This is a genomic window from Curtobacterium sp. LFS084, from assembly GCF_047977705.1.
Taxonomy (GTDB): domain Bacteria; phylum Actinomycetota; class Actinomycetes; order Actinomycetales; family Microbacteriaceae; genus Curtobacterium.
The window spans coordinates 1-55,933 of the sequence record NZ_JBFPFM010000001.1 but is presented as its reverse complement, the minus strand read 5'-3'; the positions used below and the strand labels follow the sequence as shown (position 1 = coordinate 55,933).

The following is a 55,933-nucleotide window of genomic DNA, read 5'->3' as shown; positions in this document are numbered from 1 at the left end:
CACCTCGAACACGTCGCTGCTCGCGGTCGGGGACGACGGTGCGATCCGGATCGACACGTCGACGGCGCAGTCGCGGGTGATCCTGGACGTCACGGGCTACTACACGTCCACGGCGAACGGGGTCGGTGCCGGCGGGTTCGTTCCGCTGTCGGGGACCCGGATCGCGAACACCGCGGACGGCACGAACGTCCGGCAGGGGGCGCTGTCGGGTGGGGACAGCATCACGTTCCAGGTCACCGGGAAGGGTGGTGTGCCGACGAACGCGGCCGCGGTCGCGGTCAGTGTCGTGGTGCAGAACACCGGTGGCGGCGCGGGGTGGGTGCGCCCATCGCCGTCGGACGGTCCGAAGAGCACGGGGTCGTTGAACTACCCGTCGACGAAGCTGACCACCGCGATGAGTGCGCAGGTCGCCGTCGGTTCCGACGGCAAGATCACGATCGACAACGCCCCCGACGGTGGGACCGTGCAGATCCAGGTCGACGTGCAGGGGTACTTCGTCCCCAGCAACCCGGGTGGCGGGTTCACGCCCGGTACGGGCCGCATCGTCGACACGCGCACGTCGTCGAGCGTCGGCGCGAACGCTTCGGTCGCGGTGCAGGTCGCGGGTGTTGCTGGCATCGGGACGATCGAGGGTGGCTTGTCTGCGGTGGCGGTGACCGTCACGGCGATCCACTCAGGCACGACCGGTGGGTACGCGAAGGCGTGGGCGGACGGTTCGTCGGAGCCGACGGGCGCGGTCATCGGGTACGCGCCGACGTCATCGATCCGGACCACGACGGCGATCCTGCCTGTGGGATCGAACGGGAAGGTGCGGATCCAGAACAACTCCTCCGGGACCACCGACTTCGTCCTCGACCTGCAGGGCACCTACAACTGGCTGCCGGGCGGGCCGGTGTCGACGAACGTGACCGGGCAGCGGACGTCGGCGACGACGTTGCCGTTCCCGATCTCGGACCAGACCAACGCCAGCGTCGACGTCGGCTCGGGCAACCTGCTCGTCACGACCAGCGCGTTGACGCTGCCGGGCGTGACGCAGAGCACGACGATCGGTGCCGCGTACAACTCGCGGTCGACGACGACCGCGAACAGCAACACTCCGGAAGCGAACCGGTGGCAGTACGCCCTCGCCGGTGCGGGAGACCTGTCGGCGAACGCTGCGGGTGTGGTCTACACGGACGCGGTCGGGACGGCGTGGCAGTTCAAGCCCACCGGTACGGCTGGTGCGTTCACGTCCCCGCCCGGCCTGCAGATGACGTTGGCGCGGGTCGCGAACGCGACGACGCGGGAGTAAACGCTGACGTCGTGGACGACGAACCAGGTCATCCACTTCACCCTCGGCGGCCAGCCGAAGAGTGTCAACGACCGCAACGGCAACCAGGTCAGCTTCAACATCGGCGCTGACGGGTACACCCTCAGCACCCTCGTCTCAACCGCGGGCACGGATGGTGCGAAGACGGCGAAGATGACCTACGCGAACGGGACGGCGACGTTGACGCAGACCTCCGGCTCGAGCTCGCGGCGTGTGTCGTGGGTGAAGAACGCCGCGGGCGACATCACGACGTACACGGACGCGACCGGCGCGAAGACGACGTTCGGGTACACCAGCGGCGACCTCACCTCGATCACCGCGCCCACCGGCGGGGTGACCTCGTTCACGTACGACTCCACCAAGCGGGTCACGAAGGTCTCGCAGGCCAACACCACAGCCGGGTCCCCGGGGACCGCGGTGACCCGGTTCGCGTACACGGACGGTGACACCACGCAGGTCGCCGACCCTCGCTCGAACCAGAGCCAGCCCGTCGCGACGACGGACCACACCACGTACACGCTCAACGCAGGGGACCTCGTCACGAAGGCGATCGACGCGGCTGGTCGTGAGCGGTCGAAGACCTACAACTCGGCGAACAACGGCACGGCCACATCGACCGTCGGGAAGGCTGACGGGTCGGGTGAGCTGCCGGCATCGACATCGTCGAACGAGTACGGCAAGAACCAGAGCCAGTCGCTCACACAGAGCTCGAGCAGCTCCGGTTCGAAGTCGAACGCCGCGTACGACGCTTCCGGTTCGTCGGCGAAGTACCTGCCGTCCTCCACCACGGACTCCTCCAGCAACACCACCTCGTTCACCTACGACGGTCCTGGCAACCAGACTTCGACCGGCACCGGTTCCGGTCCGGAGGCTGCGACCGCGAAGCTCGAGTACAACAAGAAGGACGTCGACCCGTATGCGTGGGGTGCAGTGAAGTCCGCCACGGCTCCGGGGAACATCGTCAAGACGACGTACAACTACGACAAGAACAACCAGCTGCTGACCATCGACGCGCCGGCGAACACGGTCGGGCAGCAGAAGTACGCCTACGACGCGTTCGGCCGCGTCTCCTTCCACACGGACGGTGGCGGCGGCGTCACCTCGTACACGTACGACAACGACGACCGGCTCCTCACGACCACGTTCGCCGACAGTGCGCTGACGGTGACGAACACGTACGACGGCAACGGCAACCAGCTCACTCAGCAGTCCGCGACCGGGACGATCACGAACACGTTCGACCAGCGCAACCGGCTCGTCTCCACGGTCAACACCGCCGGCGGCGGAACCGTGTCGTACGGGTACGACCTTGCCGGGAACACGGTCCGCGTCACCGACCAGCACGGGGACGTCACGCACAACTACGACCCGTCGAACGTGCTCACCGCGACCACGTACCCGACCGATGCCGGGACGGCGAAGCAGATCTACCTCACCGATGACCACGGCCGCCGCACCGACACCTGGCTCGGCGCCTCCAGCACCGCAACTCCGGGCGTCAAGCCGGCGTCGTGGCAGGGACACCAGCACATCGACTACGACTCCTCCGGCAAGGTCACCCGCGTCCGTGCCTGGGCCGGCGACAACGACGCCACCGCAGTCGTGAACACCCTGTACTGCTACATCGCCGGTGCCGCGACCAGCGGCGACTGCGCTGCGGACAAGGCCAACGACCGCGACAAGCTGCAGTGGTCCCGCAACGACCTCCCCGGCAGCGGTCAGAAGACGACGTCGTACACGTACGATTCCAACAGCCGCCTCACGAAGGCCGCGCAGGCTGGTGGTGCGACGAACACGACGTGGTCGTACACGTACGATGCTGCGGGGAACCGGCTCACGGCGAAGCAGACCGGTGACAGCACGAGTTCGCAGACGTTGACGTACAACGCGGTCGGGCGGATCACCTCGGCCGGGTACGTGTACGACGGGGTCGGGAACCTGACGGCAGCACCGGGTGAGACGTTCACGTACAACGACGCGCAGCAGCTGACGGCGTCGACGAAGAACGGTGTCACTACCCGGTACGAGTACGCCGGCGCTGACATGAACAAGCTCCTCAAGCAGTCCACGGACGGGGGAGCGGAGTACGACTACACGTATGGCACTGCTGACCAGCACGGCGTCCCCGTGGTCACCAGCCGCACCGTCGCTGGCACGGGCACGGCGTCGGTGATCAGCGATCCGACGACGGGTCAGCCGATGGATCTGCAGACCACCGACGGCGTGACGAGCATGTGGGTCATCGACGGGATCGGCAACCCTGCCGCAGCGATCGCTGACACCGGGAACACCGCGTACACCGTTTCCTACGACCCCTACGGCGCCGAAACGATTCAGGGCGGCTCGAGCGCGCAGTGGCTGCAGAACCCGTTCGGGTTCAAGGCTGGCCTCCGCTCGTCCAGCACCGACAACGGGCTCACGAAGTTCGGGTATCGCTGGCAGACCAGTGCGACGGGCGGGTGGATCGAACGCGACTCCCTTGACGCACCCCTCGACCCACAGAACGCGAACCGCTACGCGTTCGCCGGCGGTGATCCTGTCAACAACTCCGATCCCACGGGTCGCACGAGTCGTGCGGGCAAGACCGCGAACGCGTACCTTGGCTATGCGATTGGGGCTGTAGTGGGCGGAGCCATCGGCGGTACTTGTGTCGCTGCCGTGGTCGGTTTGACGGCCGGTATCGGCACCCTCGGCGCGGCTCTCTGCGGTTTCGCTGGAGCGGCTGCAGCGACCTATCTCACGCAGGACTTCGAAGGGCCGTTCAATTGAACCGGGTGTGGTCTGTCCTCTTCATCCTGGCTGGGCTGGTGCTGGTTATCGTCGGCCTCGTCGTTGGAGCGTCCAGCGGATTCACACCACCGGGTGCCGCCTGTGCAATCTTCGGATTCGTGTTCCTCGTGTTAGGAGTGTCAACCGCACTCCGCAGCCGCGGAGGAGGAGCACCCCCAGCCTGACCAAGCGGAGCGCTTTCCGTCAGCCCGCGCGACGAGAGACGTGGAGAGAGCTACTCGACGGTGCCCAGGAGGTCCAGCTCGTCAAGGCGCACTCAAGCGCGGTCTGACAACTGAGGCTGTCTCCACAGTGGTTGGTTTTGCGACATCTGCCACCTGCGAGGGAATCGTCGGTACCACGGCAACCCCCGTCGGGGCAGCGCTGGCGGCAGGCGTATGTGCCGGTATCGGCGAAGTCGTTTCGACGGCAGTGACGGGAGGATCCTCGTGATCATAAAGGAAGGTAAGGAAAAGCGTGGTGCTGTCATTGCTACCCTTTTCATGGTGATTGGGCTGGTTCTGCTGTTGACCCCGATCCGGGATTCCACAACACGTCATGGTATTCCGGTCTGGATTATTGGAACTATTGCAGTCGTTACCGGCTTGGTATTTCTGGGTGGGGTGTTCCAGAACCTGCTGCGGCGTAGGCGGAGATGATGCCTGCGGCTCAATGTGGACTGGTGTGTAGTTCGGTCGGCGAAGCGGGCCAGTGATCCGACCAGTCCGGACGGGGCGGAGTACGACAGCACGTATGGGGGCCGCCGATCAGCACGGCGTCCCTATCCCGGCGTCGTGCCCGTCCCGCTACCGATCCCGGCCGGATTGGTCGGGCCTCCCGGGACAGCGTGCTCCTCCCGGACCCGAAGGTCGAGGCGGTCGCCCCCGTGTTCCGCGAGTGGCCAACCGACACACCCGAGCCGCCCCGAGCCTCCTGGCCTCCAGCTGCTTGCTCGTACGCGTCGGGATCCCGCTCCGCCTGCCACAATCGCTCCTGAGCCAGCTGACGATCGGAGGTGCCATGAACGGCAGGCGAGACGAGTCGACGCATCGGGAGCTCGAGGTCGACGGCGAGACGTTCACGTTGACGGTGCGCGGTACCGAGTACCAGTTCACCTGGCTGACCGGGCCGAACCCCGGCTACGGCTTCGGCGGAACCCTGGCCGGGACCGGAACGGCAGAGGAGCGCTCGGCGAAACTCGCCGAGTTCATGACGGACGAGGTAGCGACGGCCGACATCCGCAGCTTCCTCGCCGAGATCGACCCGGCCACCGGGTACCTGCGGGACTAGCGGACATCCTCGCGTGTGCTGGTCCGCCCGCGAACGGCTCGCGAGCGTCGGGCGCCACGGCGGTTCAGCCGACGGTGTTCGCTAGAGCTGGTGCTATCAGCTCGGATCGCATCTCCGACACCGTCGCCTGCCAGAGCGCTGCGCCGACCGTGACCACCGCCAAGACATCGTCGACCATCCCGGTGCGGATTCGCGTGCCCCGTGACCGTGCGACAGCTCGGACGGCGGCACGGAGTTCGCCGATAGGCGTCGACGCGTCGGTGCGCAGAACGCCCTGCCCGCGCTCGTCCGCACGGTCGACGAGTTCCGCGGCCACGCGTTCGACGTCCATGCCGACATGATGCTCCTGCCGGGTGTGTGCGATCCACGGCCGGGCGGACCGTGCGTACCGGAGCCGAGCCGCGCCTCCTAACCCGTCGAACGCAAGACGGCCGGCCCCTGTCGGAGCCGGCCGTCTGCAGAGCGGGAACCTACGCGGTGAGCACCGCAGCCGACGGATCGAAGTCCTCCGGCAGCGGGGGAACACGGTCCACCGTCGACGTGATGTCGACCGCGGAACCCGACTCGGCCGCGTCGCGGATGCCGAGCAGCACGTCGAGGACGTGCAGCGCGACCGCACCCGAGGCGCGCTCGGGCCGGTCCTCGGCGATGGCGCGGGCGAGTTCGACGACGCCGGTGCCCCGACCCCAGGTGGAACCGACGGCCTCGAGGGTCTCGGGCTCCTCCTGGCCGTAGCGCCAGAGCTGCGAAGCACCCTCGAACGTGTTCGGGTCCGGCAGCGAGATCGTGCCGAGCGTGCCGTTGATCTCGACGAAGCCCATGCGCGGCAGCGCGTGCTGGAACGAGAACGTCGACTGGGCGGACTGCCCGCCGGCGAACTCGATGAGCGCGGCGTGGTGCGTGGGGACCTCGACCGGGAACGTCTCGCCGGCGCGGGGACCGGACGCGATCGTGCGACGCTCGAGCGACTTCGAGGACACGGCCTGCACGCGGCTTGCGGTGCCGAACGCGTGCACGAGGGTCGTCACGTAGTACGGGCCCATGTCGAACAGGGGCCCGGCACCCTTCGCGAAGAGGAAGTCCGGGTTCGGGTGCCACGCCTCGGGACCGGGGACGTGGAACAGCGTCGTCGCGGAGAGCGGCTCGCCGATGTCACCGCGGGCGATGGCACGCAGCGCCGTCTGGATGCCGGCACCGAGCACGGTGTCCGGCGCGGTCGCGACGCGCAGCCCCTTGGCCTTCGCGGACGCGAGGACCGCGGCGGCCGACTCATGGTCGGTCGCGATCGGCTTCTCGCTCCACACGTGCTTGCCGGCGTCGATGATCTGCTGGTCGACCTCGGCGTGGGCCGCCGGGATCGTCAGGTTGATCACGATGCTGATGTCGTCGCGGGCGAGGAGCTCCTCGACCGAACCGGACGCGGCGACGCCGTACTCCGCCGCCTGGGCCGCAGCACGGTCGAGCAGCACGTCGGCGACGAACCGGACCTCGACGTCCGCGAACTTGGTCAGGTTCTCCAGGTACTGCGAGGAGATGTTGCCGGCACCGATGATGCCGATCCCGACACGGGTCACTTGTCGTTGTCCTTCAGCCATGCGAGGGACTCGGTGATGCCCTCGAAGACGTCGCCCGAGTACGCGTCGAACTCGACCACGCGGATGGCCTGCGGCGCGGCGGCGAGGATGCCCGCCACGTCGACGTCGCCCTGACCGGCGGGGGTCTGGTTCTCGAAGGCACGCTGCAGTGCCTCGGGGACCACGAGTGCGCTCTCGGACGAGGGCAGCGCGGTGAGGATGTCACCGTCGACCTTGCCGTCCTTGACGTGGATCGCGACGACGCGGTCGCCGAGCGACTTGAGGACGGCGGGGGCGTCGGCGCCACCGACGGTCGCCCAGAACGTGTCGACCTCGAGCACCGTCTCCGGGCTGATCTGGGACACGAACAGGTCGTAGACCGTGCGACCGTCGACCTTGTTCGTGAACTCCCACTGGTGGTTGTGGTAGCCGAACTGCAGGCCACGGGTGGCGGCCTCGGCGGTGAGGACGTTGACGCGCTCGGCGATCTTCGCGACGTCGTCGGCGGTCTGCCAGCGGTCGGTCGGGATGAACGGGTCGATGACGGTCTGGATGCCGAGGCGCTCGGCGGCGTCCCAGATCGGCGTCGTGTCGTCGGCGTCGATCACGGCGACGTGACCGGACGGGGCCTTGAGGCCGGTGGCGGCGAAGGCCCGCTCGAGGTCGGCGGCACGCTCGACGAACGCGTAGGGCTCGACGTTCTCGTACCCGATCTCGGCGACACGGGCGATCGCCTTGTCGAGGTCTTCCGCGATGGCGTCGCGCAGCGAGTACAGCTGCACAGAGGTGGTGGGCATTGCGTGAGGCTCCTTCGGTCCTGACTGGGTGTCGCGACGTCCAGGTGTCGCAGCACCGGGGGTCGCAGTCCGTCGAGGAGCGATGCTCCACGGCGAGATCGAGGACGACGCTACCCCAAAAACCACCCGGTGTGTAGTTTTGCCACGCTCCGTGGCGTGCGTCTTGCCATGAACGACACCTGTCGATGTATGCTCAGCCAGTCAAAACCGTGCGAAAGATGGTTTTGACGGCACAGCATCGACTCAAGGAGGCGTCATGAGCACACCCGAACCCGGCAGCCCGGCACTGCTGCACCCCGAAGAGGGCATCACGCAGCCGGTCAGCACGATGCGGGTGGGCATCGGCTACCAGATCGCGCTGTTCCTCGGACAGTTCGGCCTCTTCGTCGCGCTCATGGCGCCGGTCTACGTCAGCATGCAGCTCAAGGCGCAGGCCCTGGTCGGGGACGACGCCGCGAACGTGATCGGGTCCGTCCTGCCGATCGGCGCGTTCGGCGCGCTCATCATGAACCCCCTCGCGGGCGCGCTCTCGGACCGCACCCGCACCCGCTGGGGTCGTCGTCGTCCGTGGCTCATGAGCGGGGTCGTGGTCTTCGCGATCGCCCTGACCTGGATCGCCTACGCACCCGACGTCCTCAACCTGACGCTCGCGTGGCTGCTCGCCCAGCTCGCCGCCAACGCGACCCTCGCCACCCTGCTGGCGAGCTTCGCCGACAACGTCCCGCAGCTCCAGCGCGGCCGGTCGTCGAGCATCATCGCGCTCGCGCAGAACCTCGCCGTCCTCGCCGGCACCTACCTGTCGGTGTTCTTCGTCGCGAACCTGCCCGTGCTGTTCATCGCGCCCGGCATCCTCGCGATCAGCCTCGTCGCCGTCTACGCGGTCGTCGCGCGGGACGAGCTGCCGACGTACACGCTGAAGAAGTTCACCTTCCTCAACCTCATCTCGTCGTTCTGGACGAACCCGATCAAGAACCCGGACTTCGCGTTCGCGTGGTGGTCGCGCTTCCTGATCATCCTCGCCACGTTCATGTTCACGACGTACCGACTGCTCTACATGCAGGAGCACATCGGCATCGAGCAGGCCAAGGACGCCACCGAGGCCGTCGCGTTCGGCGTGCTGCTCTACACGATCGCGCTCCTGGTCAGCGCGGCGCTCTCGGGGTGGGCGTCCGACAAGCTGGGTCGCCGCAAGGTGTTCGTCGGCGGCTCGACGGCGCTCTTCGCGGTTGGCCTCGTCGTCCTCGCGCACGCCGAGACCGTGAACGGCTTCTACGTCGCCGAGGTGATCATGGGCTTCGCCTACGGCATCTACTCGGCGATCGACACCGCGCTCGTCGTCGACGTGCTCCCGAACGCGGACCGTCCCGGCAAGGACCTCGGCGTCATCAACATCGCGAACGCCCTGCCCCAGTCGCTCGCGCCGGCGATCTCGCTCTTCTTCCTGTCGATCGGCAGCTCGCACGCCGACAACTACGTCCTGATGTGCTGGGCCGCGGGTGTCGTCGCACTCCTCGGTGCCCTTGTGGTGATCCCCATCAAGCGGGTTCGATAGCCGGCCTGGAGGCGCGGTTCGGGCCCGCCCCGCGCCTCCAGTCCGTCCACTGGTCGCGCTGGGTAGCGTGGACGGATGCTCGACGCCGACTCGCTGACCTGGGACCCGCCGGCCGGACGCATCACCGGCGTGGCGGACGGGAGCGTCGTCCGGGCGCTCGGCATCCCCTACGCGCACGCCGAGCGCTTCGCGCTGCCCGAGCCCGTCGCGGTGTTCGACGAGCCGTTCCGGGCGACCACCCCGTCGCCGGTGGCACCGCAGCCGCAGGCCACCTTCGTCGACCAGCTGCTCCACCCGGTCGAGGGCCTCGTCGCCGACGAGCACTGCCAACGGCTGTCGATCACGGTGCCGGCCGACGTCCGGCCGGGCGAGCGGCTGCCCGTCATCGTCTGGATCCACGGCGGCTCGTACGTCATCGGCGGCGGTGACCTGCCGATCTACGACGCGCGCGACCTCGTCACCGAGCAGCGCGTCGTGTTCGTCTCGGTGACGTTCCGGCTCGGCGTGCTCGGGTTCCTCGGCGACGGGGTGAGCGTGCCGGCGAACCTCGGGCTCCTCGACATCATCGAGGCACTGCGGTGGGTGCAGCGGAACATCGCGGCGTTCGGCGGCGATCCCGACCTCGTCACGGTCGCGGGCCAGTCCGCCGGGGGCGACGCCGCGGCCCACCTCGTGATCAGCGACGGCGCAGCCGGGCTGTTCCGCCGGGTCATCGTCCAGAGCGCGCCGCTCGGGCTGTCGCGGGGTCGGGCGCGCATGAACCGCGCGATGACCAGGGCCGTCGGCGCCGTGCACCCGGACACCCCGCTCGACGAGGTGCTCGACCGGCAGGCGCTCGGCACCCGCGCCGCCGCGCCGTTCGGGCTGCCCGGTGGCATGCCCTTCGGCACGCAGTACGGGTTCGCGCCGCTCCCCGCCGAGCGGGACACCGGACGCGCCTGGAGCGAGGCGGCGCCGTCGGTCGACGTCCTGATCGGTTCGGGAGCGGACGAGACGGCGATGTACGTGCCGCTCGTCCCCGGGCTGCGGTCGCTCGCCCGGGTGCGCGCCGTGCGGCCGCTGCTGCGCTGGCTGCTCGTGCGCCCGCTGTCCGAGGTCATCTACGGGCGGGACGTCCGTCGGTTCGCCGCACGGCACCGTGCGGCCGGTGGTCGGGTGACCTCGTACCGGCTGCACCGCGGCGTCACCGTGCAGCCGACCGGGGCCGTGCACATGAGCGACCTGCCGCTGCTGCTCGGCGGCCGCGAGGCCTGGGCCGGGTCGCGGTTCGTGCCGGAGCGGGACTGGCCCGAGGTCGAGCGGCGCGGGCGGGCCTTCCGTGCGATCTGGGCCGAGTTCGCGCGCACCGGCCGGGTGTCCGCGGCAGACGACGAGACCTTGACGTTCGACCGGGGCTGACCCGCGCCGGGGCCTGGCCGCCGTGGTGTGGCCGTCCGGTGCAGCCGGGCGTCCGGCGCCACCCCTGAACTGGCGGCTCGCGGGGCGACGACGCGCCCCGGAGAATCGACGGCATGCCCGAGTCCGACGCCGACCTGCGCGCCCGCATCGTCACGGGCGCGATCGCGGCCTACCGCGACGCGGACTTCCACGCCGTCGGACCCGCCGAGGTCGCCGCGCGCGCCGAGGTCCCGGAGGCCGAGGTCCGACGCGTCTACCCGCTGTGGGAGCTCCTCGTCGTGGCGGTCATGGACCGGTGGAACAACGGCAGCCGCCGTGCGCTCTGGGTCGTGGCCGAGCGGTCCGGTGCGGTCGCGTACCTCCGCGCGCGACTCGAGGTCGGACGGGACGACCCCGCGCTCGTCCGGCTCCGGACCGCGCTGCTGAGCGCTGCCTCGAGCCCCGACCACCCCGCCGCCGGATGGTTCCGGGGCCAGTACACGCGCTCGTTCGAGGACGTCACCCTCGCCCTCGCGCGGGACGTCGTCGCCGGACGGGAGCCGCGCGGCACCTCGCCCCGGCACGCCGCGGAGCAGCTCGTCGCCCTCTACGAGGGACTGCAGCTGCAGTCGCTCCTGCGGGACGACGTCGACCCGCTCGGCGGTTTCGACCGTGCGGTCGCTCGGATGCGGGTCGGCTGGGCAGCTGCCACCGCGAGCGTCTGAGCGGTCGCGCCGACCGGGTGCGGTGCCGGACCGGTCCGCCGGGCGCGGCGCGGCTCGGCACCACCGACGCGCGCACCTGGCATGGTCGGCTGATGGAGTACACGGACTACGACACACGGCTCGCCGCCTACGGCGTGGTCACCGACGGTGACCGGGTGCTCCTCGCGAAGCTGCGGATCCCCGAGGCGGGCACGTGGACCCTGCCGGGTGGCGGTGTCGAGTTCGACGAGAGCGTCGAGCAGGCCGTCGTGCGGGAGATCCGCGAGGAGACCGGCTACGAGGCGGCCGTCGGCGAACTCCTCGGGGTGCGCCACCACGTCGTCCCCGCCGAGCGCCGCATCCACGCGAACGGCCGGGCGATGAAGGCCGTGCAGGTCGTGTTCCGCGCGTCGATCACCGGCGGGACGCTCCGTTCCGAGCAGGACGGCTCGACCGACGAGGCCGCCTGGATCCCGATCGCGGACCTGCCGCACCGACGACACGGACTCGTCGTGCCGATCGCCCTGGGCTGGGCCGGCCTCCTGCACCGCTGATCCCCACCGAAGGGGCGGAGCGCTACTGCTCGAGGACGCTCAACACGTTGCCCGAGGGGTCGGTGAACCACGCGATGAGCGGACCGCCCTTCCGGTTCACGCCCTTCTCGTCCGTCGTGCCCTCGTACTGCAGGAACGTCACCCCCTTCGCCCGGAGGTCGTCCACGGCGTCGTCGACCGACGGCACCGGGAAGTTCAGCACCGTGAACGACGCCGGCTCGTGCGCAGGCCCCTTGGGGTAGACGAGCACACCGTGACCGTCGCCGAGCTGCAGGAAGAGCATGCCGTGGTCCTCGGTGACCTCGACCCCCAGGACGTCCTCGTAGAACGCCTTCGCCTCCGGCACGTCTCGCACCGAGAACCCGCTGAACGCCTTCGTCGCATCGACCATGCGGCAAGTGAACCACCGGGGGCCGGTGTCGGCCCGTTCTGCCAGGATGAAGCCGTGCTCCCACCCGAGATGTCCGTCGACGACGCGGTCGCCCGCGCGGTCCGGCTCGCCGCGGACGGGCAGCGCACCGTGCTGGGCATCGCCGGAGCGCCCGGCGCCGGCAAGTCGACGCTCGCGCGCCGGGTCGTCGCCGGCGTGGACGCGGCTCTCGGTGTCGGCACCGCGGTCCAGGTCCCGATGGACGGGTTCCACCTGGCGAACGCGGCACTGGACGCCCTCGGCCGCCACGACCGCAAGGGGGCGATCGACACCTTCGACGGTGACGGCTACGTCGCGCTCGTCCGCCGGCTCAGCAGCAACCGCGACGCCGTCGTGTGGGCGCCCGACTTCGACCGCCGGGTGGACGAGCCCGTCGCGGGCAGCATCGCCGTCCCGCAACGGACCCGGCTCGTGGTGTCCGAGGGCAACTACCTGCTCGACGACACCGGCCCGTGGGCGGCGCTCGCCGAGCTCTTCACCGAGACCTGGTTCTGCAGCGTCGACGACCAGGTCCGCGTCGACCGTCTGGTCGGCCGCCACATGCGGCACGGCCGCGACCACGAGGCGGCCCGCACCTGGGCGGTCGAGGTCGACGGCGTGAACGCGGCGAGGGTCGCACCCACGGCGACCCGCGCCTCCAGGATCGTCCGGACCTGACCACCAGACCACGGCGACGACCACGACAGGAGCGACCATGACCATCGCACTCACCGGCGCGACCGGCAAGATCGGCGGCGCCGTGGCGCGCGCCCTCGCCCACGACGGGGCGCCCTTCCGGATGATCGTGCGGGACGCGTCCCGCGCGCCCGACCTGCCCGGGACGGACGTCGCGGTCGCGTCCTACGGAGACGCCGACGCCGGTCGCGCGGCGCTCGAGGGTGTCGACCTGCTCCTCATGGTCTCCGGCGCCGAGGCGGTGGACCGGCTCGCCCAGCACCGCTCGTTCGTGGCGGCGGCGGCGACGGCCGGCGTCCAGCACGTGGTCTACACGTCCTTCTCGGGTGCCGCCGCGGACGCGACCTTCACCCTCGGCCGCGACCACTGGGCGACCGAGGAGGCCATCCGTGCGACCTCGATGGCGCACACGTTCCTGCGGGACTCGTTCTACCTGGACTTCGTCGAGGACCTGATCGGCGAGGACGGCGTGATCCGGGGGCCGGCGGGCGACGGGGCCATGGCAGCCGTCGCACGAGCCGACGTCGCCCGGGTCGCGACCGAGGTCCTGCGGAACCCCGCGGCGCACCTCGACCGGACGTACGAGCTGACGGGGCCCGCGGCGATCACCCTGCACGAGGCGGCCGCCACCGTGTCCGAGGTCCGTGGGCGCGAGGTCACGTACCACCCGGAGACCCTCGACGAGGCGTACGCGTCTCGCGCGAAGTGGGACCCCGAGCCGTGGCAGGCGGACGCGTGGGTGAGCACCTACACGGCGATCGCCGAGGGGGCGCTCGCACGGGTGTCCGGCGACGTCGAGCGGGTCACGGGGCGCCGGCCGATGTCGTTGCGCGAGGTGCTGCTCGCCGGCTGACGGCCCAGGCCGTCGCGCCGCGCGGGTCGCCCGCGTCGCGGCAGCGCCGGCCCGTTCAGCCGGTCCACCGACCGGCCCGGCAGGCCACACCGCCACACCGTCCACCCGACACCCGTCACCGCCCACGGGTGTGCCGGGACCCGGGCGCCCGGGTCGACGTCGGTGACCGCACGGCACCCGCCCGCCCAGGCCGCCCGCAGCACCGGGTCGGTCGCGGGCGCGCCGGCCTGCACCACCAGCACGCGCAGGCCGTCGGCGATCCGTCGGCGGACCTGCTGCGACGTGAAGACCGGCACCGATCCCGAGAACCCGCCGTCGGTCAGCACCGGCAACCCCGTCGCGTCGATCACGGGCGACGAGATGCGCCACGTGTCCGTCAGGAAGAGCGGCCCCGACCCGCGGTACCCGTCGAGCCGCCGTGCGGTCCCCACGAGGTGCCGGAACACCGCCGGGTACGGGGTCGCCGAGCCGCCCCACCAGTCCGGACGCGACACCCGGTAGGTCTCGGCACGACCCCCGGGAGCCTGCCAGCGCGCGACCCACGAGCCGACCGAGGCGTCGCTGCCGCTCCCGTCGCGTGCAGCGTCGAGCGCCTGCAGCGAGAACGCCGCGGGACCGGCGAGGAGCGCGAGTCCGGCGACCACGGCGACGGCGGTCCGGGAGGCGCGGTGCAGCCCCGGCCCGCGGCTCCCCTCCCAGCGCGGTCGCCACAGGAACGCGGCCACCGCCGCGAGCAGGGCCGCCGCCCCGACGACGAGCGCCGGTGTGGCGAGGACCGGGGGCATCGACGCACCGCGGGCCAGGAACACCCACCACCCGAGCTGCGCGGCGGCCAGCAGCACGGGCACCGCACGGAACCACGGCGACTGCGCCCGGAGCAGGCCGACCGCCCCGCGCCACCCGAGCGCCGCGAGGACGGCGAGCTGGACCCCCACCGCCGCGACGTACGCGGTGTGCGGCACCTTCGCCACCGAGAGCACGACGGCCGCGGTCGCGAGCCAGACGCCGAGCACGAGGAGCGTTGCCGAACCGGCGCGGGTGTCGAACGCCGGCCCGAAGGCGCTGCCGGACCGGACGGGTGCCGTGGTCCCGGTACGGGCGTCCGCACGCGGGTCGGACGCCGAGCGCCGTCGCGCGACGAGCACCACGGTCGCGACGACCAGCGCGAACACGGCCGCGGGGAGGAGCCACGCGACCTGTGACGCCAGGTGCGGCTCGATGAGCTTCGTCACGCCGCCGGGCCCACCCAGGCGTGTCGGCCGTCCGGCGGGACCCTCGGTCGTGCTGACGGAGCCCGGCACCGCTCCCGGCAGGAACCGGTCGATGCCGTTGTAGCCGAACACCATCGCGAACGGGCTGTCGTCGGTCGAGCCGTCGATCCACGGCCGGGCGCCGGCCGGTGTCAGGGCCAGTCCGACGACCCAGGCGAGCGACGCCACGACCGACACCCCGCCGACGACCACCGCGCGACCCGTCCGGGCGCCGATGCCGAGACGGGTGCCGTCGCGCCCGGCCGTGGCGACGAGCGTCCCGAGGACCAGTGCGGGCAGCACGAACCACGACTGCAGCATCTTCGCCTGGAACCCGACGCCGACCGCGAGCCCGGCGGCGACGAGCGGCCACCACCGGCCCGTGATCGCTGCGCGTTGCCAGCAGAGCAGGGCGACCGCCAGGGCCGCCGTCACCATGCCGTCCTCCATCGGGTGGGCGAACATCGAGACGAAGATCGGCGTCGTCGCGGCGGCACCCGCGGCGACGAGCCCCGTCCCGACCCCGGCCCACCGGAGTCCGACGAGTGAGCAGGCCCAGAGCGTGACGAGGCCCTCGACGACCTGGGGGAGCGCGAGTGCCGCGGTGGAGTCGCCGAACAGCCGGATGCTGAGTGCCTGGGGGACCGCGAACCCGCTGAGCTTGTCGAGGGTCACCGTCGCCGACGGGTCGAACGCACCCGAGAAGAGCGCCGGCCACGACTCGGACATCGACCGGGCGGACGCCTCGTAGAACCCGGAGTCACCGCCGCGCGCGAGGTTCCAGCCGAGCAGCACGGTCATGCCCAGAGCGATCAGGAGCAGCGTGCCGCGCGCCGCGAACGCCTGGTCCCGCCATCGGGCGGGTCGTCGAGTGTCCACACTGCAGGACCCTGGCCGCACCGGATGACGGTGGCCCGGGACCGCGCCGCCAGCTCACCCCGAAGCCGTGCGCCGCGCTGAGACGACGTGCGGGTGCGACACGTCGTCACCAGCGGATCCGCGGTCGAGCCGGAACGCGATCTCAGGACCGGCGGTGTCAGGCGACGCGGCGGGCCGCGATCGTCCCGACGACCCCGAGCGTCAGCACCGCGACGAGCACCACGAGCAACGGTGCCGTCCAGTCGCCGGTGACCCCGTGCAGCGACCCCGCGACGAGCGGCCCGGCGGAGCCCAGCAGGTACCCGCCGCCCTGCACGAACGCCGACATCCGACGGGCGTCGGCGTCGCTCGACACGATCCGGACGATCACGATGAAGATCACGGTGATGCCACCGCCCTGCGCCGCGCCGCCGAGCACGGACCAGAGCAACCAGAGCTGCGGGGCGAACAGCAGCCCGAGGGGCATCGCGAGCCAAAGGAACGCGACGAGGGCGATGATCGCGCGCGGACGCCACCGCGACGCGAGCACGGGGACACCGAGCGCCCCGACGACCGCGAGGATCTGGAACACCGACGAGCTCGCGCCCGAGGACGCCTTCGAGAAGCCGATCTCGTCGTGCAGCAGGGTCGGGATCCACGCCGTGAGCGCGTAGTACGAGAACGCCTGGCCGCCGAACGCCAGCGTCAGACCCCAGGTGATGAGCCGACGAGCCGGGCGGACCGGCGCGGACCCTGCACCGCGGTCGACCGTCCGGATCGCCCCCGTGCCGAGCACCTGGTCGATCGGCCCGGTCTCGACGACGGGCTCGGTCGCGGCCGGACGGCGCCACGCGGCCCGCGCCCCGACCGCGTACGTCCAGGCCAGCCCGGCGATCACGGCGAACACGGCCCAGACCGCGATCGCGACCGGCCAGCCCCACGCCGCGGCGATCGGCGCGGTGCCGAGCGAGGTGATCATCGACCCGACGTTGAGCGCGGACGTGTAGACCCCGGTGACCAGGCCCACCCGCTCGGGCGAGGTGTCCCGCCGGATGACGACGGGGATCACCACGTTCCCGATCGTGATGCCGATGCCGATCACGGCGGTCCCGACGAGCAGGGCCGCAGCCGAGGGCAGCGACCGCACGACGGTGCCGGCCAGGACGATGACGAGCGAGAGCGACACCGCCCGCTCGGGGTCTGCCTTGGCGATCACCCAGCTGGCGAACGGCGTCGCGAGGGCGAAGCAGAGCACCGGGATCGTCGTCAGCAGACCGGCGACCGTCGCGGTCAGGCCGAGGTCCGCCCGCACGTCACCGATGACCGGCGCCGTCGCGACGATCGGCCCGCGGAAGTTCAGCGCGATGAGGACGATGGCGGCCGGCAGCAGCCAGGCGGCACCGCGCAGTCCCGCTCCGGCCCGGCCGCCCGCCCCGGTCGTCACGGGGACGGCAGCAGGATCGGGAGCAGGTCGAGCGGCGTCGCGGCCTGCGCGATGGTGCCCTCGGCCTCGGCGGGGGAGCCGTAGCCCCACGCGGCGAAGATCGTCGGGACACCGTGCGCGGCCGCTCCCTCGACGTCGTGCCGGCGGTCCCCGATCAGCACCGGGCGGCTCGTGTCGAAGCCGCGGGCGTCGAGGCGGCGCAGTGCCTCCTCGACGACGTCGGCCTTCGAGGAGCGCACCTCGTCGTCGCTCGCGCCCGTGATGATGTCGATGTCGCCGGTCAGGCCGTAGTGCTCGAGGATGTACGTCGCCGGCGTCTCGGGCTTGCTCGTCGCCGTGGAGATCGGCAGCCCGGCGGCGTGCAGGGTGCCGAGGACGACGTCGATCCCGGGGAACATCGCGGAGTCGAGTGCGCCGTGCGAGAGGTAGTGCTCGCGGTACACGGCGAGCGTGTGCTCGGCCTGCTCGGCGTCCATCCCCATCGCGTCGCGGAAGGTGTCGAGGATCGGCGGACCGACGAACGACATGAGCGTCGCGTGGTCCGGCACGGGGACGCCCACGGTGCGGAACGTGTGCGTCATGCTCTCGAGGATGCCCGGCGCGGAGTCGCTGATGGTGCCGTCGAGGTCGAAGAGGATTGCGGAGAACGGGCGCGTCATGTCCGTTCCACCCTAGTCGGCGCGGTCGAGCGGACGTCGGCGCAGTGGGGCGGTGGTGGCGCGGCGGTGGCGCCGTGGTGGGGCGGTCAGTCCCGGCGCTCGACCGCGCGGCGTCATCACGGCGGCGGCGAGCGCGTACCCCGTTCGTGGGCTGTCGGTCCACGCTTTGGGGGACTGGAATGGTCTGTACAGTCCACCCCGCGGACTGCACCCGAAGGAGCCGCATGACCGTCGCGCTCGCCCGCCTGCGCAGAACGGCACCCGAACCCGTCCTGGCACGCCCAGCGCCGCCGTCCCGACTGTCGCCCGGCGCCGCGCGCTGGCTGCTGCGTGCGGCCCTGGCGCTCCCGTACGTCGTGCTCGCGGTGATCGCCGTGCGGGTCCCGACCACGACGCTGCTCGGCCTGACGGGCAACGAGGCGACGTTGGACCGCGCAAGAGCTGCGGTGGACGGCGGCGTCGTCCAGGCGATCGGACAGCTGTACCCGCTGGTCTCCGGTGTGCTGCTGCGCTTCATGCCGTTCGGGGTCGACGGCGCGGCGGTCGTCGGGGGCGTCGTCGCCGGCATGCTCCTGCAGTTCCTCGCGCAGGAGATGCGGCAGCGCGGACTGCCGATGCGGCACGTCGTCGCGTTCACCATCGCCCTCGGCGCGAACCCGCTCTACGCGTTCGTCGCGCTGAACGACCTGCAGGCGTTCCTCGGCATCGCACTCTTCGCCCTCGCTGTCGTCCGGATGGTGCGGTTCTTCGCCTGGGGTGACACCCAGGCGGGCTTCCGGGCCGGCCTCGCCCTGATGCTGTGCACGCTCGTGGACCCGATGGGGTTCGTCTACGTCGTCATCGCGGCGCTCGCCGCACCGCTGCTCGACCTGGCGCGCCAGGGCCAGCGGGGGATCCGCCGTGCGAACGTCATGGTGGTCGTGTTCCCGAGCATCGCCGTCGCGCTCTCGATGGGATTCCTCGACCTCGTCGTGCTCCACGATCCGTTCGCGGCGCTCAGGGGGGCCATCAGCATCACCGGGGAGCGACTCACCGGGCTGCAGCACCTGTTCGCCACCGCCGACGGCGTGCTGCTGATCGCCATGCTCGTGGCCGGTGCGGCGCTGGCGCTGCTGGCCGGCCGCCCGGGCGCGATCGTCCTGGTCGTGGCGCTCTTCGCCGGCGTCATCGGCGAGTACGCGATCGGACTCGTCCCCGTCGCCAGTGCGGGCAACGTGTTCGTCACGACCCTCAGCGTCGCCATCGCCATCCTCCCGCGGGTCGAGGGCCGGCTGGCCAGCTGGCTGGTCCTCGTCCTCGCGATCCTGCAGGTCCCCCTCGCGTGGGTCGCCGCCTCCCAGCGCGAGGTCGTCGTGGTCTGGATGCAGGCGCTCGTGCAGGCGGTCCACGGATGACCGCCGTCGATCCGAAGCCAGACTCCGGCACCCAGGTACCGCGACCGGACCTCGCGCTCCCGGCGGGTGCCGCGGTCCGTGAGCAGGGTCGGCACCGCGGTGCGCCGACCGACTGGCGTCCGCCGCACCGGTGCTCGGTCCAGCGGCACGTCGACGAGGGCTGGGTCGCGTCCGCCCGCATCCGGGAGGGTGTGCTCGTCCTGACGAGCGGCAGGTCCGACCCGGACGTCCTCCGGACCGCGCTGACCGAGGAGTTCGGCGAGCCCGTCGTGCTCCGGACCGCGTCGGAGTCCGACGTCCGGCAGCGCATCGCCTACGAACTCGAGGAGGAGGTGGCGGACCTCGCAGCCCACGGCCTCGCCCGGACGAACCCGGCGCTGTCCGCCCGCACCGTCTTGTCCCGCGGCCAGCGGATCGGCGGCGCGATCGCCGTGCTCGCGCTCGCGACATGCCTGGTCCTCGCGCCGGGGACGACCGCCGCGATCGTGACCGCGGTGCTCTCGCTGGGGTTCCTCGCCGGCATCGTCTTCAAGTTCTGGGTGTCGATGGTCGGTGCACGGTTCGACCTGGTCGAGCAGGTGTCCGTGCAGGACGTGGCCGCGCTCGACGACGCTGCCCTGCCGACCTACACGGTGCTCGTGCCGGTGTTCCACGAGGCGAACATCGTCGCCGACCTCGTCCGCAACCTCGAGGTGCTCGACTGGCCGAAGGACCGGCTCGAGGTCCTCGTGCTCGTCGAGGCCGAGGACCACGAGACACGGCAGGCGGTCCTCGACGCCGCACCGCCCGACTGGATGCGCATCGTCATCGTCCCGCCGGGCTCGCCGCAGACGAAGCCCCGCGCCTGCAACGTGGGCCTGTCGATCGCGCAGGGCGAGTACGTCGTCATCTACGACGCCGAGGACCGCCCCGACCCCGACCAGCTCAAGAAGGTGTTCCTGACCTTCGACCGCGCCGGCGACGACACCGTGTGCGTCCAGGCCGCACTGAGCTACTTCAACGCGGACGAGAACGCCCTCACCCGCATGTTCACGCTCGAGTACTCGTACTGGTTCGACTACATGCTCGCCGGTCTCGACGCCCGGAGCCTGCCGATCCCGCTCGGCGGCACGTCGAACCACTTCCGCACCGACCTGCTGCGCGAACTCGGCGGCTGGGACCCGTACAACGTCACCGAGGACGCGGACCTCGGCATCCGCGCCTCAGCGGTGGGGTACCGCGTGTCCGTGGTGAACTCCACGACGATGGAGGAGGCGAACACCTCGATCCCGAACTTCGTCCGACAGCGCTCCCGCTGGATCAAGGGCTACATGCAGACCGCGCTCGTGCACGCCCGCAGGCCCCGGGCGCTCGTCCGCGAGATCGGGCTGCGCCGCGCCGCCGCGTTCGCACTCCTCATCGCCGGGACGCCGCTGACGTTCCTCGGCATGCTGCCCGGGATCGTCGTCACCGTCGCCACGCTCGTGCTCCCCACGTCGTGGACGGCGCCGATCTTCCCGACGCCGGTGCTCTGGCTGTGCGTGCTCGACTTCCTCCTCGGCAACGCGACGATGATCTACCTCACGATGATGGGGCCGTACAAGCGGGCCCGGTTCGACCTGATGGGCTGGGCGCTGCTCAACCCGCTCTACTGGGTCCTGCACTCCGTCGCCGCGTACAAGGGCCTCTGGCAGCTCATCACCCGTCCGCACTACTGGGAGAAGACCGAGCACGGGCTGACCAAGACGGCGCACTGAACCGTCACGGTCGACGAGACGCGCGCGTCCCGACGTCGACATCCCCTAGAACAGGCGGGTGTGCCCGCCCTCGATGCCGCGCATCGCGTCGTAGTCGAGCACGAGGACGCGGATCCCGCGGTCCTCGGCGAGGGTGCGCGCCTGCGGTGCCACCGTCTGTGCCGCCAGCACGCCCTGCACCGGCCGCAGGTGCGGGTCGCGGTTCATCAGCTCGAGGTACCGGGTGAGCTGCTCGACCGCGTCGATGTTGGCGTTGCGTTTCATCTCGACCGCGACGCTCGCCCCGGCCTCGTCCCGCGCGAGGATGTCGACCGGACCGATCGCGGTCATGTACTCGCGGCGCACCAGGGTGTGGCCGTCGCCGAGGAGCTCGATCTGCTCGGCCAGGAGCTGCTGCAGGTGCGCCTCGACGCCGTCCTTCACGAGGCCCGGGTCGACGCCGAGGTCGTGGGACTCGTCGGCGACGACCTCGTACAGGCTGACGATGAGCTTGTCCTGCGTCTTCTTCTGCGTGACCGTCCACACCTGCGTGATGCCGGCGCTCGCCTGCTCGTCGTCCGGCTCGGTGATCTCGATCGAGCACGGCGGGCTCATCCAGTTGAGCGGCTTGTAGCTGCCGCCGTCGGAGTGCACGAGCAGGGAGCCGTCCGCCTTCAGCATCAGGAGACGGGTCGCGAGCGGCAGGTGGGCGGAGAGCCGGCCCGCGTAGTCGACGGAGCAGCGGGCGATGACGAGACGCACCCGGGAAGCCTAACCGGCGTCGCGACCGCCCGTGGCGCCGTCGGCGCTCCTGGCCGCGTCGGCGCGCTGAGCCTGGAGGCGCGGCTCGGCCCCGCCGTCCCCGTCACCACCGCCACGCGTCGGCCGGGCGGCGGCGCCGCGCTCGCGGGCGGCCCCCGACGCGAGTCCCGCCGCGATGATGAACACGAAGACCACCAGGAGCGCACCGAGCAGCCCGACGTGCTCGCCGAGGAACCCGATGAGCGGCGGTCCCGCGAGGAAGGCCACGTAGCCGATCGTCGCCACGGCGCTGACGCGGGCGGCGGCGGTCCGGGGGTCGTCGGCCGCGGCCGACATGCCCATCGGGAAGCCGAGGCTCGCGCCGAGGCCCCAGAGCACGACGCCGACGATCGCGAGCGGGACGCTCTGGACGAAGATGAGCATGCCGAGGCCGACGACCGCGACGGCAGCGCTGATCCGGAGGACCGGCACCCGCCCGAACCGGTCGATGAGCGGGCTGCCGGCCACCCGCCCGACCGTCATCGCGGCGAGGAAGACCGTCAGGACGGCGGCGCCCGCGGCGTTGTCCAGTCCGTGCCCGTCGATCATGGCCAGCGGCAGCCAGTCGTTCGCCGAGCCCTCGGCCAGCGCCATCCCGAGCACGATCACGCCGATGAGCAGGGTCGACGGCTGGGTCCAGACCTGCCAGCGGCTCACCGGGGTCGGCACCGGGCTGGTGTCGGTGGCCACGTGCTCCTCGAACCGGTGCTCGTCCTGGAACCGCGTCACCGCGACGAGCATCGCGGCGCTCGTCACGACGACGAGGACGGTGAAGTGCCACGCGACGGGGACGTCGAGCGCCTCGGCGAGGGCTCCGAGGCCCGCACCGGCGAGCGTGCCGAGACTGAACGCGGCGTGGAACAGCGGCATGATCGTGCGGCCGCCGGCTTTCTCCGCCGCGGCGCCGGAGACGTTCATCGACACGTCGCACAGGCCGTTGCCGAACCCGAAGGCGATGAGGGCGATCCAGATCGCGGCGAAGCCCCACCCGAGGGAGACCGCGATCCCGGCGAACACCATGCCGGCGGTCAGGCAGACGGCGGCGACCTGCACGCCCCGGCGGGCACCGAGCTTCGCCACGATGTGCCCGGCGAAGGTCAGGCCGCCGATCGAGCCGACGGCCATGCCGAGCACGAGCAGCCCCATCTCGAACGTGCTGGCCCCGAGGGAGTCGCGGACGCTCGGGATCCGGCCGAGCCAGGTCGCGATGTCGAGCCCGGACAGGGTGAACACGACGAACACCGCGGTGATCCAGGCCCGTGTGGTGGGTGTGGTGCGGGCGGACGTCGTCGTCATGGTGGTCCCATCGTGCTTCGCTGCTGTGCGGTCGTGCGTGTCGCGGCTCGGCGTCGTGCGTGTCGCGGCTCGGTCGAATCGATTCGACCGCTCGTTCCGGCTACGCTAACGGGCGATGGACGAACCGGCAACAGGACCCGGCGCGTCGCGGACCGAGCACCTCCGCGAGGACGCCGCCGATGCTCCGCGCGCCGTGACGGACCCGGCCCGCGTCCGGCCGCGCCGTCCCACCCTCACCGAGGTGGCCCGCGTGGCCGGGGTGGCGCCGTCGACGGCGTCGCTCGCGTTCAGCGGCAGCGGTCCGGTCTCCGAGGACGCCAAGGCCCGCGTGCTCGCCGCCGCGGCGGAGCTCGGCTACGGCGGACCCGACCCCCGTGCACGTTCCCTGCGCCGTGGCCGGTCCGGTGTCATCGGCGTCGTCATGGACGAACGACTGAGCGACGCCTTCCGAGACCCGGTGAACGTCCTGACGCTCGACGGCATCGCCGAGGTGGCCGGGGCGGCGGGCGCCTCGCTCCTGCTCGTGCGGAGCCCGCTCGACGACGAACAGGGTGCCGTCCCGCTCGTCGACGCCCCGATGGACGCCGTCGTCCTCGTCGGCTGCAACGTCCGGATCGACCCCGCGGTCGCGGTGCTCCGGCGTCGGCAGATCCCCGTGGTCGCGATCGAGGCCGACGACATCGAGGGTGCGGTGCCGATCCAGCTCGACAACCGCGAGGCCTCGCGTCGCGCCGCTGCGTTCCTGCGTGACCTCGGGCACGAGGCCGTCACGATCGTGTCGCTGCCCCTCGACGGTGCGCACCGCCGCGGCCCGATCGACGCCGAGCGCGAGGCCGCAGGGATCGCCTTCACCTCGCTCGAACGCCTGCGCGGCGTCCGCGGGGTCTACCCGGACGCCGTCGCGATCGAGGCCGCCGGCAGCTCGGTGGAAGAGGGGCGGATCGCCGGCACCGCGCTCTTCGCCCCGGACGGACCCCGGCCCACCGCGGTCGTCGCGCAGAGCGACGTCCTGGCGGTCGGCGTGATCTCGGCCGCCCTGGACGCCGGCCTCCGCGTCCCCGAGGACGTCAGCGTCGTCGGCTTCGACGGCATCACCGTGGACGACAGCCTGTTCCACCGCACGCGCATCCGGCAGCTCACCACGCTCGTGCAGCCCTTCGTGCAGAAGGGCCAGGCGGCCGCCCGGGCCGCACTGGCCATGCTCGAGGGGGCGGAGCCGCAGCCCGCGGCCTTCCGCTCGGAACTCCGGATCGGGGACACGACGGCCACGCCGCGGGCGTAGGGGTCCGGCGGTCGACTGGGGACGGCATCGGAGGGGCTCAGGCTGCAGCTCGCTCCTGCGGACCCGGTCGACCGCTCCGCCCTGGCGGAGCGCAGGGCCACGGACGTCCCTGCGCTCCGACGAACGGGGTCAGCCGGCCCGGACGATCTGCACCGGGGTGTAGCCGCTCTGGGTGCCGAGTGCCTGCGTCAGGACGAGCTGGTTCGCGCCGACCTTCAGGTCGCGGGTGAGCTGCATCCGGAAGTCCCACTCCTCGTCCGCGACGGCCGCGCCGTAGACGTTGCCGAGCGAGTCGCGGAGCTCCAGTCGTGCGCCGGGCGTCGCCACGCCGTCGACGGTCGGGCGAGCGCCCGTGACGCTCTTCGTCAGCAGGTTGGCCCAGCCGAGCGAGGCCGCGGTGGAGACCGTGGCGGTCCGGACGGCCCCGGTCGACGCCGGCGCGAGGGTGAGCACGTAGGGCGAGGTGACCTTCCCTGCCGGCGTCACGGCGAGGAGCTCCATGTGGTTCACCCCGGTCGTCAGGGTGCCGTGCAGGTTGAGCTGCCAGTACCCGCCCGACTGGACCACCCCGGTGCCCATCAGCTCGTTGCCGCGCACGAGTGCGATCTGGGTCGCCCCGGAAGCCTTCCCGGAGACGAGGGGGCGGTTCGTGTGGACTGTCGAGCCGGACGCCAGTGCCGGGCTGACCGAGGCCGCTCCGACGGACACCACCGTGGACTGCGTGGTCGGGGTGTCGTGTCCGACGTCGGCGGTCGACTGCGCGAGCGGGGCCAGCAGCGCGGCGGTGGCGGCGACGATGGGGAGGATGAGGGGCATTGTTGTTCCTGCCGTCAGGGAGATGAACCAACATGATGTCACATGTGAAATGTGACGTGTTTTTTCGCCTCGGTGGCGTCAGACGCCGGACGCATCGGCCCTGATCGCCTCAGCGCTCCCATTCCGGTTCCCTGCGCACCGCGTTCTCCGGCGGCTGCATGGCGGCCTCGGATGGCTGCGGTGGCGCGGACGACCTATGCTGCCGTGGAGATGGACGAGGAGACGGGTGCGGCCGCCGCCGGTGCGGCGTCGCGGCGGGAGGCCATCGGCGACGATCTCGACGAGGCGACCTCGTTCTACGAGCGGCTGCACAACGCGCGCCGGGTGGCGCTCACCCCGGCAGGCGACTCGTTCTCCTACCGGGTGCGCAGCGTCGGGGACGCCGCCATGACGCTGCGGAGCTCGACCCTGTCCGCGAACCGCTGGGGACGCATCGAACCCGAGGGGCACTACCTCCTCACCTGGGCGCAGCACGGCACCGCGGTGATCGACGCCGGGACCGACCAGGAGCAGGTCCTCCGTCCGGGGACCGCGGTGATGTACCCCACCGGACGGGCGTTCACGCTCGACGCTCCCGCGGGTGCCGTGCTGCACGCGGTCGACTTCGCCGCCGACTTCCTCGAGGGCCTCGACGCCGCACGACGGAGTGAGGAGCCGCGACGCCTGGAGTTCCTCCGACGCCCCGAACCGGTCGCCCTCGCCACCCTCCAACGGCGACTCGCCGTCGCAGCACCGGAGCTGCTGCGACCCGACACCGACCCGGTCCGCCGGGCCCTGCTCACCGAATCACTCGGCAACCTCCTGCTGGACACCTTCGTGGAGCCGGTCGGCGACCTCGTCCGGCAGTACCCGGGGGCCGTCGGCCGTGCCCTGCAGTTCATCGTCGACCGGGCCGCCGACCCGGTCACCACCGCGGACATCGCCGCTGCAGCCGGTCTGAGCGCACGCGGGCTGCAGCAGGCGTTCGTGCGGGCCGACCTCCCGACCCCCATGGTCGCCCTGCGGCAGGAACGCCTCCGCCACGTCAGGGAGGCGCTGCAGCACGCGGAACCGGGGACGGCCACGGTCGCGACGATCGCCACCGCGTGGAGCTTCGGGCACCTCGGTCGGTTCTCGGGGTACTACGAACGCGAGTTCGGCGAGCTCCCGAGCGCGACCCTCCGAGATCGACCCTGAGCCGCGACGAGCGCCCGCGACGACGGGCGACCGCGGCGACGGGGGACCGCGGCGACGAGCGACCGCGGCGACGAGCGCCAGCGGCTCACCCGCGCCGGAGGCCGAGGCCGACCACCGCGACGAGGTTCACCACGCTCCCCACGAGGAACCCGGTGGTCCCACCAGCCACGCCCGTGACGGGCCCGAGCACCGCCATGAGCACCGCCCCGACGACGAACCCGGCGACCGACGCCGAGGCGACCTGCCTGGACCGGCCCGCAGCGAGGAGCAACGCCGCCGGGACGAGCCCGACGGTGAACACCCAGACGCCGACCATCAGGTACCGGAGGTCCGCCACGGCGGCGGCACCCTCGGCCGGGTAGACGATCGGCAGGAACCACCCGGCCAGCGCCGCCACGAGCCCGAAGACGACCGCGGTGCCGGCGGCGAACCCGACCACGAGCAGTGCCGCTCCGCGCGACCGGAGCGACCCGTGGGCACTCCGGTGCGCGAACGCCGGCACGAGGACCTGCCCGAGCGCCTGCCCGAGCATCGAGGCGGGCGTCGCCAGGGTGAACGCGGCCGCGTAGACCCCGGCGTCACGCGCCGACGACGTCACCTGCGCCGAGATCATCGTGAGCTGGAGCAACCCGTTCGAGGTCACGACGGCGAGCACGTTCCAGGCCGCGAAGCCGAGGACCCCGGCGGTTGGCTCCTGCTGCCCCGTCCGGCCGTTGCCCCGCGGCCAGCACGCAATCGCGAACACCGTGTACCCGATCGCGAGTGGCAGCAGCACGAACGGTTCGAGCCGGGCGACGCATGCGAGCACGAGCAACCCGAGCGCGAGGACGCTCGTCACGGAGTCCCAGAGCGCGACCCGCCCAGCCCGGCCGTACCCGAGCTGGGCGCCGCGGGCGTAGCAGTACAGGCCGTAGCCGACGACGACCGCGACCCCGCCGAGCACCGTGCCGGGACCGTTGCCCCATGCAAGCGCGATCGGCACGGTGGCCACGGCGAGGACGACGGTGGAGACGAGCATCGATCGGCCGAGCAGCCGGTTCACCGCGGCGTCCGAGCGCCGTCCGCGCAGGGCGATCGCGAGGGCCCGCGACGCGGTGTTGCCGGCGGCGTTCGGCCAGAGCAGGGCGACGAACACCGACAGCGACAGGAGTGCGGTCGTCTGTCCGAGGGTCTCGGTGCCGAACACCCGACCGACGACCACGGTCACGACGAGCTTCGCCACGCCCTGCACGCCGATGCCCACGGTGGCGAGCACCGCGGACGACGCGACGGACGAGGCCGCGGCCGGAGCGGCAGCCGGACGCACGCTCACCGTGCCATCGCCTGGTCGATCCAGCCCCGGCGGTGCGCCCGCAGCCCGAGCGTCACCGCCCGGACGCCGATGTACCCGAGCGCGAACGCCGCCCACAGGCCGCCGAGCGTCGCGCCCGCCCACCAGAGCAGCGGCAGGTACACGACGAGGTTCACACCCCCGGCGATCGCCAGGTACCGCGCGTCCCCGGCACCGATGAGCACCCCGTCGAGCACGAACACGTACCCCGCGACCGGCATCCCGACGGCGACGAGGACCAGCACGAGCGGCAGCGCGTCCCGGACGGCGGCCGCGTCGGAGAACACGGGACCGAGCACCCCGCTCACGGCGGCGGTCAGCACGCCGAGGAGTACCCCGCCCAGGATCCCGAGCAGCACGAGGCGTCGGGTGACGAGTCGGACGCGTGCGGGGTCGCGCGCGCCGAGGCCGTGCCCCACGAGTGCCTGCCCGGCGATCGCGAGGGCGTCGAGCGCGAACGCCAGGGTCGAGAACACCGTCAGGCCGACCTGGGTCGTCGCGAGGCCGGTCGTCCCGAGGCCGGCGGCGGTGGCGACGGTCGCGAGCATCGCCACGCGCAGCGACGCGGTCCGCAGGAACAGCCAGGCGCCGGACCGCAGCGCGCGGGCGACCCCCGAGGCGCCGGGACGCAGCGGTGCCCCCGAGGACCGGGCCGCACGGACGGCGATGCGGACGTACACGATCGCCATCGCCCACTGCACGATGACGGTGCCGGCGGCCGACCCCTCGACGCCCCAGCCCGCGCCGTAGATGAGCACGGCGTTCAGCAGCCCGTTCGCCACGAAGCCGACGGTCGCGACGACGAGCGGGGTCCTGGTGTCCTGCAGGCCGCGCAGCAGGCCGGTCGACGCGGTCACGACGAGGATGCCGGGCAGGCCGATGAGCGACACCGTCAGGTAGGCGGTCGCCGCCGCCGCGACCTCGGGCGCCGCACCGAACAGCGACACGAGCGGACCGGCCAGCGGCCAGCCGACGAGCGCCAGCACCACCCCCAGGCCGAGCGCGAGCCACATCCCGTCGATGCCCGCGTGCACGGCGCCGCGCCGGTCACCGCCGCCGAGCGCCCGCGCGACCGCCGGGGTGGTCGAGTAGGCCAGGAACACGAGCAGTCCCGTCACGGTCTGCAGCACGGCACCCGCGAGCCCGACGGCCGCCAGCGCCGTCGCGCCGAGGTGCCCGACGAGGGCGGTGTCGGTGAGCAGGAAGAGCGGCTCGACGACGAGCGCACCGAGGGCGGGCACCGCCAACCGCACGATGTCGCGGTCGACCGCGCGTCGTTCGGTGGGCGCGGGTGGCGTCGGTCGGTGCACCGACCCATTGTGGCGGCGATGCGGGCCCGCCGCGGCGCGCGGTGGACTCGGCCACCCGCACGAGGCGGGCCGCGGGACGTGCCGACCCGCGCCTCACGGCCGGACTACGCTCCGATCGTGGACATCGCCGCACTGGTGCCGGCAGCGATCGGCATCGCGCTCAGCCCCCTGCCGATCGCCTCGGTCGTGTTCCTGCTCGGGCACCGACGCGGCTACGGATCGGCGCTCGCGTGCGCGCTGGGGTGGATGGCCGCCGTGGCCGTCGCCCTCGTCGTGGCGGTGGCCGTCGGCGAGCAGCTCCCGACCGGTACGGGCGAAGGGCCGCCGGTGCAGGCGCTGGTCGCGCTCGCCGCTGCGGTGGTGCTGTTCGTGATCGCGGCGTGGCAGTGGGCGCGTCGCCGCCTGCCGGACGGATCGCCGGCGAGCACGCGCTGGGCGGACGCCATGGAGGCACTCGGTCCCGGCCGGGCCTTCGGGCTCGGCGCACTCCTGTTCCTCAGCCCGAAGTCGGTCGTCCTGGCGCTGGCAGCGGGCCTGACGTTCGGCGACGGGGACCCGCGGGCGGTCGAGACGTTCGTCGTCGGCGCGCTGTTCGTGCTCGCCTCGGGCGCCGTCGTGCTGCTGCCGATCGTCCTGGCCGTGGCTCTCGGGCGGCGTGCCGAGCGCCCGCTCGAGGCGATGCGCTCGTGGATCGCGGAGTGGGGTGCGCGGTCCCTCGTCGTCGTGCTGGTCGTCCTCGGGGTGGTCCAGCTCGTCATCGGACTGACCGGCCTGCGCTGAGCGCGGTCCGGGAGGCGCGGCTCGCCCCGTCCCGTCGGCAGACGGGTCGAGACGGTCAGGTCAGTCGCCGCGCGGCTCGGCGGGGACGCCGCCGGTCGCCGCGTGCGCTTCGTCCGACGCCGCCGGCGTCGCCTCGTCGGTCCCGCGGGCACGGCCCACCAGGTCCATCACGTGGTAGACGACGATCGCCGCGACGGTGCCGAGGATGATGCCGCCGAAGCTCGCCTGGCCGAACGCGAACGTGAAGTCCGCGATCCCGATGATGAGGGCGATGCCCGCGGTCAGCTGGTTCTTCGGCTTCGCGAAGTCGACGCGGTTCTCGACCCAGATGCGGATGCCGATGACGCCGATCAGGCCGTACAGCGCGGTGGTCGCGCCGCCGAGCACCCCCGGCGGGACCGACGAGATGACCGCACCGATCTTGGGGGAGAGGCCGAGCAGGACCGCGACGATCGCCGCGACCCAGTACGCCGCGGTCGAGAACACCCGGGTGGCCGCCATGACGCCGATGTTCTCGCCGTAGGTGGTCGTGGCCGAGCCGCCGCCGAGCCCGGCGAGGACGGTCGAGACGCCGTCGGCGAAGAGCGCGCGTCCGGTGAGCGGGGTGAGGTCGCGGCCGGTGAGCTGCCCGACGCCCTTGACGTGTCCGACGTTCTCGGCGACGAGCGCGAGGACGACCGGGACGAACGCGAGGTAGATCGCGAGCTGCGATCCGTCGAACGCCGGCGCGGTGAACTCCGGCAGACCGATCCAGGCGGCCTCGTGGACGGCGTCGAACGAGACCTCGCCGCCGATGAGCGCGGCGACGTAGCCGACGACGACGCCGATCACGATCGACAGACGGCCGATGAGCCCCTTGAACAGGACGGTCACGAGGATGATCGCGGCGAGGGTGATCACCGCGACGACGGGGGCCTTCGTGAAGTTGTCGCGGGCGGCCGGCGCGAGGTTGAAGCCGATCAGGGCGACGATCGCGCCGGACACCACCGGCGGCATCAGCCGGTCGATCCACCCGGCACCGGCGAGGTGCACCACGGCCCCGACGACCGCGAGCAGCGCACCCACGACGATGATCCCGGAGAGCGCGAGCGGGATGCCGCCGATCTTCGTCGCGGCGGCGATCGGCGCGATGAAGGCGAAGGACGACCCGAGGTAGCTCGGCAGCCGGTTCCCGGTGATGACGAGGAACAGGATCGTGCCGATGCCGCTGAAGAGCAGCGTCGTCGAGGGCGGGAACCCGGTGAGGAGCGGCACGAGGAACGTCGCACCGAACATCGCCACGACGTGCTGCACGCCGAGCCCGATCGTGCGACCCCAGGTGAGGCGCTCGTCTGGTGCCACGATCGTCGTCGCGGAGACGGTCGCGCCGTCACCGTGCAGCTTCCACGGAAGTCCCATGTGGACGACGCTAGTGGCTGTCGACCGCTCGTGACGCTCCCGTCCGTCCTGCTCCATCAGGGCGGTGGTGGCTATCGTGGACCGCATGACCGACGTCGCAAGCACCTCCGGGATCCACACCGACGAGCTGGACACCACGGTCCGCCCGCAGGACGACCTGTACCGCCACGTGAACGGCTCGTGGATCGCATCGACGCCGATCCCCGACGACAAGGCGCGGTACGGCTCGTTCACGGTGCTGGCCGAGGCGGCCGAGATCGCGGTTCGGGACATCATCGAGCGCTCCCAGCAGGCGGCGCCCGGCACCGAGGAGCGCAAGGTCGGCGACCTGTACTCCTCGTTCACCGACGAGGCGCGGCTCGAGGCGCTCGGCACCGCGCCGATCGAGCCCCTGCTCGCCGAGGTCGCGGCCGTCGACTCGGTCGACGACGTCGTGCGCCTGGTCGGCCGGTTCGAGCGGCTGGGTCTGCCGAGCTTCCTGCAGCTCTTCGTCGACAACGACCCGGGCGACCCGGAGTCCTACGTGGTGTTCCTCGAGCAGTCCGGTCTCGGGCTGCCCGACGAGTCCTACTACCGCGAGGACCGCTTCGCCGACATCCGCACGAAGTACCGCGAGTTCGTCGCCGCCATGTTCCCGCTCGCCGGGTTCGAGGACGGCGGCGACCGCACCGAGCACGTCGTCGCCCTCGAGACCGCGCTGGCGTCGAAGCACTGGGACAACGTCACCACGCGCGACAGCCAGAAGACCTACAACAAGCTGCCGTGGGCCGAGGTCCAGGCGCTCGCCGAAGGCATCGACCTCCGCCTCTGGTGGGAGGCGATCGACGCCCCCGCCGGCGCCTTCGAGACCGTGGTCGTCCGCGAGCCGTCGTTCGTGACCGGGCTGGCCGAGCTGCTGCACGAGCAGCCGCTCGAGGTCTGGAAGGACTGGCTGCGGTGGCAGGTGATCCGCGGCTCCGCGGCCTACCTGACGAGCGCGTTCTCGGCGACGAACTTCTCGTTCTACGGCACCGCGCTCACCGGCGCGCCGAAGCAGCGCGAGCGCTGGAAGCGCGGCGTCTCCCTCGTCGAGGGCGCGATGGGCGAGGCCGTCGGGCGCATCTACGTGCAGGAGCACTTCGACGAGACCTCGAAGGCGACGATGGACGACCTCGTGGCGAACCTCGTCGAGGCGTACCGGCAGAGCATCACCGGCCTCGACTGGATGACCGACGAGACCCGTGCCCGAGCCCTCGACAAGCTCGACAAGTTCACGCCGAAGATCGGCTACCCCGTGAAGTGGCGCGACTACTCGGCGCTGCCGGTCTCCGCCGACGACCTCGTCGGCAACGTCCGTGCCGTCGCCTCGTTCCAGGTCGACCGCGAGCTCGGCAAGATCGGCAAGCCGATCGACCGCGACGAGTGGTTCATGACGCCGCAGACCATCAACGCGTACTACAACCCGGGCTTCAACGAGATCGTGTTCCCCGCGGCGATCCTGCAGTTCCCGTTCTTCGACGCCGCACGCGACGCGAGTGCGAACTACGGAGCGATCGGTGCCGTCATCGGCCACGAGATCGGGCACGGCTTCGACGACCAGGGCTCGCAGTACGACGGCGACGGGCGACTCGAGAATTGGTGGACCGAGGCCGACCGCACCGCGTTCGAGGAGCGCACGAAGGCCCTCATCGCGCAGTACGACACGCTCGTCCCCACCGAGGTCCCGGACGGCCACGTCAACGGCGCCCTGACGATCGGCGAGAACATCGGCGACCTCGGCGGGCTCTCGATCGCGTGGAAGGCCTACCTGCTCTCCCTCGACGGCGAGGAGCCGCCCGTCGTCGACGGCCTGACCGGCGCCGAGCGGTTCTTCCTCAGCTGGGCGCAGGCCTGGCGGATGGCGATCCGACCGGAGGAAGCCGCCCGACTGCTCACGATCGACCCGCACTCGCCGACCGAGTTCCGCTGCAACCAGGTGGTCCGCAACATCGACGTCTTCTACGACACCTTCGGCGTGACCGAGCGGGACGCGATGTACCTCGACCCGGCCGAGCGCGTCGCGATCTGGTGATGGCCGAGCCGGACGCGGCTCCGTCGTCGGAGCCGGGGTCGGCTCGCCGGTCCCGCCGACGCCAGCACGCCGGCGGGACGGACGGTCGGGCCCGCGGGCGGCACCGTGGTGGTGCCGACGAGCGGTTCGCGTCGACGCTGCAGGCCCTCGGAGCGCTCGCACGGGACGGTGCGTCCGTCAGCGCCTCGGTGATCGACACGTCGACCGGCAAGGCCCTGTTGGCGGTGGACGACACGCTCGTCCAGCCCGTGGCGAGCCTCGGGCGCGTGCTGCTGCTCGTCGAGGTCGCGGCACGGCTCGAGGACGGCGGGTTGCACGGTGACCGACTGCAGCGGATGGCGCGGGACACCGCCACCGGCGCGGGACTCTGGCAGTTCCTGCAGCAGCCGACCATGCAGGTGTCCGACCTGGCGACCCTCGTCGGTGCGAGCGCGGACGCCTGGGCGATGAACGCGCTGCTGTCGACCGTCGGCATCGATGCGGTCCGTGAGCGTGCCGAGGCCCTCGGGATCGAACGCACCGCCCTCATCGACCGCGTCCGGGACCGCCGGGGGCCGGACGACGCGCCCGACGCCTCGGTCGCCCCGACGGGTGAGCTCGCCTGGCTCATGCGGGGACTGGCGCTCGGCGAGGTCGTCGACGAGGCGGTGTCGAACCGGGTGCTCGGCTGGCTGTCGCTCGCGTCCGACCTCAGTCTCGTCGCGGGGTCCTTCGGGCTCGACCCGCTCGCCCACCGGGCACTGGACCACGGCCTGCAGGTCGTCTCGGCGACCGGCTCGGGCACGGGCGTCCGCGCCGAGGCCGGGATCCTGCGCGGGCCCGGCTCGTCGGTGAGCTACGCGGTCACGGTGACGTTCGACGACGCCTCGCTGCAGCGGCGGCTGGCGGTCATCGACGCCCTGCGGACGATGGGCACCGAGGTGCTCGAGACGGTGCACGAGGCCGCGGCCCGCTGAGCGTACCTCCACGCTCGTGACCGACTCCCTGATCTCCTTCGCCGTGGCCTGCCGGTGCACGCAGGAGGTCCGGGCGTCCACGGACGACCCCGAGTCCTGAGCGGGCCGGGTCAGCGCAGCCGGACGAACGACCGCAGCGGGGCCGGCCGGACGTCGTGCACCTCGACGAACCCGCGCGACTCGTAGAACGCTCGCTGACCCGGCTCGGCGTCGTTGATCCCACTCCGGTGGCGGTCCGGCAGCACGAGCAGGTCCTGCACGTACACGACGGTCGCGCCGTCCGACACCGTGCGGACCAGGCCGACGAGCGAGCCGTCCGCGCTCCGGGCCGTCAGCACGAGGTGGGATCCGCCCACCGCGGCGACGAGAGTCTCCGGGGCGTCGGTGTACGCCGTCCACCCGACCGCGCGGTACAGCGCGAGGAGCTCGTCCCCGTCCGGTCGTCCCTCCGTGATCAGCAGCACCCGTCCATGCTGGCAGACGTCAGTCGGTCGCCTGCCCCGCGGGAACGAAGGCCTGGACGTCGAGCTCCGTCACGTCCTTCGACCGGCACGCGGCGAACTCGGTGTACGGCACGAACAGCGACGCCTTCGAGCCGGGCGGGTAGACGCGGAAACCGTCGGGCGAGGTGGGGTCGCACGTCGACTCCGGGTAGTTCTCCGAGTTCGCGACCCTGAGCGGTGCCACGGCCTCCTCGCCGGACGCCAGCGTGACGGTCGGGTGGGGCGCCGCCCGGTCGAGCGTCGCCGCGTTGCCGATCTGCGTGCCGTCCGTGTCGCCGACGAACGACACCCCCGGCCAGCCCTGCAGCGTGCAGGTCGACGACCCGGTGTTCCGCAGGACGAGGTGGACGTACGTGCTCCCGGCCGCGCCACCGCTGCCGGCCTCGATGCTCCCGACGAGCGAGGACGTCGCGCACGCCGACGACCCGGTACCGGAGGACCCCGCGTTCGAGGAGGCACCGGACGACCCGGTCGACGCGCCGCCCGCCGAGGCTGACGACGACGAGCCGGACGGGACGGACGAGGGTGGCGCCGTCGGTGTCGCCGTGACGGTCTCGGTGGTCGTGGCCGTCGGGTCCGAGGTGCCGCCGGACGAGCAGCCGGCGAGCAGGCCGACGGCGACGATGCCGGCGGCGACGAGCAGTGGGGAACCAGCGCGACGGTGCATGAGCCAACACAACCACCGGGTGCGGGGTACACGACTCGGGTGGCGCCCAGCCGTCACGAGCACACTCCGGAGCACGCGCGCGAGCGCACGAGCAACGGAGGTCGACATGGCAGGCAAGCACGAACAGGCACGCGGCGACGAGGGTCGGGCGGACGGCGTCGAGCCCCGCGCCGGTGCCTTCACCGACAGCGAGATCCCCGGCGAGACCCCGGTGCCCTCGAACGAGCCCGCCGGTGAGTTCGTCTCGAGCGACATCCCCGGCGAGACCCGTCCCGAGGGTGGCGGCGAGGGCGAGTACGTCGAGTCGGACATCCCCGGCGAGGCGGAGCCGACGCCGGACGGCGAGGTCGGCCACTACACGGACCGCGACCAGGCGTAGGCCCGGGACCTAGTCGACCAGGCCCGCCGCCACGAGGCGGCGGAGCGTCTCGACGCCCGCCGGCGGGCACCGGTCCGCGTCCGCGGAGGTGACCCACTCGATCTCGTCCACCTCGGCCGACGCGACCGGCGTGGCGGTGTCCAGCGCGCCTCCCGGACGTGCCAGGAACAGCGCCATCGCGACCATCGTCCCCGGGGCCTGGCCGTGCGCCGGCTCCGTGACGGTGCCGAACGGCTCCACGTCGGCCGCGGTCAGGCGGAGTCCGGTCTCCTCGAGGGCTTCGCGGACGGCGGCCTCGACGTCGGTCTCGTGCGGCTCCGCCTTGCCGCCGGGCAGGTAGAGCACGTCGCGCTTGCGCGCGCGGACCATCAGCACCCGGCGGTCGCGCACCAGCAGCAGCGCGCTGACGCGCAGGGTCGGGGGACGGCCCTGGAGGCTCAGCTCGCGTCCGCCTCGTCGGTGCGGTCGCGGACGGTCAGCTCGGGCGCGGTGCGCTCCGCGAGCGGTACCACGGGTGCCGGCACGTCGGCCTCGGGCTCCGGGCGGACGCCGAAGAGGGCGTCGAGCGCCCCGACGAACTCCTCGCCGCGGCCGGCGCGACCGAGCTCGCGGGCGCGGACCGACGGACGGTGGAGCAGGACGCCCACGAGGTGCCGCAGCGCGCGTTCGGTCTGCTCGGCCGAGGCGTCGTCACCGTCCGCGCGACGCTTCGCGCGGTCGATCTCGTCGTCGAGGATGTCGAAGACGTGCTTGCGGAACGCGACGAGCGCCGGGGTCGTCGACTGCTCGAGCGCCTGGGCACGGAACCGGGACACCGCGTCGTCGACCATCGCCCGTGCCTCGGACTCGGCGTTCAGCTCGGCGATCGGGGCGTGGATGCTGATGGTCTCGAGGTCGAGCAGCTCGACGCCGTCGACGTCGGCCGCGTCCGGGTCCACGTTGCGGGGGAGCCCGAGGTCGATGACGATGCGCCGGACGCCGTCGTCGAGGTCGGCGGGCTCGACGACCGGGACCTCGCTCGAGGTGCAGGTGATCACGACGTCGCTGGCGCCGATGGCCTCGCGCAGGTCGTGGGCGGCGACGAGGTCGTGCTTGGCGGCGAACCACGCTGCCCGACCCGAGGGGGAGAAGACCTGGATGGTGTCGGCGCCGCGGTCGCGCAGGGCGGCGATGGTCGTGGCGGCGTAGCTGCCGGTGCCGATCAGGAGCACGCGGGTCCGGCCCCAGTCGGTGACGCGGGACGAGGCGAGCTCGAGGCCGAGGCGCACGAGCGACCGACCGGCCGCACCGATGCGGGTGCGGGTCTTGACGCCCCGGGAGGTGTGCGCCGCCTCTTGGAAGAGCCGTTCGAGGTCCGAGGTGGTGGTGCCGTTCGCGCGGGCGTCCTCCAGCGAGCGGCGGACCTGCCCGGAGATCTCGGTCTCGCCGACGACGACGGACTCGAGGCCGCTCGAGACGGCGAAGAGGTGCTGCACGACGTCCTTGCCGCCGAGCACGTTGACGGAGTCGAGGACCTCGGCGGGGTCGAGGTCGCTCGCGGTCGCGACGGCGTCGACGGTGGCCGAGACGGCGGAGTCGCGGTCGTCGCCGGCGATGTCGAGGTAGGCCTCGAAGCGGTTGCACGTGGCGAGGACGACGGCTCCGTCCAACACGCCGGAGTCCGTCACGAGACGGCTCGCCGCGGTCGGTGCGCCGATGCTCAGTCGCTCCAGGAGATCGAAGCTGGCGTTGCGATGCGACGCCGTGAGACAGATGAGCACGTCTTCCATGGTAACTCGCGTTCCGGTGCCCGCCCGATCCCGTCGTGCGTGCTCGGGATACACCCTGTTCGCCGATGGGAGAATCGTGCGGTGACCGACGCATCCACCACCGCTCTCCCCGCCGCACACCCGCTCGTCTCCGGGCGGACGTCGGGTTCGCCCCTCGTCCGGGCGCTCCGGGGCGACCGGCCGGAGACCCTGCCGGTGTGGTTCATGCGCCAGGCCGGGCGCTCCCTGCCGGAGTACCGCGACCTGCGCGTCGGCACGGCCATGCTCGACGCCTGCCTCGACCCGGCGATGGCGTCGGAGATCACGCTGCAGCCGGTCCGTCGGCACGGGGTCGACGCCGGCATCTTCTTCAGCGACATCGTCGTGCCGATCAAGCTCGCGGGCGTCGACGTCGAGATCGTGCCGGGGCGCGGGCCGGTGCTCGCGTCGCCGATCCGGACCGCGGCCGACGTCGACGCGCTCGGCACGCTCGACGAGGCCGCGCTCGCCCCGATCACCGAGGCGGTGGCCCGCACGGTGGAGCAGCTCGGCGACACCCCGCTCATCGGGTTCGCCGGCGCACCGTTCACGCTCGCGGCCTACCTGGTCGAGGGCGGTCCGTCGAAGGACCACATCCGCGCCCGCACCCTCATGCACGCCGAGCCGGAGACCTGGGCACGCCTGCTCGACTGGGCGGCCGGGGTGTCCGGGGCGTTCCTCCGGGCGCAGGTGCTCGCTGGGGCGTCCGCCGCACAGCTCTTCGACTCGTGGGTCGGTTCACTGTCCCGTGCGGACTACGTCGCGCGGGTCGCCCCGCACTCGGCCGACGCGCTGGCCCACGTGGCCGACCTCGGCGTCCCGCGCATCCACTTCGGCGTCGGCAGCGGCGAGGTGCTCCGCGACATGACCACCTTCGGTACGGACCGGGTCGGCGTCGACGCGGTCGGCGTGGACTGGCGGCTCCCGCTCGACGAGGCGGTCCGCCGCGTCGGCACCGGCGTCACGGTGCAGGGCAACATCGACCCGGCCATGCTCGCCGCTCCGTGGGAGGTGCTCGAGGCGCACGTGCGCGACGTCGTCTCCCGGGGCGGCGCGGCCCGGGCGCACGTCGTCAACCTCGGGCACGGCGTGCCGCCGGAGACCGACCCGACCGTGCTCACCCGCATCGTGTCGCTCGTCCACGAACTCGGGGACGGGACGGCCGCGGCGACCGGAGCGCACGCGTGACCGACGTCGTCGTGGTCGGCGGCGGGGTCGCCGGCCTCGTCGCGGCGCGGGACCTGGCGAAGGGCGGCGCGCACGTGGTCCTCGTCGAGGGGTCCGACGTGCTCGGCGGGATGGTCCGTCGGCACAGCGTCGCGGGGCTCGACCTCGACATGGCGGCGGACTCGTTCGCGACCCGGAACGACGCCGTCGGCCGGTTGGCGATCGAGCTCGGCCTCGGCAACGAGATCACCGCACCGGATCCACGCGGTGCCTGGCTGATGACCCGGGACGGCCGGACCTCGCCGATCCCCGAGACCGGGTTGCTCGGCATCCCCGGCAGTCCGATGGCCGCCGACGTGCTCGCGGTCGTCGGGCAGAAGGCGGCGCTCCGGGCGCAGATGGACTCGCTGCTGCCGTCCCCCGTCGGCGCGAAGGCCGCGTCCCTCGGCGAACTCGTCCGGAAGCGCATGGGCGACCGGGTCCTCGACGACCTGGTCGTGCCGATCGTCGCGGGTGTGCACTCGACGCACCCGGACGACCTCGACCCCGACCGGGTCGCCCCCGGACTCCGGGCGGCACTGCTCCGCGAGGGCTCCCTCGCCCGCGCGGTGCTCGCGCTCCGTGCCCGTGCGACGGCCGGGTCGGCCGTGCAGGGCATCCGCGGTGGCATCGTGCGGCTCGTCGACGAGCTGGTGGCCGACATGGAGACCTACCGCGTCGACGTCCGTCTGCGCACCCGGGCGACCGCGATCGAGGAGCACGCGGTGGAGGTCCGGACCGAGGACGGCGAGACCGAGCGGCTGGTGGCCGAGCACGTGCTCGCGTCGACGGCGGACCCCGCGCGCGCGACCGGGGCCGAGCGCACGGGCATCGAGCTCGTGACGCTCGTCGTCGACCAGCGCGAACTCGACGCCGCGCCGCGCGGGACGGGCATGCTCGTGCACCCCGATGCGCCGTCGGTCCGGGCGAAGGCGATCACGCACGCCACCGTGAAGTGGCCGTGGCTGGCCGAGGCCGCCGCGGGCAGGCACGTCCTGCGGTTGAGCTACGCGACCGCCGCCGACGCCGTCGAGACCGGCAGGAGCCTCCCGGTCGACCCACGGGACCCCGTCGGCACCCGCGCGGCCCAGGACGCGACCGCGCTGCTCGGCGTGCGCATCCCGGTGTCCGCCGTCGTCGGCGCCGCACGCGTCCGCTGGCACGGTCCGGACACGACCGCTGCCGGCCTCGCGGACGGCGTCGTCGGGATCGGCGAGGCGTCGAGCGGCCGGGGTCTGGCCGGGATCGTCCAGGCGGCGCGCACGGCCGCTGTGCACATCCTGGATTCCTGAGCGGACCACACACCGCGAGAGGGCTACTGTTGCGGTGAGCGTCGGACGTATTCCGCTCGGCGCATGACCACGCACACTGACCCAACGGAGGAATCGCACATGCGAGGCAAGCTCCTGTTCGTCGCCGGCGCAGCTCTCGGGTACGTCCTGGGATCGCGAGCCGGACGGGCGCGGTACGAGCAGATCAAGACCGTCAGCGGCAAGATCTGGAACAGCAACGGCGTGCAGAAGGGCGTCCACGTCGCCGAGGAGTTCATCGCCGACAAGACCCCCGACGTCGCCGAGTTCGTCGGTGAGCAGACGAAGAAGGTCGTCCGCAAGGTCGGGCAGAAGAAGGACAGCCGGGCCTCATGACAGACACCCGCGACCGCAAGCCGCGTTCGCTGTTCGGCCTGGTCGGCGACGTCCCGAAGCTCGTCAAGGAGCTGGTGACGGGCGAGCTGAACCTGCTCAAGGCCGAGATGCTGACGAAGGCCAAGATCTTCGGCCTCGCCGCGGGTCTGCTCGTGGGCGCGCTCGTCATCGTCCTCTACGCGATCGGCGTGCTGCTCACCGCCGCCGTCATGGGTCTCGCGACCGTGATGCCGGCGTGGCTCGCCGCACTCGTCATCGCCGTGGTGATGCTGATCGTCGCGGGGATCCTCGGCCTGCTCGGCTGGAAGCGCCTGAAGAAGGGCCTCCCGCTCACCCCGAAGCGCACCATCGACAGCGTCAAGAACGACGTCAACGCGGTCAAGGGCCTCGGCAAGAAGCCGACCCCGTCGACCCAGTACGGCGCCCGCAAGCCGGACGTCGGCGGCCGCTTCTAACGACGACCGCCCCGTCCACCACCCCACCCCCCCCCCCCGGAGGACCCACGTGACCGATCAGCACGACGACCTGGCCGACCGCGTCGCGGCGACCCGCGCGCAGCTGTTCGACACCCTCGACGCGATCGAGGACAAGCTCAACGTCCCGAAGCAGATCGGCATCGCCGCGTCGAAGGTCAAGCGTGGGATCGACGAGAAGCCGGTGCCCTACCTGGCCGGGCTCGCAGCGGGCGTGGCGGTGGTCGGGGGTATCGTCGTAGCGGTGCTCCGACGGCGGTAGCGCTCGCCGTCGAAAGGGGAGCGGCGTCACCTTTGTGACCGATAGGACAATGGACACATGAGTTCCACCGTGCCCACGCACGACGCACACGAGACCTCCCCCGACGGCATCGACCCGAACCTGCTGACGGCCTACGCCCTGTGGGCCGTCTTCCGCCGTCCGCTCGGCCCGGTCCACCGCACGGGTGACGACGCCGTGGCCGAGCTCGACGCCGTCGTGACCGCCGCCGCACAGCGCGGCGTGACGATCCGTGGCTTCTACGACGTCTCCGGCTTCCGCGCCGACGCCGACGTCATGGTCTGGCTGCACGGCGACGACGCCCAGGCGATCCAGGCCGTGCTGCGCGAGATCCGTCGGACAGCGCTCTTCCAGGACGCCGAGCCGGTCTGGCACGTGATGGCGATGCACCGCGAAGCCGAGTTCAACAAGCGGCACACCCCGGCCTTCCTGCGCGGCAAGGAACCGGAGGCCTGGATCACGGTGTACCCGTTCGTCCGGTCCTACGAGTGGTACCTCCTGCCGGAAGAGGAGCGTTCGACGATGCTCCGCGACCACGGCATCGCCGGCGCCAAGTACCGCCGCGTGCTGACGAACACGATCGCGACGTTCGCCCTGAGCGACTACGAGTGGATCCTGCCGCTCGAGAGCCCGGACCTGGTCGACCTCGTCGACCTCATGCGCGACCTGCGCTACACCGAGGCCCGCATGCACGTGCGGGAAGAGGTGCCGTTCTTCACCGGTCGTCGCGTGACGACCACCGAGCTGCCGGAGGTGCTGTCGTGACCGACACGAGCATGATCACGAACGGGCGGGGCACGGTCCTCGCCGCGACCCCTGCCGCCGCCGACGGCCCCGAGCACGTCGAGGTCCCGGTCGCGTACGACGCGATCCTCCTCGCCGGCTTCGGCGGGCCCGAGGGGCAGGACGACGTCATCCCGTTCCTGCGCAACGTCACCCGTGGTCGGGGCATCCCGGACGAGCGCCTCGAAGAGGTCGCCCACCACTACCGGCACTTCGGCGGCGTCAGCCCGATCAACGCGCAGAACCGTGCCCTCAAGGCGGCGCTCGAGACCGAGCTGGCCGCGCGCGGCATCGACATGCCGGTCCTCTGGGGCAACCGCAACTGGGCGCCCTACCTCGAAGAGGCCTTCACCGAGGCGTCCGACAAGGGCTACACGAAGCTCATCGCGATCGCCACGAGCGCCTACTCGTCCTTCTCCTCGTGCCGGCAGTACCGCGAGGACTACGCGCGCGTGCTGACCGAGACCGGACTCGTCGACACCATCCAGATCGACAAGGTCCGGCAGTTCTTCGACCACCCGGGCTTCGTCCGACCGTTCGTCGACGGCGTCCGTGACGGCATGGCACGCGCGATCGCCGAGAACGAGGGCCTCGACGTGGCCACCGAGCTGCACGTGCTCTTCTCCACGCACTCGATCCCGTCGAGCGACGCCGCCAAGTCCGGTCCGAGCGACCGCGGCTTCGACGAGCACGGCGCCTACGAGGCCCAGCACCTCGCCGTCGCGCAGGTCGTCCTCGACCAGGCGTGGGCTGAGCTCCTCGAGCAGCCCGAGCACGCGTCGCTCCGCGGCACCAGCACGCCGCCGTGGAAGCTCGTCTACCAGTCGCGCTCCGGCCCCCCGACCCAGCCGTGGCTCGAGCCCGACATCAACGACTACATGAACGAGGACCTCAAGGGCGGGCCGACGCGTGCCGTCCTCATCGTCCCGCTCGGCTTCGTCAGCGACCACATGGAGGTCATGTGGGACCTCGACGAAGAGGCCACGGAGACCGCCCAGGAGCTCGGCTTCTGGTCGCTCCGGACGCAGACCCCGGGTGTCGACCCGGCCTACGTCGCGGGTCTGGTGGACCTCGTGCTCGAGCGTGTCAACGGCACCCCCACGAGCGAGCGGCCGCACGAGACCGACCTCGGCCCCTGGTACGACGTGTGCCGTCCGGGGTGCTGCGAGAACGTGCGCGCCGGGTTCAAGCCGGCCGCGGCCGGACTCGCTCCGTGACCGAGGCGACCACTCCGACGCGTGCCGACGGCCCCGCCCCGATCCGACTCGGCACCCGGGCCAGCCGGCTCGCGGTCGCCCAGTCGCAGGACGTCGCCGACCGTCTGGCGACGGCGGCCGGTCGTCCGGTCGAGCTCGTCACGGTCACGAGCGAGGGCGACACGAACCGTGCGTCGCTCGCGAGCCTCGGCGGGACCGGGGTGTTCGCGAGCGCGCTCCGCGAAGCCCTCGTCGCGGGTGAGGTCGACGTCCTGGTGCACTCGCTCAAGGACCTCCCGACGGCGCCGTACCCGGGTCTGACGATCGCCGCGGTCCCGAAGCGCGCCGACGCCCGTGACGTCCTCGTCGCCCGCAACGCCGCGACCATCGAGTCCCTCCCCGAGGGCGCGAAGGTCGGCACGGGATCGCCGCGCCGCGTCGCGCAGCTCAGGGCGAAGCGCCCGGACCTCGACGTCGTGGACATCCGCGGCAACATCGACACCCGCCTGGGTCGGGTGGACGACGACCTCGACGCCGTCGTCCTCGCAGCGGCCGGCCTGACCCGCATCGACCGGCTCGACGCGGCGACCGAGCTGCTCGACCTCGGCTTCTGGCCGTCCGCCCCCGGACAGGGAGCGCTCGCGATCGAGACCCGTTCGGACGAGACCGACCGGAACCTCCTCGCCGCCCTGCGGAAGATCGAGCACGCACCCACGCGCCTCACGGTCTCGGCCGAGCGCGAGGTGCTCGCCAAGCTCGAGGCCGGGTGCTCCGCCCCGATCGGTGCGACCGCGATCGTCGACGCCGAGATGCTGCTCGTCTCGGCGACGGTCTACCGCCCCGACGGCTCCGAGTACCGGACCGCCTCGCACGCGGCGGTCCTGGACGGCTCCGCGCAGGACCGTCTCGACGAGGCGCTGGCGCTCGGTGGTCGGGTCGCGGCCGAACTCCTCGAGAACGGCGCGGCCGACCTCGCGGACCTCGCCACGACGGTCGCCGAGGACACGACCGACGGTCCGCACACCGCGGGCCCGGGCCTCGCGACCCCGGCGGAGTAGGCGGTCGCCACGCAGCCCGTCGACCCCGTCCCGGACCCGGCACGACCCCCGGTCGTGCTCGTCCCGCGCGGCGGAGCGTGGGGTGCGCGCGTCGCGGCGGCCGCCAGGGAACGGGGCCTCGACCCGCTCGTCGTCCCGCTGATCGCGGACGAACCGCCGTCCGACCCGGCTCCGCTCGATGCGGCGGTCGACCGGCTCGAGGCCGCTGCACGGTCCAGGAGGCGCGGATCGCCCGATCCCGTCGCAAGCGTGACCGGCGTGGCTGGTTACGCATGGATCGTGGTGACCAGTGCGACGGCCGTGCGGGTGATCGCGGAACGCGTGTCGCGCCTCCCGTCCGACCTGCGGGTGGCGGCGGTCGGCGAGCCGACCGCGCGAGCCGCCCGTGCTGCGGGCTGGGTCGTCGACCTCGTCCCCCCGGAGGCCTCGGGTGCCGCCCTCGTCCGCGCCTTCCCGGACACCCCGGGCCGCGTCCTCTTCCCGCGGTCCGACCTCGCCGCACCGACCGTCGTCGACGGACTCCGCGCCCGCGGGATCGACGTGGACGACGTCGTCGCGTACCGTACCGTGGGGACCGGCGACGAGCCGGTCGCCCCCGGATCCCCGCCCGACGTCGTGCTCGTGACGAGCGGCAGCGTCGCGCGCGAGGTCGCTCGTCGGACGGTCCCGCTCGCCCCCGGCACGCTCGTGGCGTGCATCGGCCCCGGGACCGCTGCCGAGGCCCGCGCCGCCGGACTCCCCGTGCACGTGGTCGCCCCGGACCGCTCCGCAGAATCCCTGCTCGACGCCGTCGTCGAGCGCCTGAACCACCCCGCCCCCGAACAGGAAGGCACACCGTGACCGGCCGCTTCCCCCAGGTCCGCCCCCGTCGACTCCGCGCCACGCCCGCGATGCGACGACTCGTCGCCGAGACCCGGCTGCACCCCGCCGAGCTCGTGCTGCCGATGTTCATCCGCGAGGGGGCGACCGAGGCGATCGACATCACGAGCATGCCGGGCGTGCAGCAGCACTCGCTCGACTCGTTCCGGCGTGCGCTCGTCGAGGCGGCCGGTCAGGGCATCGGCGGCGTGAACCTGTTCGGCGTGCCGACCGCGAAGGACGCGCAGGGCTCCGGTGCGACCGACCCCGACGGCATCCTCAACGTGGCGATCCGCATCGCGCGCGAGGAGGTCGGCGACGCGCTCGTCGTGCAGTCCGACCTGTGCCTCGACGAGTTCACCGACCACGGCCACTGCGGGGTGCTGGCCGCCGACGGATCGGTCGACAACGACGCCACCCTCGAGCGCTACCGCGACATGGCCGTCGTGCAGGCCGAGGCCGGTGCCGAGCTCGTGTGCCTGAGCGGCATGATGGACGGCCAGATCGCGGCCGCCCGTGACGCGCTGGACGCGGCCGGGCACAGCGGCACCGCGCTGCTCGCCTACGCGGCGAAGTACGCCAGCGCGTTCTACGGCCCCTTCCGCGAAGCCGTCGACTCCTCGCTCGTCGGCGACCGTCGGACCTACCAGATCGACGCCGCGAACGGACGGCAGGGGCTCCGCGAGGTCGAGCAGGACATCGCCGAGGGTGCCGACATCGTCATGGTGAAGCCGGCGATGAGCTACCTCGACGTCCTCGCCGAGACCGCCGCGACCTCGCCCGTGCCGGTGTGGGCGTACCAGATCTCCGGCGAGTACGCGATGATCACCGCAGCCGCGCAGAACGGCTGGATCGACCGTGACGCCGCCGCGATGGAGGCCCTCGTCGGCATCAAGCGCGCGGGAGCGGACGCGATCCTCACCTACTTCGCGGTCGACATCGCCCGCACGCTCAACCAGGAGGCCGCCCGATGACCACCAACGACCAGCTCTTCGGCCGTGCGAAGAACAGCATCCCCGGCGGGGTCAACTCGCCCGTGCGCGCGTACGGCTCGGTCGGCGGCACGCCCCGCTTCCTGACGAGCGCGAAGGGCGCCTACGTCACCGACGCCGAGGGGCGGGAGTACGTCGACCTCGTCGCCTCGTGGGGGCCGGCGATCCTCGGGCACGTCCACCCCGCCACGGTCGAGGCCGTGCAGCAGGCGGCCGCCCGTGGCCTCAGCTTCGGGGCGTCGACCCCGGGTGAGACCGAGCTCGCCGAGCTCGTGAAGCAGCGGGTGTCGGTGGACGGCGACGGTCCCATCGAGAAGCTGCGGATGGTGTCCACGGGCACCGAGGCGACCATGACCGCGATCCGGCTGGCCCGCGGCTACACCGGTCGTGACCTGCTCGTGAAGTTCGCCGGGCACTACCACGGCCACTCGGACTCCCTGCTCGCCGAGGCGGGCTCCGGTGTCGCGACCCTCGCCATGCCCGGATCCGCCGGCATCACCGCCGAGACGGCCGCCCAGACCCTCGTCCTGCCGTACAACGACCTCGACGCGGTCCGCCGGGCGTTCGACGAGCACTCCGAGCGCATCGCCGCCGTGATCGTCGAGGCGGCCGCGGCGAACATGGGCGTCCTCGCGCCCGAGCGCGGCTTCAACCGGGCCCTCGCGCAGATCGTGCAGTCGCACGGCGCGCTGCTCATCGTCGACGAGGTCCTCACCGGCTTCCGGGTCGGCTCCGCCGGTTGGTGGGGGCTCGAGGCGTCCAAGGTCGTGCCGGACGGTGCCGGGTGGAAGCCCGACATCATCACGTTCGGCAAGGTCATCGGCGGCGGGATGCCGCTCGCCGCCCTCGGTGGCCGGCGTGAGGTGATGGACTTCCTCGCACCGCTCGGCCCCGTCTACCAGGCCGGCACCCTGTCCGGGAACCCGCTCGCGGTCGCGGCCGGGATCGCGACCCTCCGCGCGGCGACGCCCGAGGTGTACGCGCAGCTCGACCGCACGGCGGCGACCATCGCGACGGCGACGAGCGAGGCGCTGTCGGCCGAGGGCGTGGCCCACACGGTGCAGCACGCCGGGAACCTGTTCTCGTTCGCGTTCACCGACGTCGCCCCGCGGAACTACGACGACGTGCGGGCGCAGGAGACCTTCCGCTACGCGCCGTTCTTCCACGCCATGCTCGACGCCGGGGTCACCCTGCCGCCGAGTGTCTTCGAGGCGTGGTTCGTCACCGCTGCGCACGACGACCGTGCCGTCGGGCGGGTGCTCGACGCGCTGCCGGCGGCGGCGAAGGCGGCAGCGAGCGCGATCGCGTAGCGCGTCGGGTCAGGACGCCCGGCGTGCGGCCCAGCGCCCCTCGGCCCGCAGGATCGCCAGGGGGAAGTCGAAGGCGTGCGAGACCGCCGACGACGTGATGACCTCGTCCGAGGTGCCCTGTGCGACCGCGACCCCGTCCCGCAGCAACATCGCGTGCGAGGTCGACGCGGGCAGGTCCTCGAGGTGGTGCGTCACCATCACGCTGCCGAGCTCGGGGTGCCGGTGGCGCAGGGCGTCCACGGTCTCGAGCAGGTGCTCGCGCGCCGCGACGTCGAGTCCGGTGGCCGGTTCGTCGAGCAGGAGCAACCGCGGCTCGGCCATGAGGGCCCGTGCGATGAGCGTCCGTCCGCGTTCACCCTGCGACAGGACGGGCCACCGGGCGTCCCGTCGGGCGGAGAGCCCGACGTCGGCGATGTGGGCCTCGGCCGCGGCGACCTGTGCGGCCGACGGCTCCCACCGCATCATGAGGTCGGTCGTGCCGGTGAGTCCGGTCAGCACGGTCTCGAGCACGGTCAGGGGTGACAGCATCCGGTGGCGGGGGTCGACGTGCCCGATGTGTTCGCGGAGTTCCCGGACGTCGACGCGACCGAGCCGCCGTCCGAGGAGCTCGACGGTGCCCGCGCTCGGGTGACCGGTCGCTCCGAGGACGGCGAGCAGGGTCGACTTGCCGGCGCCGTTCGGCCCGAGGAGCGCCCAGTGCTCTCCGCGCCGGACAGTCAGGTCGACGTCGTGCAACAGGTCGCGGCCGGACCGGGTCACGCGGACCCCGGTCGCGTGGACGAGGACGTCGTCGTCGGTCACGCGGAGGCCTCGCCCCGCCCGGTCACTGGCTCGCGCGGAGCCGCTGCAGGAGGTCGCTCAGGGTCACACCGAGCGTGCGGATGACGGCGCCGCCAGCGTCACCGTCGCGCTTCCGGATCGCGGCGATCAGCGGGTCGACCGAGAACCTGCCGTCCCAGAACGTGAAGCGGTCCTCGGCGAGCGCGACGAACTGGACCCGCGGGATGACCGAGTTCGAGAGTGTCGAGAGCAGTGGGTTGTCCGCAGCGCGGATCGCCGCCTCGACGAAGTGCTGGACGTCGGCGTTCATCGCACGGTCCTCGTGCTCGGCGTGCTCGCGGACCTGCTCGAGGATGTCGATCAGCTCGGCGGCCTGGGCGTCGTCGAGCTTCGGGAGGGCCCAGCGGGTCGCCAGCTCGGCGAACCCGGCGAACACCTGCAGGGCGTCGTCGAACTGCTCGGCCGTCGGCGTCGCGACCCGGGTGTACCGGTTCGCCTCCATCTCGACCAGGCCGTAGTCGACGAGCTTCGCGATGGCTTCGCGGATCGGGGTGCGACTGACCCCGAGCCACTGCACGAGCTCGTCGTCGTTGAGGCGCTCGCCCGGCTGCAGGGTGCCGTCCTGGATGGCCGCGAGCATCTTCTCGAGGACGACGTCGCGCAGGAGCTTCCGCGGCGAGTTCTCGACGGTTGACTTGGGTACCGGCATGCCGGGCTCCTCACAGGCTCAGGTGTTCCGTACTCAAATCCTAGCGTGTCAATATGCAAACGCTTGCTAATGAATGCTCGGGGTCCGGTTCCGCGTCCTCATGAGCGTCCGTACCGCGGTTCGGTCATCGGTCGACCGCGACGACCGTGCGCCCGTGCACGGCACCCGCGACGACCTGCGGTCCGACGGTGAGTGCCTCCTCGAGCCCGACGACGCGTGTGACCCCGGCGAGGAGTGCCGGGTCGAGGTCGGTGGCCAGCCGTTCCCACGCACGACGGCGCAGCTCGAGCGGGGCGTCGACCGAGTTGATCCCGAGCAGCGACACCGCGCGCAGGATGAACGGCAGCACGGTGGTCGGCAGTGCGGAGTCCTGGGCGAGCCCGCACGCCGTCACTGCACCACCCCACTTCGTGGTCGCCAACACGTTCGCGAGGGTCGCACCGCCCACGCTGTCCACCGCGCCGGCCCAGGTCGCACGTTGCATCGGCTTGCCGAGGTCGGACAGCGTCGCCCGGTCGACCACGTCCGTGGCACCGAGGGCCCGGAGCGAGGCCTCGTTCGCGCTGCGGCCTGTCGACGCGGTGACCTGGTGGCCGCGGGCGGCGAGCAGGGCGATCGCCACCGTGCCCACCCCGCCGGACGCGCCGGTGACGAGGACCGGACCGCTGCCGGGTTCGACGAACCGCTCGAGTGCGAGGACGCTGAGCATCGCGGTGAAGCCGGCCGTGCCGATCGCGGCGGCGAAGGAGTCGTCGATCGTGTCCGGCAGCACGACGAGCGATCCGGACGGCACCACCGCGTGTGCAGCCCAGCCGCCGTGCCGGGTCTCGCCGAGTCCGGCCCCGTTCAGGACGATCCGGTCGCCGATCGCGACGTCGTGCACGCCCGCCCCCAGGGCCGAGACGGTGCCGACGACGTCGATGCCCGGCACGAGCGGGTCGACCCGCGCGACCCCGGGGTTCCGGGCCAGCGCCAGCCCGTCCTTGTAGTTGACGCTCGAGTACGTGACGTCGACCAGGACCTCGCCGTCGGCGGGGTCGGCGACGTCGACGTCGGTGACGGTGGGCGGGGCGGAACTGGAGACGAGGACTGCGCGGGTCACGTGTCGGACGCTACCCGCGCCTCCAGGACGCTGTTTCCTTCCCAGGACGCCCGCGATGCCTGATGCGTTCGGGCGTACCTGGTCGGAAGGAACGACCAGGTACGCCCGATTCGACCAGGTACCCGGCCTGGCCGGCGCCCCGGCCCAGCCCAGCCGGGCGGCCCCGCCCGGCCCGGCCCGCGTCAGCCGAACATGATGGCGGCCTCGTCGTACCGGGCCTGCGGCACGGTCTTGAGCTCGCCGAGCGCCTCCTCGAAGGACACGTGCTCGATGTCGGTGCCCCGGAGCGCCACCATGCGGCCCCAGCGCTCCTCGACCACCGCGTCGATCGCCGCGAGGCCGAGGCGGGTCGAGAGCACCCGGTCGTAGGCCGTGGGCGTGCCACCTCGTTGGATGTGGCCGAGCGTGGTGGCGCGGGTCTCGATGCCCGTCATCTCCTCGATGAGCGGCGCGAGGCGCTCGCCGATCCCGCCCAGGCGCGGTCGCCCGAACGCATCGAGCCCACGCTCGGTGTGCGCGTTGTCCTCGTGGTCGGGGACGAAGCCCTCGGCGACGACGACGAGCGGCGCCCGACCACGGTCGTAGGCCGCCCGGACCCACGCGGCGATCTGCTCCATGCTCGTCTTCTGCTCGGGGATGAGGATCGCGTGCGCACCGGCGGCCATGCCGGAGTGCAGGGCGATCCACCCGACGTGCCGGCCCATGACCTCGGCGACCATGCAGCGGGAGTGCGACTCGCCCGTGGTGCGGAGGCGGTCCATGGCCTCGGTGGCGATCGCGACCGCGGTGTCGAAGCCGAACGTGTAGTCGGTGGCGCCGAGGTCGTTGTCGACCGTCTTCGGGACGCCGACGATCTTCAGCCCGGCGTCCGTGAGGCGCTTCGCGGCGGCCAGCGTGCCCTCGCCACCGATCGCCACGATGGCGTCGATGCCGTGGCGCTCGAGCGTCCCCGAGATGTTCTCGACGCCGCCGTTCGGGCCCTCGAAGGGGTTCGTCCGGCTCGTGCCGAGGATCGTGCCGCCCTGCTTCGCGATGCCCTGGATGTCCTTGCGGCCGAGCGGGACGATGTCGCCGTCCACCACGCCACGCCATCCGTCGCGGAAGCCCACGAACTCGTGTCCGTAGATCGCGATGCCCTTCAGCACGATCGCGCGGATGACCGCGTTCAGGCCGGGGCAGTCGCCTCCGGAGGTGAGGATGCCGATGCGCATGGGGAACTCCGTCGTCGGGGTGCAGTGGGACACGCCCATCATGACTGACGGTGGTTCCGCATTACCATCCTGCGTGTGTCCCTCGCCGTTCCGTCCTCCGCCGCCGGTGGCACCGGTGACGCCGCGGTGCGGGTCGGCGGGGCCGTGTCGCGTGCTGGCTCCGACGTGTCTGCCGTCCCACGGGTCGACACCGTCTACCGGCCAGGAGGCGCGGTGGACGTCCGCGCGACCCTCCGGCCCCTGCAGCGCGGCTCCGGCGACCCCGCCTTCCGCGTGGTCGGCGCCGACACGTGGCTCGCGCTCCGCACGCCGGAGGGACCGGCCTCGGTGCTCGTGCGCCGCACGGGCTCGGACGCCATCGCGGTCTCGGCGTGGGGCGACGGCGCCGCCTGGGCGGTCACGCACGCGCCCGAACTGCTCGGACGTGGGGACGACTGGTCCGAGCTCGACGTCTCGTCGCACCCGTTCCTCGTCGACGCTCGGCACCGGCAACCGGGCCTCCGCCTGCTCCGCACCAACACCGTGATGGCGGCCCTCGTCCCGGCGATCATGGAGCAGAAGGTCACCTCGCGGCAGGCCTGGCGTGCCTGGCGGTACCTCGTCCGGCGGTACGGGACGCCCGCGCCCGGACCGGCCCCGGCGGACATGTCCGTCCCGCCGAACGCCGCCGGGTGGGGAGCGATCCCGAGCTGGGAGTGGCACCGCGCCGGCATCGAACCCGGCCGTTCCGCCACGGTGATGCGCGCGGTCCGTGTGGCGCCGGCGCTCGAACGCACCCTCGCGCTCGGCCGGGGCGGCGCCGTCGTCGCCAGCCGACTGCAGTCGGTCCCCGGCATCGGCAAGTGGACGGCGGCCGAGACCGCGCAGCGCGCCCACGGTGACCCGGACTCGCCGAGCGTGGGGGACTTCCACGTGCCGGCGCTCGTCGGGTGGGCGTTGACCGGGGGACCGGTGGACGACGACGGGATGCTCGAGCTGCTCGAACCGTGGCGGGGACACCGGGAGCGGGTCGTCCGGCTCATCGGCGGGTCGGGGTTCCGGAAGCCGTCGTTCGGGCCGCGCCTGACGATCCAGGACCACCGGCACCACTGAGCGGACAACGGGCGCGTCCGGCCGTATCCTCCTGTTGAGAACCGATCTCACAAGGAGGAACCATGACCGACACCACCCCCAGCCCCGCCGCGGACGACGAGCACCGCGTCGCCGAGCACGACGTCGCCGAGCACGACCACGAGCAGGACGGCGGTGAGCACGAGACCGTCGAGCACGGCGACCACGTCGACTTCGTGCACGACGGACACCGTCACGCCCGTCACGAGGACCACTACGACGAGCACTGATCGACGCGCCGAGGTCGGCTGACCCGGCGGCGGGGCGGTGCCGGACGGTGCCGCCCCGCCCCCTGCCCGGCGCCCTGCGCGTCAGGCGTGTGGCGTGCCGCGCGCCGCGTGCCGCGTCAGGCGTGCCGCGCGCCGTCCCCTCCGAGCACGGCGCGGTAGCCCTCGCGGAACGTCGGGTACCGCGGCACCCAGCCGGTCCCGCGCAGCAGGCCGTTCGACAGGCGCTTGTCGCTGGCGCCCTGCCGTCCGACGGTCCCCTCCCCGGCGGCGGCCCGCGGCGGCACCGGCACACCGAGCTCGGCCGCGAGGAACGCGTACACGTCGTCGAGCCGCGACGGTTCGTCGTCGGTCACGAGGTACGTCGGCGCCGGGTCCTCCAGGGTCGCCAGGTGCACGAGGGCCGCAGCCGCGTCGTCGCGGTGGATCCGGTTCGTGTGCGGCGACGCCCCGTCGACCGGGGCCCGGCGTGCCGACCCGCCCCGGACCTGGTCGATCAGGCGTTCCCGTCCGGGGCCGTACAGCCCCGACAGCCGGGCGAGCACGGCTCCGGGGGCACGGTCGCGCAGCAGGGTCTCGGCCTCCACCAGGACGTCCGCGGTGGGGGTGCCACCGGTCGCCGGGGTGTCCTCGGTGACGGTACTGCCGTCGTCGACGTCGTACACGGCGGTCGACGACACGACGACCACCCGCGGGGCCGCACCGGAGGCGTCGATGCCGTCCAGGACGTTCCGGAGCCCGTCGACGTACGTCGCGCGGTACTCGTCCACGTCGCGGCTCCCGGCGGCGACGGCCACGACGACCACCCCGGTGTCCCGAGGGATCTCGGGGACGGATCGGCGCAGGTCCACCCCCTGTCCGGTGAGCGGGGCCGGTACGAGCTCGGCCCGCCGTCGCAGTCCGACCACGCTGTGTCCGGCGGCGGCGAACCGCAGCCCGGTCTCGATCCCGAGGTCGCCGCAACCGGCGATGACGATGTCCACCGCCCCATCATGCCGAACGCCGGTGGACGATCCGCCGCTCGTGCCGGAACCCGGGTGAACGATCCGGCGCCCTGTCTCGTCGTCAGGGCATGGGACTCCGCACACGCACCAAGGTCATCATCGGCATCGCCTCCGGCGTCGTGGTCGTCGGCGTGGCCGCAGCCATCGTCGGCCCGGTCATCTACGCGAACACCGTGAACGGGCAGGCCGCAGCGGCCCCCTCCGTCAGCGCCGCCCCGTCCGGCGGCTCCGGCTCGCTCACCGCCGCCGAGGCCGACGGCAGCTGGACCAGCACCGGCGACTCGTTCGCCGGCTACCGCGTGCACGAGGTCCTGCAGGGCCAGGATGTGAACGTGGTCGGACGCACGAAGGACGTCGAGGGCACCGCCGAGGTCAGCGGCGGGTCCCTCACGAAGGCGACGGTCACGGTGGAGGTCGCGAAGATCACGACGCCCGAGTCCGCCCGCGACGCGTACTTCCGGGACACCGCGCTCCAGACCGACCAGCACCCGACGGCGACGTTCACGCTGACCCAACCGGTCGACGTGTCGAAGGCGCTGGACGGCACGACGCAGGACGTCACGCTCACCGGCACGATGGACCTGCACGGCGTCCAGAAGCCCGTCACCGCCGACGCGCAGGTCGCGGTCGCGAAGGACGGCACGGTCCAGGTCGCCGGCAGCGTCCCGATCACCTTCGCCGACTACGGCGTCGAGGCCCCCTCGCTCGGCTTCGTGACGGTGGACCCGAAGGGGTCCGTCGAGTTCTCCCTCGACCTGGCGAAGTGATGGCCACGGGCAGGTCCGCCGACGAGCTGCTCGCGACCCTCTACCGCGAGCACGGCGACGCGCTCACCCGGTACGTCCGGCACCTGACCCGCGACGGGCACACCGTCGAGGACGTGGTGCAGGAGACCATGGTGCGCGCGTGGCAGCGGCCGGCCGTGCTCGAACGCGCCCCGGACAGCGCACGCGCCTGGCTCTTCACCGTGGCCAGGAACCTCGTCGTCGACGACGCCCGGTCGGCGCGCAACCGCCGCGAACACGGCACGGAGCTGCCCGTCGACCGGGTCGAGGCCGACCGCACCGACGCCGTCCTCGACCGCATCGTCGTCGCGGACGCCCTCGCATCGCTCAGCCCCGACCACCGTCGGGTGGTGGTCGACGCGTACTGGCTCGGGCACACGGTCCCCGAGATCGCCCGACGACACGACATCCCCGAGGGCACCGCGAAGTCGCGCCTGCACTACGGGCTGCGAGCCCTCCGGCTCGCGCTGCAGGAACGAGGAGTGACCCGATGAGCGAGGACCGCTACGCCGAGTGGGACGCCGCGTACGTCCTCGGCTCCCTGCCGCCGGACGAGCGGCTCGAGTACGAGCGACACCTCGAGACGTGCGACCGCTGTGCGGCCGCCGTCGCGGAGCTCGTCGGTCTGCCGGGCCTGCTGTCGAAGCTCCCGGCGGACCAGGCCGTGGAGATCGCGGAGCCGGACGGGAGGCGCGACACCGGTTCCGAGAGCACCCTCGCCTCGGTCGCGCACCGCGTCCGACACCGTCGGCGTCGCCGGCGCGTCTGGGTCGCGGCCACGGCCGCCGCCGCGGTCGTCGCCGCGGTGCTCGGCGGGCTCGCGGTCGGCACGGCCCGTGTCGACCCGTCCGTGCAGGCGGGACCGGCCTCGGCGTCGGCTGCGGCGGACCGGTACGCGCTGGTCGGCGAGCGGGGACTCGACGTCGACCTGGCGGTCAGCGGCGAGCCGTGGGGCACGCGCTTCGACTGGGGCTGCTCCTACGGCGGGACGTCCTGGGCCGCGGACGGGTCGGTGATGTACGACCTCGTGGTCGTGCAGGACGACGGCACGGTGCAGACCGTGGCGTCGTGGTCCGCCGCCGGCGAGGACGCACGGGGCCTGTCCGCCTCGACCGACGTCCAGCGGGACGACATCGCGAGCGTGCAGGTGCGGCTCCGCGGCGACGACCGGGTGCTCGCGGACGTCGATCTCTGACGGTTCTGGATCGGGACCAATCCGGTGGGGTGAGGGTGCCGAATGAGTTGCATCAGCCCGGGGAACCTCCCCGGGAGGCGCTCACCAGCCGCTCACCGCTGGTTCTCCACCCTGCACCAGGGTGCGTTCGGTGCGCACACAGCACACCGCGCCGAGCGCGACGACAGCAAAGGACAGATCCCATGCGCAAGTCCCTGAAGACCTCCATCACCCTCGCGACCACGGGTGCGCTCGTGCTCGGCGGTGCCGCGTTCGGCATCACCTCCGCGCAGG

At 72.3% G+C, this 55,933-nt stretch carries 56 protein-coding genes (1 of these 56 cut by a window edge); 34 read left to right on the top strand and 22 right to left on the bottom strand.

The genetic code is table 11. The features are described 5' to 3' along the window. The 4 genes from ACNQOV_RS00280 to ACNQOV_RS00265 all read left to right on the top strand — a co-directional run. Positions 1–1,291 carry the 3' portion of a hypothetical protein gene (locus ACNQOV_RS00280; RefSeq protein WP_416392896.1) on the top strand. The gene continues 332 nt to the left of window position 1, outside the view, so the window shows 1,291 of its 1,623 coding nt (coding positions 333–1,623); its start codon lies off the left edge, out of view; its stop codon occupies positions 1,289–1,291. Between the two features lie 171 nt (positions 1,292–1,462). Beyond that, complete coding sequence (locus ACNQOV_RS00275; protein WP_416392895.1) at positions 1,463–4,078, top strand: RHS repeat-associated core domain-containing protein; 2,616 nt, start codon at positions 1,463–1,465, stop codon at positions 4,076–4,078. 449 nt (positions 4,079–4,527) lie between these two features. After that, the gene (locus ACNQOV_RS00270; protein WP_416392894.1) at positions 4,528–4,737 is read left to right on the top strand and encodes a hypothetical protein; all 210 of its coding nucleotides are present in this window, start codon (positions 4,528–4,530) and stop codon (positions 4,735–4,737) included. A gap of 361 nt (positions 4,738–5,098) precedes the next feature. Beyond that, positions 5,099–5,368, top strand: coding sequence for a hypothetical protein (locus ACNQOV_RS00265; RefSeq protein ID WP_402265853.1), 270 nt, complete (start codon positions 5,099–5,101; stop codon positions 5,366–5,368). Positions 5,369–5,432: 64 nt separating this feature from the next. Here the strand turns inward: ACNQOV_RS00265 and ACNQOV_RS00260 are convergent, their stop codons facing one another. The 3 genes from ACNQOV_RS00260 to ACNQOV_RS00250 form a co-directional block, all read right to left on the bottom strand. Beyond that, complete coding sequence (locus tag ACNQOV_RS00260) at positions 5,433–5,699, bottom strand: hypothetical protein (protein WP_402265850.1); 267 nt, start codon at positions 5,697–5,699, stop codon at positions 5,433–5,435. 139 nt (positions 5,700–5,838) lie between these two features. Further along, positions 5,839–6,942, bottom strand: coding sequence for a Gfo/Idh/MocA family protein (locus ACNQOV_RS00255; protein ID WP_022906870.1), 1,104 nt, complete (start codon positions 6,940–6,942; stop codon positions 5,839–5,841). Next, entirely contained in the window at positions 6,939–7,739 is an 801-nt protein-coding gene (locus ACNQOV_RS00250; protein ID WP_031262134.1) for a sugar phosphate isomerase/epimerase family protein, read from the bottom strand. Before ACNQOV_RS00250 ends, ACNQOV_RS00255 begins: the two co-directional genes overlap by 4 nt. 256 nt (positions 7,740–7,995) lie before the next feature. Between ACNQOV_RS00250 and ACNQOV_RS00245 the strand changes: the two genes are divergently transcribed. The 4 genes from ACNQOV_RS00245 to ACNQOV_RS00230 all read left to right on the top strand — a co-directional run bounded on the left by ACNQOV_RS00245 (position 7,996) and on the right by ACNQOV_RS00230 (position 11,926). Continuing rightward, entirely contained in the window at positions 7,996–9,291 is a 1,296-nt protein-coding gene (locus tag ACNQOV_RS00245) for an MFS transporter (RefSeq protein WP_416392893.1), read from the top strand. A 75-nt stretch (positions 9,292–9,366) separates the two neighbouring features. Continuing rightward, positions 9,367–10,689: a carboxylesterase family protein gene (locus ACNQOV_RS00240; RefSeq protein ID WP_416392892.1), complete on the top strand. Its 1,323-nt coding sequence runs from the start codon at positions 9,367–9,369 to the stop codon at positions 10,687–10,689. Positions 10,690–10,802: 113 nt separating this feature from the next. Continuing rightward, positions 10,803–11,393 carry a TetR/AcrR family transcriptional regulator gene (locus tag ACNQOV_RS00235; protein WP_022906874.1) on the top strand — a complete coding sequence of 197 codons (591 nt, stop codon included), beginning with the start codon at positions 10,803–10,805 and terminating at the stop codon, positions 11,391–11,393. Between the two features lie 92 nt (positions 11,394–11,485). Further along, positions 11,486–11,926, top strand: coding sequence for an NUDIX hydrolase (locus ACNQOV_RS00230; RefSeq protein WP_022906875.1), 441 nt, complete (start codon positions 11,486–11,488; stop codon positions 11,924–11,926). A 22-nt stretch (positions 11,927–11,948) separates the two neighbouring features. On the opposite strand, the gene ACNQOV_RS00225 is transcribed toward ACNQOV_RS00230, so the two are convergent. Next, on the bottom strand, positions 11,949–12,317 hold the full coding sequence (locus tag ACNQOV_RS00225; protein ID WP_416392891.1) for a VOC family protein: 369 nt from the start codon (positions 12,315–12,317) through the stop codon (positions 11,949–11,951). 54 nt (positions 12,318–12,371) lie between these two features. On the opposite strand from ACNQOV_RS00225, the gene ACNQOV_RS00220 reads away from it, so the two are divergent. Both ACNQOV_RS00220 and ACNQOV_RS00215 read left to right on the top strand, forming a co-directional pair. Next, positions 12,372–13,013 carry a nucleoside/nucleotide kinase family protein gene (locus ACNQOV_RS00220; protein ID WP_416392890.1) on the top strand — a complete coding sequence of 214 codons (642 nt, stop codon included), beginning with the start codon at positions 12,372–12,374 and terminating at the stop codon, positions 13,011–13,013. A 37-nt stretch (positions 13,014–13,050) separates the two neighbouring features. Continuing rightward, positions 13,051–13,884, top strand: coding sequence for an SDR family oxidoreductase (locus ACNQOV_RS00215; RefSeq protein WP_416392889.1), 834 nt, complete (start codon positions 13,051–13,053; stop codon positions 13,882–13,884). On the opposite strand, the gene ACNQOV_RS00210 is transcribed toward ACNQOV_RS00215, so the two are convergent. The 3 genes from ACNQOV_RS00210 to ACNQOV_RS00200 all read right to left on the bottom strand — a co-directional run bounded on the left by ACNQOV_RS00210 (position 13,779) and on the right by ACNQOV_RS00200 (position 18,095). Further along, a complete protein-coding gene (locus ACNQOV_RS00210) occupies positions 13,779–16,013 on the bottom strand; it encodes an ArnT family glycosyltransferase (protein WP_416392888.1) in 2,235 nt (744 codons plus the stop codon). The genes ACNQOV_RS00215 and ACNQOV_RS00210 overlap by 106 nt on opposite strands. A gap of 157 nt (positions 16,014–16,170) precedes the next feature. Next, the gene (locus ACNQOV_RS00205) at positions 16,171–17,436 is read right to left on the bottom strand and encodes an MFS transporter (RefSeq protein ID WP_416392887.1); all 1,266 of its coding nucleotides are present in this window, start codon (positions 17,434–17,436) and stop codon (positions 16,171–16,173) included. Then, complete coding sequence (locus ACNQOV_RS00200; protein WP_416392886.1) at positions 17,433–18,095, bottom strand: HAD hydrolase-like protein; 663 nt, start codon at positions 18,093–18,095, stop codon at positions 17,433–17,435. The genes ACNQOV_RS00205 and ACNQOV_RS00200 overlap by 4 nt, the downstream gene beginning before the upstream one ends. A 224-nt stretch (positions 18,096–18,319) precedes the next feature. Here ACNQOV_RS00200 and ACNQOV_RS00195 point away from each other — a divergent pair, with 224 nt between their 5' ends. Then, positions 18,320–19,489 carry a hypothetical protein gene (locus ACNQOV_RS00195; RefSeq protein ID WP_416392885.1) on the top strand — a complete coding sequence of 390 codons (1,170 nt, stop codon included), beginning with the start codon at positions 18,320–18,322 and terminating at the stop codon, positions 19,487–19,489. Beyond that, positions 19,486–21,225 (top strand): glycosyltransferase, encoded by a 1,740-nt coding sequence (locus ACNQOV_RS00190; RefSeq protein WP_416392884.1) that lies wholly within the window; start codon positions 19,486–19,488, stop codon positions 21,223–21,225. Before ACNQOV_RS00195 ends, ACNQOV_RS00190 begins: the two co-directional genes overlap by 4 nt. Before the next feature lie 45 nt (positions 21,226–21,270). On the opposite strand, the gene nucS is transcribed toward ACNQOV_RS00190, so the two are convergent. Together nucS and ACNQOV_RS00180 are read right to left on the bottom strand one after the other, a co-directional pair. After that, entirely contained in the window at positions 21,271–21,966 is a 696-nt protein-coding gene (gene nucS, locus ACNQOV_RS00185; protein ID WP_022906141.1) for an endonuclease NucS, read from the bottom strand. Positions 21,967–21,975: 9 nt separating this feature from the next. Continuing rightward, positions 21,976–23,301 (bottom strand): MFS transporter, encoded by a 1,326-nt coding sequence (locus ACNQOV_RS00180; protein ID WP_416392883.1) that lies wholly within the window; start codon positions 23,299–23,301, stop codon positions 21,976–21,978. A gap of 115 nt (positions 23,302–23,416) precedes the next feature. Here ACNQOV_RS00180 and ACNQOV_RS00175 point away from each other — a divergent pair, with 115 nt between their 5' ends. Continuing rightward, positions 23,417–24,583: a LacI family DNA-binding transcriptional regulator gene (locus ACNQOV_RS00175; protein WP_022906139.1), complete on the top strand. Its 1,167-nt coding sequence runs from the start codon at positions 23,417–23,419 to the stop codon at positions 24,581–24,583. 129 nt (positions 24,584–24,712) lie between these two features. On the opposite strand, the gene ACNQOV_RS00170 is transcribed toward ACNQOV_RS00175, so the two are convergent. Next, the gene (locus ACNQOV_RS00170; protein WP_022906138.1) at positions 24,713–25,399 is read right to left on the bottom strand and encodes a hypothetical protein; all 687 of its coding nucleotides are present in this window, start codon (positions 25,397–25,399) and stop codon (positions 24,713–24,715) included. A 180-nt stretch (positions 25,400–25,579) separates the two neighbouring features. Here ACNQOV_RS00170 and ACNQOV_RS00165 point away from each other — a divergent pair, with 180 nt between their 5' ends. Further along, complete coding sequence (locus tag ACNQOV_RS00165; protein ID WP_416392882.1) at positions 25,580–26,575, top strand: helix-turn-helix domain-containing protein; 996 nt, start codon at positions 25,580–25,582, stop codon at positions 26,573–26,575. 85 nt (positions 26,576–26,660) lie between these two features. On the opposite strand, the gene ACNQOV_RS00160 is transcribed toward ACNQOV_RS00165, so the two are convergent. Together ACNQOV_RS00160 and ACNQOV_RS00155 are read right to left on the bottom strand one after the other, a co-directional pair. Continuing rightward, positions 26,661–27,887: a lipopolysaccharide biosynthesis protein gene (locus ACNQOV_RS00160; RefSeq protein ID WP_416392881.1), complete on the bottom strand. Its 1,227-nt coding sequence runs from the start codon at positions 27,885–27,887 to the stop codon at positions 26,661–26,663. Continuing rightward, the gene (locus tag ACNQOV_RS00155) at positions 27,884–29,215 is read right to left on the bottom strand and encodes an MATE family efflux transporter (protein WP_416392880.1); all 1,332 of its coding nucleotides are present in this window, start codon (positions 29,213–29,215) and stop codon (positions 27,884–27,886) included. Before ACNQOV_RS00155 ends, ACNQOV_RS00160 begins: the two co-directional genes overlap by 4 nt. A 117-nt stretch (positions 29,216–29,332) precedes the next feature. On the opposite strand from ACNQOV_RS00155, the gene ACNQOV_RS00150 reads away from it, so the two are divergent. Beyond that, the gene (locus ACNQOV_RS00150) at positions 29,333–29,995 is read left to right on the top strand and encodes a GAP family protein (protein WP_416392879.1); all 663 of its coding nucleotides are present in this window, start codon (positions 29,333–29,335) and stop codon (positions 29,993–29,995) included. Positions 29,996–30,055: 60 nt separating this feature from the next. Here the strand turns inward: ACNQOV_RS00150 and ACNQOV_RS00145 are convergent, their stop codons facing one another. Continuing rightward, positions 30,056–31,393 carry a uracil-xanthine permease family protein gene (locus ACNQOV_RS00145; protein ID WP_022906134.1) on the bottom strand — a complete coding sequence of 446 codons (1,338 nt, stop codon included), beginning with the start codon at positions 31,391–31,393 and terminating at the stop codon, positions 30,056–30,058. A gap of 85 nt (positions 31,394–31,478) precedes the next feature. Here ACNQOV_RS00145 and ACNQOV_RS00140 point away from each other — a divergent pair, with 85 nt between their 5' ends. Together ACNQOV_RS00140 and ACNQOV_RS00135 are read left to right on the top strand one after the other, a co-directional pair. Next, positions 31,479–33,443 carry a M13 family metallopeptidase gene (locus tag ACNQOV_RS00140; protein WP_416392878.1) on the top strand — a complete coding sequence of 655 codons (1,965 nt, stop codon included), beginning with the start codon at positions 31,479–31,481 and terminating at the stop codon, positions 33,441–33,443. Next, on the top strand, positions 33,443–34,399 hold the full coding sequence (locus tag ACNQOV_RS00135) for a serine hydrolase (protein ID WP_022906132.1): 957 nt from the start codon (positions 33,443–33,445) through the stop codon (positions 34,397–34,399). The genes ACNQOV_RS00140 and ACNQOV_RS00135 overlap by 1 nt, the downstream gene beginning before the upstream one ends. 110 nt (positions 34,400–34,509) lie before the next feature. Here ACNQOV_RS00135 and ACNQOV_RS00130 read toward each other — a convergent pair whose 3' ends face one another. Next, positions 34,510–34,863, bottom strand: a complete 354-nt coding sequence (locus ACNQOV_RS00130; protein WP_416392877.1) for a GNAT family N-acetyltransferase — start codon at positions 34,861–34,863, stop codon at positions 34,510–34,512. Between the two features lie 19 nt (positions 34,864–34,882). Then, positions 34,883–35,569, bottom strand: a complete 687-nt coding sequence (locus ACNQOV_RS00125) for a DUF4232 domain-containing protein (RefSeq protein WP_416392876.1) — start codon at positions 35,567–35,569, stop codon at positions 34,883–34,885. A 106-nt stretch (positions 35,570–35,675) separates the two neighbouring features. On the opposite strand from ACNQOV_RS00125, the gene ACNQOV_RS00120 reads away from it, so the two are divergent. Next, positions 35,676–35,948: a hypothetical protein gene (locus ACNQOV_RS00120; RefSeq protein WP_022906129.1), complete on the top strand. Its 273-nt coding sequence runs from the start codon at positions 35,676–35,678 to the stop codon at positions 35,946–35,948. A 9-nt stretch (positions 35,949–35,957) separates the two neighbouring features. On the opposite strand, the gene ACNQOV_RS00115 is transcribed toward ACNQOV_RS00120, so the two are convergent. After that, the gene (locus ACNQOV_RS00115; RefSeq protein ID WP_416392875.1) at positions 35,958–36,338 is read right to left on the bottom strand and encodes an NUDIX hydrolase; all 381 of its coding nucleotides are present in this window, start codon (positions 36,336–36,338) and stop codon (positions 35,958–35,960) included. A 47-nt stretch (positions 36,339–36,385) separates the two neighbouring features. Then, positions 36,386–37,708, bottom strand: coding sequence for a glutamyl-tRNA reductase (locus ACNQOV_RS00110; RefSeq protein WP_031261659.1), 1,323 nt, complete (start codon positions 37,706–37,708; stop codon positions 36,386–36,388). A gap of 90 nt (positions 37,709–37,798) precedes the next feature. Between ACNQOV_RS00110 and hemE the strand changes: the two genes are divergently transcribed. From hemE to hemL, 11 genes are all read left to right on the top strand, one after another. Next, entirely contained in the window at positions 37,799–38,923 is a 1,125-nt protein-coding gene (hemE, locus tag ACNQOV_RS00105; RefSeq protein WP_402265771.1) for a uroporphyrinogen decarboxylase, read from the top strand. Next, entirely contained in the window at positions 38,920–40,233 is a 1,314-nt protein-coding gene (locus ACNQOV_RS00100; protein WP_416392874.1) for a protoporphyrinogen/coproporphyrinogen oxidase, read from the top strand. The genes hemE and ACNQOV_RS00100 overlap by 4 nt, the downstream gene beginning before the upstream one ends. Before the next feature lie 99 nt (positions 40,234–40,332). Beyond that, positions 40,333–40,587, top strand: coding sequence for a hypothetical protein (locus tag ACNQOV_RS00095; RefSeq protein ID WP_031261656.1), 255 nt, complete (start codon positions 40,333–40,335; stop codon positions 40,585–40,587). After that, entirely contained in the window at positions 40,584–41,042 is a 459-nt protein-coding gene (locus tag ACNQOV_RS00090) for a phage holin family protein (RefSeq protein ID WP_031261654.1), read from the top strand. The genes ACNQOV_RS00095 and ACNQOV_RS00090 overlap by 4 nt, the downstream gene beginning before the upstream one ends. Positions 41,043–41,091: 49 nt before the next feature. Beyond that, the gene (locus tag ACNQOV_RS00085) at positions 41,092–41,322 is read left to right on the top strand and encodes a DUF3618 domain-containing protein (protein WP_022906123.1); all 231 of its coding nucleotides are present in this window, start codon (positions 41,092–41,094) and stop codon (positions 41,320–41,322) included. A 57-nt stretch (positions 41,323–41,379) separates the two neighbouring features. Continuing rightward, on the top strand, positions 41,380–42,105 hold the full coding sequence (gene hemQ, locus ACNQOV_RS00080) for a hydrogen peroxide-dependent heme synthase (RefSeq protein ID WP_416392873.1): 726 nt from the start codon (positions 41,380–41,382) through the stop codon (positions 42,103–42,105). Positions 42,106–42,116: 11 nt separating this feature from the next. After that, positions 42,117–43,340 carry a ferrochelatase gene (locus ACNQOV_RS00075; RefSeq protein ID WP_416393035.1) on the top strand — a complete coding sequence of 408 codons (1,224 nt, stop codon included), beginning with the start codon at positions 42,117–42,119 and terminating at the stop codon, positions 43,338–43,340. Then, complete coding sequence (hemC, locus tag ACNQOV_RS00070) at positions 43,337–44,377, top strand: hydroxymethylbilane synthase (protein ID WP_416392872.1); 1,041 nt, start codon at positions 43,337–43,339, stop codon at positions 44,375–44,377. The genes ACNQOV_RS00075 and hemC overlap by 4 nt, the downstream gene beginning before the upstream one ends. Before the next feature lie 258 nt (positions 44,378–44,635). After that, positions 44,636–45,217, top strand: a complete 582-nt coding sequence (locus ACNQOV_RS00065) for a uroporphyrinogen-III synthase (RefSeq protein ID WP_416392871.1) — start codon at positions 44,636–44,638, stop codon at positions 45,215–45,217. Beyond that, positions 45,214–46,209, top strand: a complete 996-nt coding sequence (gene hemB / locus ACNQOV_RS00060) for a porphobilinogen synthase (RefSeq protein ID WP_022905841.1) — start codon at positions 45,214–45,216, stop codon at positions 46,207–46,209. Before ACNQOV_RS00065 ends, hemB begins: the two co-directional genes overlap by 4 nt. Next, positions 46,206–47,537: a glutamate-1-semialdehyde 2,1-aminomutase gene (gene hemL, locus ACNQOV_RS00055; RefSeq protein WP_416392870.1), complete on the top strand. Its 1,332-nt coding sequence runs from the start codon at positions 46,206–46,208 to the stop codon at positions 47,535–47,537. The genes hemB and hemL overlap by 4 nt, the downstream gene beginning before the upstream one ends. 9 nt (positions 47,538–47,546) lie before the next feature. On the opposite strand, the gene ACNQOV_RS00050 is transcribed toward hemL, so the two are convergent. The 4 genes from ACNQOV_RS00050 to ACNQOV_RS00035 form a co-directional block, all read right to left on the bottom strand. Next, positions 47,547–48,338 (bottom strand): ABC transporter ATP-binding protein, encoded by a 792-nt coding sequence (locus ACNQOV_RS00050; RefSeq protein ID WP_416392869.1) that lies wholly within the window; start codon positions 48,336–48,338, stop codon positions 47,547–47,549. 22 nt (positions 48,339–48,360) lie between these two features. Beyond that, positions 48,361–49,026, bottom strand: a complete 666-nt coding sequence (locus ACNQOV_RS00045; RefSeq protein ID WP_022905844.1) for a GntR family transcriptional regulator — start codon at positions 49,024–49,026, stop codon at positions 48,361–48,363. Positions 49,027–49,150: 124 nt separating this feature from the next. Continuing rightward, a complete protein-coding gene (locus ACNQOV_RS00040) occupies positions 49,151–50,128 on the bottom strand; it encodes an MDR family oxidoreductase (RefSeq protein WP_416392868.1) in 978 nt (325 codons plus the stop codon). A gap of 182 nt (positions 50,129–50,310) precedes the next feature. Then, positions 50,311–51,339, bottom strand: a complete 1,029-nt coding sequence (locus ACNQOV_RS00035; RefSeq protein WP_031261459.1) for a 6-phosphofructokinase — start codon at positions 51,337–51,339, stop codon at positions 50,311–50,313. Positions 51,340–51,465: 126 nt separating this feature from the next. Here ACNQOV_RS00035 and ACNQOV_RS00030 point away from each other — a divergent pair, with 126 nt between their 5' ends. Further along, positions 51,466–52,431 (top strand): DNA-3-methyladenine glycosylase family protein, encoded by a 966-nt coding sequence (locus ACNQOV_RS00030; RefSeq protein WP_416393033.1) that lies wholly within the window; start codon positions 51,466–51,468, stop codon positions 52,429–52,431. Positions 52,432–52,493: 62 nt separating this feature from the next. Continuing rightward, on the top strand, positions 52,494–52,679 hold the full coding sequence (locus tag ACNQOV_RS00025) for a hypothetical protein (protein ID WP_022905848.1): 186 nt from the start codon (positions 52,494–52,496) through the stop codon (positions 52,677–52,679). Positions 52,680–52,795: 116 nt separating this feature from the next. On the opposite strand, the gene ACNQOV_RS00020 is transcribed toward ACNQOV_RS00025, so the two are convergent. After that, positions 52,796–53,659 (bottom strand): NAD-dependent epimerase/dehydratase family protein, encoded by an 864-nt coding sequence (locus tag ACNQOV_RS00020; RefSeq protein ID WP_416392867.1) that lies wholly within the window; start codon positions 53,657–53,659, stop codon positions 52,796–52,798. 89 nt (positions 53,660–53,748) lie between these two features. Between ACNQOV_RS00020 and ACNQOV_RS00015 the strand changes: the two genes are divergently transcribed. From ACNQOV_RS00015 to ACNQOV_RS00005, 3 genes are read left to right on the top strand one after another with little or no spacing between them, the layout of a single operon-like run. Beyond that, complete coding sequence (locus ACNQOV_RS00015; protein ID WP_022905851.1) at positions 53,749–54,447, top strand: YceI family protein; 699 nt, start codon at positions 53,749–53,751, stop codon at positions 54,445–54,447. Further along, positions 54,447–54,959: a sigma-70 family RNA polymerase sigma factor gene (locus tag ACNQOV_RS00010; protein ID WP_402265738.1), complete on the top strand. Its 513-nt coding sequence runs from the start codon at positions 54,447–54,449 to the stop codon at positions 54,957–54,959. Before ACNQOV_RS00015 ends, ACNQOV_RS00010 begins: the two co-directional genes overlap by 1 nt. Further along, positions 54,956–55,660, top strand: coding sequence for an anti-sigma factor family protein (locus ACNQOV_RS00005; protein WP_402265735.1), 705 nt, complete (start codon positions 54,956–54,958; stop codon positions 55,658–55,660). Before ACNQOV_RS00010 ends, ACNQOV_RS00005 begins: the two co-directional genes overlap by 4 nt. Positions 55,661–55,933 lie beyond the last annotated feature (273 nt).

What these genes read in the sequence shown, in the direction of transcription:
- ACNQOV_RS00015 (WP_022905851.1), top strand. Translation starts at nt 53,749, where the DNA reads ATGGGACTCCGCACACGCACCAAGGTCATCATCGGCATCGCCTCCGGC.
- ACNQOV_RS00200 (WP_416392886.1), bottom strand. Translation starts at nt 18,095, where the DNA reads ATGACGCGCCCGTTCTCCGCAATCCTCTTCGACCTCGACGGCACCATC.
- ACNQOV_RS00075 (WP_416393035.1), top strand. Translation starts at nt 42,117, where the DNA reads ATGATCACGAACGGGCGGGGCACGGTCCTCGCCGCGACCCCTGCCGCC.
- ACNQOV_RS00260 (WP_402265850.1), bottom strand. Translation starts at nt 5,699, where the DNA reads ATGGACGTCGAACGCGTGGCCGCGGAACTCGTCGACCGTGCGGACGAG.
- ACNQOV_RS00240 (WP_416392892.1), top strand. Translation starts at nt 9,367, where the DNA reads ATGCTCGACGCCGACTCGCTGACCTGGGACCCGCCGGCCGGACGCATC.
- ACNQOV_RS00120 (WP_022906129.1), top strand. Translation starts at nt 35,676, where the DNA reads ATGGCAGGCAAGCACGAACAGGCACGCGGCGACGAGGGTCGGGCGGAC.
- ACNQOV_RS00170 (WP_022906138.1), bottom strand. Translation starts at nt 25,399, where the DNA reads ATGCCCCTCATCCTCCCCATCGTCGCCGCCACCGCCGCGCTGCTGGCC.
- ACNQOV_RS00265 (WP_402265853.1), top strand. Translation starts at nt 5,099, where the DNA reads ATGAACGGCAGGCGAGACGAGTCGACGCATCGGGAGCTCGAGGTCGAC.
- ACNQOV_RS00090 (WP_031261654.1), top strand. Translation starts at nt 40,584, where the DNA reads ATGACAGACACCCGCGACCGCAAGCCGCGTTCGCTGTTCGGCCTGGTC.
- ACNQOV_RS00005 (WP_402265735.1), top strand. Translation starts at nt 54,956, where the DNA reads ATGAGCGAGGACCGCTACGCCGAGTGGGACGCCGCGTACGTCCTCGGC.
- hemQ (WP_416392873.1), top strand. Translation starts at nt 41,380, where the DNA reads ATGAGTTCCACCGTGCCCACGCACGACGCACACGAGACCTCCCCCGAC.
- hemL (WP_416392870.1), top strand. Translation starts at nt 46,206, where the DNA reads ATGACCACCAACGACCAGCTCTTCGGCCGTGCGAAGAACAGCATCCCC.
- ACNQOV_RS00250 (WP_031262134.1), bottom strand. Translation starts at nt 7,739, where the DNA reads ATGCCCACCACCTCTGTGCAGCTGTACTCGCTGCGCGACGCCATCGCG.
- ACNQOV_RS00025 (WP_022905848.1), top strand. Translation starts at nt 52,494, where the DNA reads ATGACCGACACCACCCCCAGCCCCGCCGCGGACGACGAGCACCGCGTC.
- ACNQOV_RS00275 (WP_416392895.1), top strand. Translation starts at nt 1,463, where the DNA reads ATGACCTACGCGAACGGGACGGCGACGTTGACGCAGACCTCCGGCTCG.
- ACNQOV_RS00175 (WP_022906139.1), top strand. Translation starts at nt 23,417, where the DNA reads ATGGACGAACCGGCAACAGGACCCGGCGCGTCGCGGACCGAGCACCTC.
- ACNQOV_RS00230 (WP_022906875.1), top strand. Translation starts at nt 11,486, where the DNA reads ATGGAGTACACGGACTACGACACACGGCTCGCCGCCTACGGCGTGGTC.
- ACNQOV_RS00045 (WP_022905844.1), bottom strand. Translation starts at nt 49,026, where the DNA reads ATGCCGGTACCCAAGTCAACCGTCGAGAACTCGCCGCGGAAGCTCCTG.
- ACNQOV_RS00135 (WP_022906132.1), top strand. Translation starts at nt 33,443, where the DNA reads ATGGCCGAGCCGGACGCGGCTCCGTCGTCGGAGCCGGGGTCGGCTCGC.
- ACNQOV_RS00215 (WP_416392889.1), top strand. Translation starts at nt 13,051, where the DNA reads ATGACCATCGCACTCACCGGCGCGACCGGCAAGATCGGCGGCGCCGTG.
- ACNQOV_RS00235 (WP_022906874.1), top strand. Translation starts at nt 10,803, where the DNA reads ATGCCCGAGTCCGACGCCGACCTGCGCGCCCGCATCGTCACGGGCGCG.
- ACNQOV_RS00190 (WP_416392884.1), top strand. Translation starts at nt 19,486, where the DNA reads ATGACCGCCGTCGATCCGAAGCCAGACTCCGGCACCCAGGTACCGCGA.
- ACNQOV_RS00195 (WP_416392885.1), top strand. Translation starts at nt 18,320, where the DNA reads ATGACCGTCGCGCTCGCCCGCCTGCGCAGAACGGCACCCGAACCCGTC.
- ACNQOV_RS00010 (WP_402265738.1), top strand. Translation starts at nt 54,447, where the DNA reads ATGGCCACGGGCAGGTCCGCCGACGAGCTGCTCGCGACCCTCTACCGC.
- ACNQOV_RS00225 (WP_416392891.1), bottom strand. Translation starts at nt 12,317, where the DNA reads ATGGTCGATGCGACGAAGGCGTTCAGCGGGTTCTCGGTGCGAGACGTG.
- ACNQOV_RS00095 (WP_031261656.1), top strand. Translation starts at nt 40,333, where the DNA reads ATGCGAGGCAAGCTCCTGTTCGTCGCCGGCGCAGCTCTCGGGTACGTC.
- ACNQOV_RS00145 (WP_022906134.1), bottom strand. Translation starts at nt 31,393, where the DNA reads ATGGGACTTCCGTGGAAGCTGCACGGTGACGGCGCGACCGTCTCCGCG.
- ACNQOV_RS00180 (WP_416392883.1), bottom strand. Translation starts at nt 23,301, where the DNA reads ATGACGACGACGTCCGCCCGCACCACACCCACCACACGGGCCTGGATC.
- ACNQOV_RS00140 (WP_416392878.1), top strand. Translation starts at nt 31,479, where the DNA reads ATGACCGACGTCGCAAGCACCTCCGGGATCCACACCGACGAGCTGGAC.
- ACNQOV_RS00035 (WP_031261459.1), bottom strand. Translation starts at nt 51,339, where the DNA reads ATGCGCATCGGCATCCTCACCTCCGGAGGCGACTGCCCCGGCCTGAAC.
- ACNQOV_RS00245 (WP_416392893.1), top strand. Translation starts at nt 7,996, where the DNA reads ATGAGCACACCCGAACCCGGCAGCCCGGCACTGCTGCACCCCGAAGAG.
- ACNQOV_RS00125 (WP_416392876.1), bottom strand. Translation starts at nt 35,569, where the DNA reads ATGCACCGTCGCGCTGGTTCCCCACTGCTCGTCGCCGCCGGCATCGTC.